Source organism: Nonomuraea sp. JJY05 (assembly GCF_043496855.1).
In the GTDB taxonomy this organism is placed as follows: domain Bacteria; phylum Actinomycetota; class Actinomycetes; order Streptosporangiales; family Streptosporangiaceae; genus Nonomuraea.
On record NZ_JBIEIS010000014.1, the window covers coordinates 169,563 to 222,063 of the forward strand.

The 52,501-nt window shown below is 71.9% G+C and carries 55 protein-coding genes (1 of these 55 running past the window's edge); 33 read left to right on the top strand and 22 right to left on the bottom strand.

The window, feature by feature from the left end; genetic code table 11:
* Positions 1-1,562: the 3' portion of a TROVE domain-containing protein gene (locus tag ACFKCF_RS23690; RefSeq protein ID WP_394496717.1), read on the top strand. The gene continues 130 nt to the left of window position 1, outside the view; only the last 1,562 of its 1,692 coding nucleotides appear in the window; its start codon lies beyond the left edge, outside the window; it ends in the stop codon at positions 1,560-1,562.
* A 30-nt stretch (positions 1,563-1,592) separates the two neighbouring features.
* On the opposite strand, the gene ACFKCF_RS23695 is transcribed toward ACFKCF_RS23690, so the two are convergent.
* The 3 genes from ACFKCF_RS23695 to ACFKCF_RS23705 are packed head-to-tail and all read right to left on the bottom strand — an operon-like array spanning position 1,593 to position 4,060.
* Positions 1,593-2,189 (bottom strand): NUDIX hydrolase, encoded by a 597-nt coding sequence (locus ACFKCF_RS23695; RefSeq protein ID WP_394496719.1) that lies wholly within the window; start codon positions 2,187-2,189, stop codon positions 1,593-1,595.
* A 48-nt stretch (positions 2,190-2,237) separates the two neighbouring features.
* Positions 2,238-3,410 (bottom strand): sensor histidine kinase, encoded by a 1,173-nt coding sequence (locus ACFKCF_RS23700; protein WP_394496720.1) that lies wholly within the window; start codon positions 3,408-3,410, stop codon positions 2,238-2,240.
* A complete protein-coding gene (locus tag ACFKCF_RS23705) occupies positions 3,407-4,060 on the bottom strand; it encodes a response regulator transcription factor (protein ID WP_394496722.1) in 654 nt (217 codons plus the stop codon). The genes ACFKCF_RS23700 and ACFKCF_RS23705 overlap by 4 nt, the downstream gene beginning before the upstream one ends.
* A gap of 152 nt (positions 4,061-4,212) precedes the next feature.
* On the opposite strand from ACFKCF_RS23705, the gene ACFKCF_RS23710 reads away from it, so the two are divergent.
* The 4 genes from ACFKCF_RS23710 to ACFKCF_RS23725 are packed head-to-tail and all read left to right on the top strand — an operon-like array spanning position 4,213 to position 7,722.
* Positions 4,213-4,749, top strand: a complete 537-nt coding sequence (locus ACFKCF_RS23710; protein WP_394496723.1) for a hypothetical protein — start codon at positions 4,213-4,215, stop codon at positions 4,747-4,749.
* Positions 4,746-5,804: a peptidoglycan-binding protein gene (locus ACFKCF_RS23715; RefSeq protein WP_394496725.1), complete on the top strand. Its 1,059-nt coding sequence runs from the start codon at positions 4,746-4,748 to the stop codon at positions 5,802-5,804. Before ACFKCF_RS23710 ends, ACFKCF_RS23715 begins: the two co-directional genes overlap by 4 nt.
* On the top strand, positions 5,801-6,523 hold the full coding sequence (locus ACFKCF_RS23720; protein ID WP_394496727.1) for an ABC transporter ATP-binding protein: 723 nt from the start codon (positions 5,801-5,803) through the stop codon (positions 6,521-6,523). Before ACFKCF_RS23715 ends, ACFKCF_RS23720 begins: the two co-directional genes overlap by 4 nt.
* Complete coding sequence (locus ACFKCF_RS23725; protein WP_394496729.1) at positions 6,520-7,722, top strand: ABC transporter permease; 1,203 nt, start codon at positions 6,520-6,522, stop codon at positions 7,720-7,722. Before ACFKCF_RS23720 ends, ACFKCF_RS23725 begins: the two co-directional genes overlap by 4 nt.
* A gap of 7 nt (positions 7,723-7,729) precedes the next feature.
* On the opposite strand, the gene ACFKCF_RS23730 is transcribed toward ACFKCF_RS23725, so the two are convergent.
* The 4 genes from ACFKCF_RS23730 to ACFKCF_RS23745 form a co-directional block, all read right to left on the bottom strand.
* Positions 7,730-8,587, bottom strand: a complete 858-nt coding sequence (locus ACFKCF_RS23730; RefSeq protein WP_394496731.1) for an alpha/beta fold hydrolase — start codon at positions 8,585-8,587, stop codon at positions 7,730-7,732.
* Between the two features lie 175 nt (positions 8,588-8,762).
* Positions 8,763-9,410, bottom strand: a complete 648-nt coding sequence (locus tag ACFKCF_RS23735) for a PadR family transcriptional regulator (RefSeq protein ID WP_394496732.1) — start codon at positions 9,408-9,410, stop codon at positions 8,763-8,765.
* 427 nt (positions 9,411-9,837) lie between these two features.
* Entirely contained in the window at positions 9,838-10,143 is a 306-nt protein-coding gene (locus ACFKCF_RS23740) for a hypothetical protein (protein WP_394496734.1), read from the bottom strand.
* Positions 10,144-10,230: 87 nt separating this feature from the next.
* Positions 10,231-12,237 (bottom strand): HelD family protein, encoded by a 2,007-nt coding sequence (locus ACFKCF_RS23745; protein ID WP_394496736.1) that lies wholly within the window; start codon positions 12,235-12,237, stop codon positions 10,231-10,233.
* Positions 12,238-12,303: 66 nt separating this feature from the next.
* On the opposite strand from ACFKCF_RS23745, the gene ACFKCF_RS23750 reads away from it, so the two are divergent.
* From ACFKCF_RS23750 to ACFKCF_RS23760, 3 genes are all read left to right on the top strand, one after another.
* The gene (locus tag ACFKCF_RS23750; RefSeq protein WP_394496737.1) at positions 12,304-12,927 is read left to right on the top strand and encodes a TetR family transcriptional regulator; all 624 of its coding nucleotides are present in this window, start codon (positions 12,304-12,306) and stop codon (positions 12,925-12,927) included.
* A 234-nt stretch (positions 12,928-13,161) separates the two neighbouring features.
* The gene (locus tag ACFKCF_RS23755) at positions 13,162-14,784 is read left to right on the top strand and encodes a SulP family inorganic anion transporter (RefSeq protein ID WP_394496914.1); all 1,623 of its coding nucleotides are present in this window, start codon (positions 13,162-13,164) and stop codon (positions 14,782-14,784) included.
* Between the two features lie 353 nt (positions 14,785-15,137).
* Positions 15,138-15,695 carry a hypothetical protein gene (locus ACFKCF_RS23760; RefSeq protein WP_394496738.1) on the top strand — a complete coding sequence of 186 codons (558 nt, stop codon included), beginning with the start codon at positions 15,138-15,140 and terminating at the stop codon, positions 15,693-15,695.
* Between the two features lie 6 nt (positions 15,696-15,701).
* Here the strand turns inward: ACFKCF_RS23760 and ACFKCF_RS23765 are convergent, their stop codons facing one another.
* Positions 15,702-17,357: an acetolactate synthase large subunit gene (locus tag ACFKCF_RS23765; protein ID WP_394496739.1), complete on the bottom strand. Its 1,656-nt coding sequence runs from the start codon at positions 17,355-17,357 to the stop codon at positions 15,702-15,704.
* Between the two features lie 140 nt (positions 17,358-17,497).
* On the opposite strand from ACFKCF_RS23765, the gene ACFKCF_RS23770 reads away from it, so the two are divergent.
* A complete protein-coding gene (locus tag ACFKCF_RS23770; RefSeq protein WP_394496741.1) occupies positions 17,498-18,214 on the top strand; it encodes a BTAD domain-containing putative transcriptional regulator in 717 nt (238 codons plus the stop codon).
* Positions 18,215-18,304: 90 nt separating this feature from the next.
* Positions 18,305-18,613 (top strand): hypothetical protein, encoded by a 309-nt coding sequence (locus ACFKCF_RS23775; RefSeq protein WP_394496743.1) that lies wholly within the window; start codon positions 18,305-18,307, stop codon positions 18,611-18,613.
* Positions 18,614-18,672: 59 nt separating this feature from the next.
* Here ACFKCF_RS23775 and ACFKCF_RS23780 read toward each other — a convergent pair whose 3' ends face one another.
* On the bottom strand, positions 18,673-19,860 hold the full coding sequence (locus ACFKCF_RS23780) for a cysteine desulfurase-like protein (protein ID WP_394496744.1): 1,188 nt from the start codon (positions 19,858-19,860) through the stop codon (positions 18,673-18,675).
* Positions 19,861-19,869: 9 nt separating this feature from the next.
* Here ACFKCF_RS23780 and ACFKCF_RS23785 point away from each other — a divergent pair, with 9 nt between their 5' ends.
* From ACFKCF_RS23785 to ACFKCF_RS23805, 5 genes are all read left to right on the top strand, one after another.
* Positions 19,870-20,916 carry a winged helix DNA-binding domain-containing protein gene (locus ACFKCF_RS23785; RefSeq protein WP_394496746.1) on the top strand — a complete coding sequence of 349 codons (1,047 nt, stop codon included), beginning with the start codon at positions 19,870-19,872 and terminating at the stop codon, positions 20,914-20,916.
* Positions 20,917-20,941: 25 nt separating this feature from the next.
* Complete coding sequence (locus tag ACFKCF_RS23790) at positions 20,942-22,372, top strand: wax ester/triacylglycerol synthase family O-acyltransferase (protein ID WP_394496748.1); 1,431 nt, start codon at positions 20,942-20,944, stop codon at positions 22,370-22,372.
* A 76-nt stretch (positions 22,373-22,448) separates the two neighbouring features.
* Complete coding sequence (locus ACFKCF_RS23795) at positions 22,449-22,769, top strand: MmcQ/YjbR family DNA-binding protein (RefSeq protein WP_394496750.1); 321 nt, start codon at positions 22,449-22,451, stop codon at positions 22,767-22,769.
* 159 nt (positions 22,770-22,928) lie between these two features.
* Positions 22,929-23,924: an RNA polymerase sigma factor gene (locus ACFKCF_RS23800; RefSeq protein WP_394496751.1), complete on the top strand. Its 996-nt coding sequence runs from the start codon at positions 22,929-22,931 to the stop codon at positions 23,922-23,924.
* An 87-nt stretch (positions 23,925-24,011) separates the two neighbouring features.
* Positions 24,012-24,770 (top strand): class I SAM-dependent methyltransferase, encoded by a 759-nt coding sequence (locus tag ACFKCF_RS23805; RefSeq protein WP_394496753.1) that lies wholly within the window; start codon positions 24,012-24,014, stop codon positions 24,768-24,770.
* On the opposite strand, the gene ACFKCF_RS23810 is transcribed toward ACFKCF_RS23805, so the two are convergent.
* A complete protein-coding gene (locus tag ACFKCF_RS23810; RefSeq protein WP_394496755.1) occupies positions 24,767-25,507 on the bottom strand; it encodes an alpha/beta fold hydrolase in 741 nt (246 codons plus the stop codon). The two genes, ACFKCF_RS23805 and ACFKCF_RS23810, sit on opposite strands and share 4 nt — an antisense overlap.
* Before the next feature lie 65 nt (positions 25,508-25,572).
* On the opposite strand from ACFKCF_RS23810, the gene add reads away from it, so the two are divergent.
* Both add and ACFKCF_RS23820 read left to right on the top strand, forming a co-directional pair.
* Entirely contained in the window at positions 25,573-26,520 is a 948-nt protein-coding gene (add, locus tag ACFKCF_RS23815) for an adenosine deaminase (protein WP_394496757.1), read from the top strand.
* Between the two features lie 39 nt (positions 26,521-26,559).
* On the top strand, positions 26,560-27,021 hold the full coding sequence (locus ACFKCF_RS23820) for a hypothetical protein (protein ID WP_394496758.1): 462 nt from the start codon (positions 26,560-26,562) through the stop codon (positions 27,019-27,021).
* Here the strand turns inward: ACFKCF_RS23820 and ACFKCF_RS23825 are convergent.
* Positions 27,018-27,470 (bottom strand): NUDIX hydrolase, encoded by a 453-nt coding sequence (locus ACFKCF_RS23825; protein WP_394496760.1) that lies wholly within the window; start codon positions 27,468-27,470, stop codon positions 27,018-27,020. The two genes, ACFKCF_RS23820 and ACFKCF_RS23825, sit on opposite strands and share 4 nt — an antisense overlap.
* The gene (locus tag ACFKCF_RS23830; RefSeq protein ID WP_394496762.1) at positions 27,467-28,477 is read right to left on the bottom strand and encodes a LacI family DNA-binding transcriptional regulator; all 1,011 of its coding nucleotides are present in this window, start codon (positions 28,475-28,477) and stop codon (positions 27,467-27,469) included. The genes ACFKCF_RS23825 and ACFKCF_RS23830 overlap by 4 nt, the downstream gene beginning before the upstream one ends.
* 241 nt (positions 28,478-28,718) lie before the next feature.
* On the opposite strand from ACFKCF_RS23830, the gene ACFKCF_RS23835 reads away from it, so the two are divergent.
* From ACFKCF_RS23835 to ACFKCF_RS23850, 4 genes are all read left to right on the top strand, one after another.
* Positions 28,719-29,654 (top strand): PmoA family protein, encoded by a 936-nt coding sequence (locus ACFKCF_RS23835; RefSeq protein WP_394496763.1) that lies wholly within the window; start codon positions 28,719-28,721, stop codon positions 29,652-29,654.
* 1 nt (position 29,655) lies between these two features.
* Positions 29,656-31,677, top strand: coding sequence for a beta-galactosidase (locus ACFKCF_RS23840; protein ID WP_394496765.1), 2,022 nt, complete (start codon positions 29,656-29,658; stop codon positions 31,675-31,677).
* A 322-nt stretch (positions 31,678-31,999) separates the two neighbouring features.
* Complete coding sequence (locus tag ACFKCF_RS23845; protein WP_394496767.1) at positions 32,000-32,551, top strand: hypothetical protein; 552 nt, start codon at positions 32,000-32,002, stop codon at positions 32,549-32,551.
* Between the two features lie 96 nt (positions 32,552-32,647).
* On the top strand, positions 32,648-33,553 hold the full coding sequence (locus ACFKCF_RS23850; RefSeq protein WP_394496769.1) for a hypothetical protein: 906 nt from the start codon (positions 32,648-32,650) through the stop codon (positions 33,551-33,553).
* A 413-nt stretch (positions 33,554-33,966) separates the two neighbouring features.
* Here the strand turns inward: ACFKCF_RS23850 and rraA are convergent, their stop codons facing one another.
* From rraA to ACFKCF_RS23870, 4 genes are all read right to left on the bottom strand, one after another.
* Positions 33,967-34,437: a ribonuclease E activity regulator RraA gene (gene rraA / locus ACFKCF_RS23855; protein ID WP_394496771.1), complete on the bottom strand. Its 471-nt coding sequence runs from the start codon at positions 34,435-34,437 to the stop codon at positions 33,967-33,969.
* Between the two features lie 13 nt (positions 34,438-34,450).
* On the bottom strand, positions 34,451-35,608 hold the full coding sequence (locus ACFKCF_RS23860; protein ID WP_394496772.1) for an MFS transporter: 1,158 nt from the start codon (positions 35,606-35,608) through the stop codon (positions 34,451-34,453).
* Entirely contained in the window at positions 35,601-36,293 is a 693-nt protein-coding gene (locus ACFKCF_RS23865; protein WP_394496774.1) for a GntR family transcriptional regulator, read from the bottom strand. Before ACFKCF_RS23865 ends, ACFKCF_RS23860 begins: the two co-directional genes overlap by 8 nt.
* A 312-nt stretch (positions 36,294-36,605) precedes the next feature.
* Entirely contained in the window at positions 36,606-37,061 is a 456-nt protein-coding gene (locus tag ACFKCF_RS23870) for a MarR family winged helix-turn-helix transcriptional regulator (protein ID WP_394496776.1), read from the bottom strand.
* A gap of 110 nt (positions 37,062-37,171) precedes the next feature.
* Between ACFKCF_RS23870 and ACFKCF_RS23875 the strand changes: the two genes are divergently transcribed.
* The 3 genes from ACFKCF_RS23875 (at position 37,172) to ACFKCF_RS23885 (ending at position 39,870) form a co-directional block, all read left to right on the top strand.
* On the top strand, positions 37,172-38,026 hold the full coding sequence (locus tag ACFKCF_RS23875; RefSeq protein WP_394496777.1) for an NAD(P)H-binding protein: 855 nt from the start codon (positions 37,172-37,174) through the stop codon (positions 38,024-38,026).
* Between the two features lie 228 nt (positions 38,027-38,254).
* A complete protein-coding gene (locus ACFKCF_RS23880; protein ID WP_394496778.1) occupies positions 38,255-38,893 on the top strand; it encodes a hypothetical protein in 639 nt (212 codons plus the stop codon).
* Positions 38,890-39,870: a nucleotidyl transferase AbiEii/AbiGii toxin family protein gene (locus tag ACFKCF_RS23885; RefSeq protein ID WP_394496780.1), complete on the top strand. Its 981-nt coding sequence runs from the start codon at positions 38,890-38,892 to the stop codon at positions 39,868-39,870. The genes ACFKCF_RS23880 and ACFKCF_RS23885 overlap by 4 nt, the downstream gene beginning before the upstream one ends.
* Before the next feature lie 185 nt (positions 39,871-40,055).
* On the opposite strand, the gene ACFKCF_RS23890 is transcribed toward ACFKCF_RS23885, so the two are convergent.
* Positions 40,056-40,709, bottom strand: a complete 654-nt coding sequence (locus ACFKCF_RS23890; RefSeq protein ID WP_394496782.1) for a class I SAM-dependent methyltransferase — start codon at positions 40,707-40,709, stop codon at positions 40,056-40,058.
* Between the two features lie 38 nt (positions 40,710-40,747).
* Between ACFKCF_RS23890 and ACFKCF_RS23895 the strand changes: the two genes are divergently transcribed.
* Together ACFKCF_RS23895 and ACFKCF_RS23900 are read left to right on the top strand one after the other, a co-directional pair.
* Complete coding sequence (locus ACFKCF_RS23895; protein ID WP_394496783.1) at positions 40,748-41,185, top strand: MerR family transcriptional regulator; 438 nt, start codon at positions 40,748-40,750, stop codon at positions 41,183-41,185.
* 86 nt (positions 41,186-41,271) lie between these two features.
* A complete protein-coding gene (locus ACFKCF_RS23900) occupies positions 41,272-42,138 on the top strand; it encodes a GNAT family N-acetyltransferase (protein ID WP_394496785.1) in 867 nt (288 codons plus the stop codon).
* 93 nt (positions 42,139-42,231) lie between these two features.
* Here the strand turns inward: ACFKCF_RS23900 and ACFKCF_RS23905 are convergent, their stop codons facing one another.
* The 4 genes from ACFKCF_RS23905 to ACFKCF_RS23920 form a co-directional block, all read right to left on the bottom strand.
* A complete protein-coding gene (locus tag ACFKCF_RS23905; RefSeq protein ID WP_394496786.1) occupies positions 42,232-43,050 on the bottom strand; it encodes a hypothetical protein in 819 nt (272 codons plus the stop codon).
* Positions 43,051-43,160: 110 nt separating this feature from the next.
* A complete protein-coding gene (locus ACFKCF_RS23910) occupies positions 43,161-43,502 on the bottom strand; it encodes a hypothetical protein (protein WP_394496788.1) in 342 nt (113 codons plus the stop codon).
* Positions 43,481-44,422, bottom strand: coding sequence for a TIGR04222 domain-containing membrane protein (locus tag ACFKCF_RS23915; protein WP_394496790.1), 942 nt, complete (start codon positions 44,420-44,422; stop codon positions 43,481-43,483). Before ACFKCF_RS23915 ends, ACFKCF_RS23910 begins: the two co-directional genes overlap by 22 nt.
* A gap of 191 nt (positions 44,423-44,613) precedes the next feature.
* Complete coding sequence (locus ACFKCF_RS23920; protein ID WP_394496792.1) at positions 44,614-44,994, bottom strand: peptidase inhibitor family I36 protein; 381 nt, start codon at positions 44,992-44,994, stop codon at positions 44,614-44,616.
* A 345-nt stretch (positions 44,995-45,339) separates the two neighbouring features.
* Here ACFKCF_RS23920 and ACFKCF_RS23925 point away from each other — a divergent pair, with 345 nt between their 5' ends.
* The 5 genes from ACFKCF_RS23925 to ACFKCF_RS23945 all read left to right on the top strand — a co-directional run bounded on the left by ACFKCF_RS23925 (position 45,340) and on the right by ACFKCF_RS23945 (position 49,169).
* On the top strand, positions 45,340-46,260 hold the full coding sequence (locus tag ACFKCF_RS23925; RefSeq protein WP_394496794.1) for a DUF6282 family protein: 921 nt from the start codon (positions 45,340-45,342) through the stop codon (positions 46,258-46,260).
* Positions 46,257-46,583: an ATP-binding cassette domain-containing protein gene (locus tag ACFKCF_RS23930; RefSeq protein WP_394496796.1), complete on the top strand. Its 327-nt coding sequence runs from the start codon at positions 46,257-46,259 to the stop codon at positions 46,581-46,583. Before ACFKCF_RS23925 ends, ACFKCF_RS23930 begins: the two co-directional genes overlap by 4 nt.
* A 48-nt stretch (positions 46,584-46,631) precedes the next feature.
* Positions 46,632-47,240 carry an ABC transporter substrate-binding protein gene (locus ACFKCF_RS23935; protein ID WP_394496916.1) on the top strand — a complete coding sequence of 203 codons (609 nt, stop codon included), beginning with the start codon at positions 46,632-46,634 and terminating at the stop codon, positions 47,238-47,240.
* Positions 47,241-47,358: 118 nt separating this feature from the next.
* On the top strand, positions 47,359-48,828 hold the full coding sequence (locus ACFKCF_RS23940) for a hypothetical protein (RefSeq protein WP_394496798.1): 1,470 nt from the start codon (positions 47,359-47,361) through the stop codon (positions 48,826-48,828).
* Positions 48,829-48,884: 56 nt separating this feature from the next.
* Positions 48,885-49,169, top strand: coding sequence for a protealysin inhibitor emfourin (locus ACFKCF_RS23945; protein WP_394496800.1), 285 nt, complete (start codon positions 48,885-48,887; stop codon positions 49,167-49,169).
* Here the strand turns inward: ACFKCF_RS23945 and ACFKCF_RS23950 are convergent.
* Entirely contained in the window at positions 49,097-50,188 is a 1,092-nt protein-coding gene (locus ACFKCF_RS23950; RefSeq protein WP_394496801.1) for a LuxR C-terminal-related transcriptional regulator, read from the bottom strand. The genes ACFKCF_RS23945 and ACFKCF_RS23950 overlap by 73 nt on opposite strands.
* A gap of 195 nt (positions 50,189-50,383) precedes the next feature.
* Here ACFKCF_RS23950 and ACFKCF_RS23955 point away from each other — a divergent pair, with 195 nt between their 5' ends.
* Together ACFKCF_RS23955 and ACFKCF_RS23960 are read left to right on the top strand one after the other, a co-directional pair.
* The gene (locus ACFKCF_RS23955) at positions 50,384-50,983 is read left to right on the top strand and encodes a TetR/AcrR family transcriptional regulator (RefSeq protein WP_394496802.1); all 600 of its coding nucleotides are present in this window, start codon (positions 50,384-50,386) and stop codon (positions 50,981-50,983) included.
* The coding region (locus tag ACFKCF_RS23960) for an alpha/beta fold hydrolase (RefSeq protein WP_394496804.1) at positions 50,980-52,501 on the top strand (1,522 nt) is incomplete at its 3' end. The genes ACFKCF_RS23955 and ACFKCF_RS23960, both read left to right, overlap by 4 nt.

Sequence of the window (52,501 nt, forward strand, 5' to 3'; positions counted from 1 at the left end):
AGCGCGTCGAGGACTTCCTGATCCTCGGCACCACGGGCGGCACCTACTACGTGTCGCAGGAGCAGCTGACCGCCGGCAACGCCGCCGCGCTGTTCGAGGCGATCGCCGAGGACGGCCCGCGCGTCGTCGAGCTGCTCACCGCCATCTCGACCGCGCGCCCGCCGCGCGCTCCCAAGCAGCGCCCGGCGCTGTTCGCGCTGGCCGCCGCCTACGCCCGCGGCGACGTGGCCACCCGGCAGGCCGCCAAGCTCGCCCTGCCCAAGGTGGCCCGCACGACCGATCATCTCGCATCCTTCTTCGGCTACTACAAGAACCTCGGCGGCAAGCCGACCGCCCGCGGCACCGCGCCGGTCACCGGCCGGTCGCTGCGCACGGCGCTCGCCTCCTGGTTCTCCACCGGCAGCCCCGACGACGTCGCGTTCAAGGTGTGCAAGGCGCGCCAGCGCAGGACGCCGCAGGGCGAGACGTTCGACCTGCGCGACGTGCTGCGCATCGCCCACCCCAAGGCGGACGGCCCGCAGCGGGCGCGGCTGTTCGGCTGGATCGCCGGCAACGTCTCCGACGAGCAGGCGCGCGAGGCGCTGGAGTCGGTGGACCGGTTCCTGACCGCCAAGGCCGTCACCACGGCCCGCGAGGCGGTCCGGGTGGTGACCGAGCGCAGGGTGCCGTGGGAGTTCCTGCCGGACGCCGTGCTGAGGCATCCGAAGGTGTGGGACGCGCTGGTCGACACGATCGGCATGACCGCGCTGCTGCGCAACCTGGCCCGCATGACCCGGATCGGCACGCTCACCCCCAAGGGCGAGGCCACCCGGCGCGCGGTCGCCCGGCTCACCGACCGTGACGCGCTGCTGCGGGCGCGCATCCACCCGATGGACGCGTTCCTGGCGCTGCGCGTGTACGGCTCGGGCCGCGCCCAGCCGGACCCGCGCGCCGACGCGCACAGGTGGGCGCCGGTCCCGGCGATCCGGGACGCGCTGGAGGAGACGTACGAGCTGGCGTTCGGCGCCGTCGAGCCCACAGGCCGGCGGCTGCTGGTCGCGGTCGACTCCTCCGGGTCGATGTCGGGCGGCTGGCGCGGCGGCTGGCACGGCGGCGACGTCGTGGTCGGCGGTTCGACGATCGGCTCGCCGTACGAGGTGGGCTGCGCGATGGCCGTCATGCTGGCCCGCATCGAGAAGGGGAACGTGCACGTCATCGACGTCGACACCGACGTCCACGCCTCGAAGGTGACCCCGCGCACCAACCTGCGCGAGATCGGCTCCTGGCGGCCGTCCGGCGGCGGCACCGACCTTTCGCTGCCGTTCCGCTGGGCGCGCGAGCAGCGGATGGCGGTGGACGGCATCGTGGTGTTCACCGACAACGAGACGTGGGCGGGGCGCGCCCACCCGTCGCAGGAGCTCGACGCCTACCGGCGCACCGTGGCCGCGGACGCGCGCGTGGTCGTCGCGGCGATGACCGCCGTGGGCTACTCGATCGGCGACCCCGCCGACGAGGGCGTGCTGAACGTGGCGGGGCTGGACGCGTCACTGCCGCTGATCGTCAACGGCTTCGTCCGCGCGTAGGACGAGCCGGACCTGACCGGGCGCGCCCGGTCAGGTCCTCGTCCAGCGCGGCTGCTTCACGTCGAAGACCCGCTGCTCGCGGCCGCGCAGCGCCACCTCGGCGAACTGCCACAGGATCGCCCCCGTCGGCGCGTGCACCACGATGGACGGCCCCAGCGGCATCTGCAGCAGCTTCCCGCGCCAGCGCGGCACCCCCGGCGCCAGGAACCACTCCAGCGGCACGTCATGCACCGAGGCCACCTCGCGCGGGTCGGCCACCGGCTGCTGGACGCCGCCGAACGCCACCACCGGCGTGATCACGAAGCCGGAGTCGGTGACGAAGTCGTCGAGCATCCCGGCGACCTCGACCCCGGTGACGCCCGTCTCCTCGGCGAGCTCGCGCAGCGCCGCGTCCACGGTGCGTTCTCCGTCGTCCAGGCGCCCGCCGGGCAGCGCCCACTGGCCCGGGTTGCGCCCGCGGGCGGCCCGCTTGATGAGGATCGTGTACGGGACCCGCTCGGCGTCCTCCAGGACGCACACGGTGACGGCGGCCCTGCGCACCCCGCCGGTGGGCGGGACCTGCCGGCGGTCGAAGGCGGCCAGGTGGGACCTGATCTGCTCCTGCAGCACGTCGATTGGCGACAGCACCCTTCAAGGATGTCACGCGGGTCCGGACGGCGACGCCGGGGCCGGGTCTCACGACAGGCCGTGCGGCAGCCGTACGGTGACGCTCAGCCCGCCTTCCGGCCGGGCGGCCGCGGTGACCTGGCCGCCGTGCGCGCGCACGATGGCCCGTACGATCGACAGCCCCAGCCCCGCGCCCTTGAACGAGCGCACCCGGTCGCCGTGGAGCCGGCTGAACGGCTCGAACAGGTCGTCCACCTCGTACGGCGGCACCGCCGGCCCGGTGTTGCGCACCGTGACCACCGCGTCGTCGCCCTGCCGCCGCAGCGCCAGCCAGATCTCGCCGTCGCGCACGTTGTGCTTGATCGCGTTCTCCAGCAGGTTGAACACGCACCGCTCCAGGAACAGCGGATCCCCTTCGGCCAGCACCGGCCGCAGGTCCTGGTGGAGCGTGACGGGCCGCCTGCGCGACTGCAGGTCGATCTGCTCCAGCGCGGTGCGCACCACCTGCTCCAGGTCCACCGGCTTGCGCACGGTGAGCTCCTGCTCCGACTGCGCGAGCAGCAGCAGGCCCTCGATGAGCCGCTCGTAACGGGCGTTGGTGCCGAGCAGCGCCCTGGCCAGCGCCTTGAGGTCCTCCGACGCGGCCGGCTCCTCCAGCGACACCTCCAGCACCGTCCGGTTGATCGCCAGCGGCGTGCGCAGCTCGTGCGAGGCGTTGGCGATGAAGCGCCGCTGCGCGTCGAACACCCGGTGCAGCCGTTCCAGCATCGCGTCGAACGTGTCCGCCAGCCGCCTGACCTCATCGGGCGGCCCCCGCAAACCGATGCGCTCGTGCAGGGTGCTCTCCGACAGCCGCTGCGCCGCCTCGGTCACCTGGTCGAGCGGGCGCAGCGCCCGGTCGGCCACCACGTAGCCGAGCACGAGCGCGACCACGCCGACCAGGATCATCACGAGCATGGACCAGCGCACCATCTCGCTGAGCACGTTGCCGGCCCGGTTCTCGATGTCGCCCAGGAACACGACGTCCCCGGGCATCGGGCGCGGCGCGACGATGTCCGCGGGCGGGTCCTGGAGTTTCCTGAACCCGGTGACGAACTGCTGGTTCAGCGCCTGGCCGGTGATGAGGTAGGTGAGCCAGAGCAGGATCGACCCGGCCACGAAGAACAGGCCGCCGTACAGCAGCGTGAGCCGCAGCCGCAACCGCCTGCTGCTCCACCACGACCGTCCCCGGTCGACGATCAAAGCCGGTACCCCTTGCCGGGCACGTTCAGGATCGCCGACGGCACGCCGAGCTTCTTGCGCAACGACGTGATCGTGACGCGCAGCGCACCCGTGCCCCGGTCGGCGTGCTCGTCCCAGACACTCCTGCGCAGCTCACCGGAGGTGACCAGCTCGCCGGCCGCGCCGAGCAGCACGCGCAGCACGTCGAACTCCTTGCGGTTCAGCGACACCGGCCGCCCGTCCCTGGTGACCGTGCGGCGGGACGGGTCGAGCGCGATGCCGTCACGTTCGAGCGGGGGCGCCGCGGCGCGGGACGAGCGGCGGGCCAGCGCCCGCACCCGGGCCACCAGCTCGGCGAACGCGAACGGCTTGACCAGGTAGTCGTCCGCGCCCAGCGTCAGCCCGTCGATCTTGTCGCGGATCTGCCCCGCCGCGGTCAGCATGAGCACCCGGCCGCCCCCGCCGCCCTCGCGCAGCCGCCGGCACACGTCGTCGCCGTGCACCTCGGGCAGGTCCCGGTCGAGCACCACCACGTCGTAGTCCACGAACGCGGCCCGCTCCAGGGCGTCCTGCCCGTCGTAGGCCACGTCGACGGCGATCGCCTGCAGCCGGAGCCCGCGCGCGACCGCGTCCGCCAGCCGTTCCTCGTCCTCGACGACAAGCACCCGCATCGCCGGCCCCTTTCCTCTGGCACCCGAGCGTGACGGATCACGTGTTAGGGCCGGATAAGCGCGCCGGGCGGGCTTATCCGGTTCTAGCACCCCATGGGCTGGAGTGAGGCCGCGCCCCGGGCGAAGGACCCGGGCGCGGAGGAGCGAACGTCATGAACGTACGACTGTTGCTGGTCGCCGTCCCCCTCACGCTGGCGCTGGCCGCGTGCGGTGGCACGGCGCCCAAGGACGACGGCGTGGCCAGCGCCGGCGACGGCACCTCGTCCCCCGGACCCACGGCCTCCCCGTCGGCCTCGATGGACCCGGAGGAGGCCCAGCTGAAGTTCGCGCAGTGCATGCGCGAGCACGGCATCGACGTGCCCGACCCGCAGAACGGACAGATCCGGGTAGAGGTCCCCAAGAGCGTGAGCCGCGACAAGGTGGACAAGGCCCAGAAGGCCTGCCAGCCCATCATGGACGCCGTCGTCCGCGACCACGCGCCCAGCCGGCAGGACTACGACCAGATGGTCAAGTTCGCGCAGTGCATGCGCCGGCAGGGCGTCGACGTGCCCGACCCCAAGCCCGGTGAGGGCCTGCGCGTCGAGCTCCGGAACGGTTCGCAGCAGAAGATCGAGGCCGCGCACAAGGCCTGCGAGCAGTACGCGCCCGGCGACGGCAAGGACAAGAGGACCTCAGGGGAAGCGCCATGAGGAAGGGGATCCTGCTGAGCGGCGGCACCGTCCTGGCCGTCGCCGCGACGTGGACCGCCGTGGCCGTCATGAACGACGGCGTCCCCCGCGCCGGCACGCCCGCCAGGCCCCCGGTGCCCGCCACCGCGGACATCACCCGGCAGGACCTGATGGAGACCAAGACCGTGGACGGCGCCCTCACCTACGCGGGGGAGCGGCAGATCGCCTCGGGCGCCTCCGGCACCGTGACGTGGGTGGCCGCCCAGGGCGCGGTGGTCCGCCGCGGCCGCCCGCTGCTCAAGGTGGACCGCAGGCCGGTCGTGCTCATGTACGGCAGGCTGCCGCTGTACCGGACCCTGCGGCCGGGGGTGTCCGACGGGCCGGACGTCGAGCAGCTGGAGCGCAACCTCAAGGCGCTCGGGTACGGCGACTACCTCACCGTGGACGACCACTTCAGCTACGCGACCGAGCAGGCGGTCAAGGACTGGCAGGACGACAGAGGGCTGCGGGAGAGCGGGCGGGTGGACGCGGCCCAGGTCGTGTTCCAGCCCGCCGCCGTACGCGTGACCGACGCCAAGGCCGAGGTCGGCGCCAGGACCGCGCCGGGACAGCAGGCGCTCACGGTGAGCGGTATCCGCCGCCTGGTGCACGTTGACCTGGACACCGGAGACCAGTCGCTGGCCCGCAAGGGTGCCAAGGTCACGGTGACGCTCCCCGGCGGCGAGCGGGCCGGCGGCCGGATCACGTCGGTCGGGACGGTCGCGGAGTCCTCCGGGTCCGAACGGGACGCGACCACCACCATCGACGTGGACATCACCCTCGCCAGGCCGCCGAGGACGAAGCTGGACCAGGCGCCCGTCGAGGTGGAGATGGCCGGCGCGCGGCACGCGAGCGTGCTGGCGGTGCCCGTCGAAGCGCTGCTGGCGCTGCGCGAGGGCGGCTTCGGGGTCGAGGTGGTGGAGGGCGCGGCCAGCCGGATCGTGGCGGTCGAGACCGGGGCGTTCGGCGGCGGCCTGGTCGAGATCAAGGGCAAGGGGCTGGCCGAGGGCATGAAGGTCGGGGTGCCGGTCCAGTGAACGGCCACCACATCGTCGAGCTGCGCGGGGTGACCAAGACCTACGCCGGGGACGTGCACGCCCTGCGCGGCGTGGACCTGGCCATCGCCCGGGGCGACCTGCTGGCCATCGTCGGCCCGTCGGGATCGGGCAAGTCCACGATGCTCCACATGATCGGCACCCTCGACCGCCCCACCTCGGGCACCGTACTCGTCGCCGGCCACGACGTCGCGGCCCTGTCGGACCGGGAGCTGTCCGGGCTGCGCTCGCGCACCCTGGGGTTCGTCTTCCAGCAGTTCCACCTCTCGCCCGGCGTCAGCGCGCTCGACAACGTGGCCGACGGCCTGCTCTACACCGGCACCGTCCGCCGCGTCCGCCGCGAACGCGCCGCCGCCGCGCTGGAACGGGTCGGGCTCGGCCACCGGCTCCGGCACCGGCCGTCGGAACTGTCCGGCGGCGAGCAGCAGCGGGTGGCCGTCGCCCGGGCCGTGGCGGGCGACCCGCCGCTGCTCCTGGCCGACGAGCCGACGGGCAACCTCGACTCCCATGCGGGCGCCGACGTGCTGGCCGTCCTGGCGGACCTGCACGAGGCCGGCACCACGGTCGCCGTCATCACCCACGACGCCGAGATCGCCGGCTGGTGCTCCCGCCAGGTACGCCTGCGCGACGGGCTCGTCGTCGACGGCCACGAGCACGACCACCTGAGCCCCGTAGAGCTGCTGAGAGGAGCCGGGCGTTGACCGACCACCACCACCGGCCCGCGCCCGGCCGGCTCGGCCCCGCGGACGTGCTCCGCGTCGGGGCCGCCGGGCTGCGCGCCCGGCCGACGAGGGTCATCCTGTCGGCCCTCGGCATCGCCATCGGCATCGCGACGATGATCGCCGTGATCGGGATCTCGTCCTCCTCCCGGGAGCAGCTTCTGCGACAGCTCGACAAGCTCGGCACCAACCTGCTCACGGTGACTGCGGGGCAGACCATGTTCGGGGAGGAGGCCAAGCTGCCGGCCGGGGCGCCGGCCATGGTGCGGCGCATCCGCCCGGTCCGGACGGCCGCGGCCACCGGCGGCGTGGAGGCCACCGTACGCCGCAACAACCACATCCCCGAAGCCGTCACCGGCGGCATCGCCGTCCAGGCGGCCGGCACCACTCTCCTGGCCACCTTGGAGGGCTCGGTGACCAAGGGCACCTGGCTCAACGACGCCACCGCCCGCCAGCCGGCCGTCGTGCTGGGCGCGCAGGCCGCCGAGCGGCTCGGGCTGGCCAGGACCGGCGTACAGGTGTGGATGGGCGGCCGCTGGTTCACGGTCATCGGGATCCTCGGGCCGATGCCGCTGGCTCCGGAGATCGAACGCTCGGCCCTGGTCGGCTTCCCCGCGGCGCGGGAGCTGCTGGGCTTCGACGGCTACCCCACCACCATCTACGAGCGCTCCTCGGACGAGGCGGTGGAGTCGGTGCGGCAGGTGCTGCCCCGCACCGTCAACCCCGAGAACCCGGAGGAGGTCACCGTCAGCAGGCCGTCGGACGCCCTGGCGGCCAAGGCCGCCGCCGCGGGCGCCTTCACCAACCTGCTGCTCGGGCTCGGCGCGGTGGCCCTGCTCGTGGGCGGGGTCGGGGTGGCCAACACCATGGTCATCTCCGTGCTGGAGCGGCGCAAGGAGATCGGCCTGCGCCGCTCGCTCGGGGCCACCCGCGGTCAGGTACGCATCCAGTTCCTCGCGGAGTCGCTGTTGCTGTCCATCCTGGGCGGGGTGGCCGGCGCGGTCCTGGGCGCCCTGGCGACCACGGGTTACGCCCTGTCGCGGGGCTGGCCGCCGGTGGTCCCGCCGTGGGCGCTGGCCGGGGCGGTCGGGGCGACCCTTCTGATCGGGACGCTCGCCGGGCTCTACCCCGCCATGCGGGCCGCCCGCCTGTCGCCCACGGTCGCCCTGGCCACCACCTGAGGGTCCGCTATGAGAGGAAACTCCGGATCTCGGCCGCGACCTGCTCGGGGCGTCCGCGCTGGTCGGCGTTGCAGGTGGCGCTGTGGTCGAGGCCCCGCAGGTCCACGCGCCGGACATGGGGCAGGACGCGCTCCAGCCCGGCGAGCACGGACTTCAGGTGGGCGGGGCTCCGGGTGCCGCCGAGCAGGAGCACCTCCGCGCCGATCGACCGGTAGACGTCCAGGCCGCCGGCCGTCTCCGCCACCACCTGCCCGTCGTAGTGCAGCGTCGGGGCCAGCTCCCGGAACGTCGGCTCCCCGTCGACCGCCGCCTTGTCCTGACTTTTCAGCATCATGGCCGTGAGCAGCTCCAGGACCGCCCGCGGCATGACGTTGAAGGCGGGCGGCCCCAGCCGCGCCGCCCTCATCCCGGTGACCAGCGCCGCAGGGATCCGCCCGGTCGCGAGCTCCCGGTCGAAGCGCTCCAGCCAGCCGGCCGGGTAGAAGCCGTCGATGTCCAGGGGCGGCTCGAAGATGACGGCCTTGCGCAGTCCGGGCCGCGCGAGCGCGGCGCGCAGTGTGACGATGGCGCCCGAGCTCACGCCGATGACACGGTCGGCCCCGGTCGCGGTGAGCAGCGCGTCGAGGTCCTCGACCTCGCGGTCGAGGCAGTAGTCCGGGCCGTACGGGCCGCTGCGGCCCCGGCCGCGGCGGTCGGGCACGTAGCACGTGAACTCGTCGGCGAGGGCCCGGGCCAGCTCGATGTTGCTGTGGCCGCTCTGCATGACCCCGTGCAGGAGCACCAGCCCGGGGCCGTGGCCGAGCCGGCGGTAGCTGATCGTGGTGCCGTCCTTCGACGTCACGGCGTCGAGAGTGGTCGTGGTCATCATGACTCCCCATGGTTCGGTCGGCGAAGGGGAGCCCGGCTATTGTTGCGAGTGCCATCTCGTGTCCGGGGTCCCGCTTCGCGGGTATTTCGGTACGAAGATCTCCCGGCGGCGGTGTTCCCGCACCGCCGCCGGTCGTGCGATCGGCCACCGGGCTCTTCGCCGGTCGCCGGGGTCAATCCGCCGTGCTGCCCCTCTCCGCGATGTCCGCCACCTCGGGGGGCAGCTCGCCGGTCCGGTGGAAGGCCCGCCATCCGTCCAGGCCGGGGAAGGTGCCGGAGGTCAGCTCGGCCAGCAGCGCACGCACCCAGCCGGCCTCGGCCTCCCGCATCGCCAGCGCGTACTCGGACTCGAGGAGGAACAGCCTGGGCACCTCCTCCCGATCCCGCTCCAGCGCCCGGCGCGCGTCCTGGAGCTGCTGCTCCAGGAGCTCCAGGCGCTGCCGCAGCAGCGGCGCCACCTCGTCCGGGCCGAGCCCGGCCAGCACCGACAGCCCCGCCTCGAACGCCGACGGCTCCCGTACGGGCGTGGACAGCAACTCGCGCGTCCAGTCGTCGGCCTCCTCCCGGCCGGCCCCGGTGACGCGGTAAACGGTCCGCTCGGGGCGGGCGCCCTGCCTGCCGCTCTCCACGGCCTCGATCAGGCCGTGCTTCTCCAGGTTGCGGACGACGGTGTAGAGGGATCCCCACTTGATCGGCATGTCCTGGTCCTTGCCGCGCGCCCGTAGCACGGAGGCCATCTCGTACGGGTGCATCGGCCGCTCCCCGGCCACCGTCAGCACGGCCAGAGCCAGCTGGTTCGCGACCCTGCGCCGCTTCGCCATCCCGCTCATCTCCTCGTGGACGAATACTCGTCTACGAGCATACGTCCACGAGTATCCACCCCGCAATGGCGAACTTGCGCTTCACGAGCGGGTGGCTGGTCGCGCCATGGGAATCCCAGCCGGACGCCACGCTCCGGCGGCGCGGCAAGAGGGGCGGCTCGCTGTGCGCCGCGCGTCCGTGCGATCGGGCGCGTCCGCGCGTGGGTCGCCGGGCGCGGTGCCTCGGTGGTGCGGCGCGTCGAGAGGAGGCCCGCTGCGCGAGGCGCGTCCTGCGATCGGCGGCGGCGCCGGGCGATCCGGCCGGGCGGGAGGCTCACCGGTGGACGGCGAGCGGGCGCGGCCCGGTCGGGAAGCGAGGTGGAGGAGGAAAGGCGGCGCCGCCCCGGGAGGGGTCACGCCGGACGGGTGACGCCCGGGGCGGCTCGGGTCAGGACATGCCACTCACGAGGATCACGCCGAGGGCGATGCCGATGATCATCCCGACGCCGGCGGCGACGGCGGCCCACTTGCCCAGCGGCTCGCCCCTCGTGTGGCCGACGATGCCCAGCACGATGCCGGCCAGGCCGAACAGGATCGGGATGAACAGCACGGCCACCACCGCGCAGACGAACCCGATGATCGACAGGACCTGGTTGCTCGGCGGCTGCTTGTAAGGAGGCGGCGGATACGGCGGCGGCTGCGACCACTGGGTGTTGGGATCGTCGCCCTGGGGCGGGTCCTGCGAAGAGGTCACTTGCGGGCTCCTCTCGAGACGTGAACAACATCACACACCGAAGGGCCCAGTCCTGTCGAGCCGAACGAACCAGGACATCTACCGATTTCAGGCTGCTTCTATGGGTTGAGAAAGCTGGGGTGGCAGGGGCCTGGCGTGCACGACGTCCAGCCGGGAGACGGCCCGGGTGAGGGCGACGTACAGGCGGTTCAGGCCGCGCCGCTCGGCTTCGGCGATGGCGGCGGGCTCGGCCAGGATCACGTGGTCGTACTCCAGCCCCTTGGCCAGCGAGGCGGGCAGCACGGTGAGGCGCCCGCCCACGTCCATGCCCTCGTCCCAGAGCGCGGACGTGAGCGCCTCGACGTCGGCGTCCGCCGCGATCACCCCGATCGACCCCTCGAACGCCATCGCCTCGCGCGTCGCCTCCACCACGCCCTTCTCCAGCCCGGTCACGCGGGTGACGCGCAGGCGGCCGTCGGAGCGGTACGAGCGGGTCGCGGGCACCTGCGTGCCGAGCGCCGCCAGCAGCGTGTTGGCCAGCTCCACCACGGCGGCCGGGACCCTGAAGCCGGTGGTCAGGGCGATGACCTGGCCGTCCGGCTTGCCCAGCAGCGCCATGCGCTCCGGCCAGGAGGCGGCCGCCCACGGCGTGGTGCCCTGGGCCAGGTCGCCGAGCACGGTGAGCGAGCCGTGCTCGCTGCGCCTGGCCACGGCCCTGCACTCCATGGGGGACAGGTCCTGGGCCTCGTCCACGATGACGTGGCCGTAGCCGCGCGGGCGCTCGATGAGGGCGGCGATCTCGTCGAGCAGCACGAGGTCGGCCGCCGTCCACTTGGCGCTCTTGACGCTGCGGGGCGGCCTGGCCCAGGTGATCGCCTCCCACTCGGCCTCCGTCAGCGCCCCGTCCCGAGTGCCCTCCGCCGGGCCGCGCAGGACCTCGTACAGGACCTCCTCGGGTTTGACGGCGGGCCAGACGGCGTCCAGGAACGGGGTGACCGCTCGGGAGATCTTGCGGGTCCAGGCCGCGTCGGCCGTCTGCCCGCGCGCCTCGGCCTGGCGCTGGATCGCGGCGACCATCCGGGCCCGCACCCGCTCGCGGCCCACCCCGTACGGCAGGGACTCGCGGCGCGTGTCGTCCACGATGCGGCGCAGCTCGTCCTCGGGCACCCGCCACCGGTACGAGCCGTCCGCCACCGCCACCGGCTCGACCGGCTTCGCGATGCGCCGGTACAGCGCCCCGCGCAGCACCTCGGCCATCCGTACGTCGTGCTTGACCAGCGCGGCGGCCTCGCTGTCGGCGGCGGTGACGGTGGCGGTGACGGTGGCGGTGACGCCGGCGGGGGCCAGCAGGCGCTCCAGGGTGGTCTGCTCGACGTCCACCTCGCCGAGCGCGGGCAGCACGGCCGAGATGTAGCCGAGGAAGGCCCGGTTCGGGCCGAGGACGAGCACGCCGGAGCGTTCGAGCCGCTGCCGGTGCGCGTACAGCAGGTACGCGGCCCGGTGCAGGCCGACCGCCGTCTTGCCGGTGCCCGGCGCGCCCTGGACGCAGATCGAGGTGTCCAGCTCGGCCCGTACGAGGTCGTCCTGCTCGGGCTGGATGGTGGCGACGATGTCGCGCATGGGGCCGACGCGGGGGCGTTCGATCTCGGCGGCCAGGATGCGCGACTCGCCTTCCTCGCCCTGTTCGAGGCGTTCGTCCTCGAAGCTCGTCAGCGTCGTGCCCGACCAGCCGAAGCGGCGGCGTACCGCGACGCCCTGGGGGTCGCGGGCGCCGGCCCGGTAGAAGGCCCGCGAGACCGGCGCGCGCCAGTCGATCACCACGGGCGGGCCGCCGTGCTCGCCGGTGATGTGCCGCCGGCCGATGTAATACGCGCGCCCGCGGTGCTCGGCCGAGCCCTGGCCGAAGTCCAGGCGGCCGAAGAACGGCGGCCCCTCGGGCTCCTCGCTCAGCTCCTTGGCCAGGCTCTTGAGGTGGCGCCCCAGCCGCTCGGCGCTGTAGCGGTCGCCGGCCACGGTCTCTCCGATGATCACGTTGTCGCGCGCGCCTTCGAGCATCCTGCGCAGTCCGGCCTTGCAGCGTTCGACGTACTTCCTCTCGTCGTCGAGCGTGCCCATCGCGTCCCCCAAAGCGTTAACCCGGTTAATAACTTGACCAGGTTAACACTTTGATAGGCTGGGGTCATGACGGGACTGCGGGAGCTCCAGCGGCAGCGGGTCCACGAGGCCATCTCGACGGCGGCCATCGCGCTCTTCCTGGAGCGCGGCTTCGACGAGGTGCCCGTGACGGAGATCGCGGCGGCGGCCGGGGTGTCGAAGCCGACGCTGTTCAAGTACTTCCCGACCAAGGAAGACCTCGTGCTGCACCGGATCGCCGACCATCAGGGCGAGGCCGCCCGCGTCGTACGGGGGCGGGAGCCGGGGGAGCGGCCGCTGGAGGCGCTGCGCCGCCACTTCCTCGACGGGCTCGCCCGGCGCGACCCGGTCACCGGGCTCAACGACCATCCTGAGGTGGTGGCCTACCACCGGATGGTGTTCTCCATCCCGAGCCTGGCGGCGCGGCTGTTCCAGCACATGGCGCAGGACGAGCAGGCTCTGGCCGATGCGCTCGCGGAGCTCACCGACGAGCTGACCGCCGGGCTGGTCGCCGGGCAGGTGCTGGCCGCGCAACGGGTGCTCGCCCGGCGCAACTGGGCGATGCTGGCCGAGGGCCGGCCGATGGCGGAGGTCGAGCGGGAGGCGATCGGGGCGGCCGAGCGGGCGTTCTCGCTGCTGCCCGTGTTCACGCCTCGCGAACAGCCCGTTTAGGCAGGTGGCAAGGGGTGTACTTGATACGGTGAGCCTCTTGACCAATTGCAAAAATATGCAATTTGGTGCATTGCGGGGCGCTCTTTACTCGTGAGGAGTGATGGTGACAGGACCTTTCGCGCACCAAGACGGTTACATTTCCGGACCAGAAGGTAACAGCTCGTGACCGGCGGGCTGACCCTGGCCTGGGGGCGGCTGCGCGCCGTGCTGCCGCAACGTGAGTCGCTGGCCGCCATGTGCCGCCGCCCCCGCCAGGACCTGCTCGCCGGGCTCACGGTGGCGGTCGTCGCGCTGCCGCTGGCCCTCGGATTCGGCGTCTCCTCAGGGCTGGGCGCCGCGTCCGGGCTGGCCACGGCCGTCGTCGCCGGGGCGCTGGCGGCCCTGCTCGGCGGCTCCGACCTGCAGGTCTCGGGCACGAGCGGCGCCATGACGGTGATGCTCATGCCCATCGTCGACGCCCACGGCCCCTCCGGCGTGCTCACGGTCGGCGTGCTCGCCGGGTTGCTGCTGGTCGCGCTGGGGCTGACCGGCGCCGGGCGTTACATGGCCGTGGTCCCCGCTCCGGTCGTGGCGGGCTTCACCGTCGGCATCGCCTGCGTGATCGGCCTGCAACAGGTGCCCCAGGCGCTCGGCGTCCCGCCCGAGAACAGCCACAAGGTCATGATCGTGGCCTGGCACGCCGTCCTCGACTTCCTCGCCCACCCCCACTGGTGGGCCACGTCCGTGGCCGTGGCCGTGGCCGCGGTGGTGCTGGTGGCCGCCCGCGTACGGCCGAGCCTGCCGTTCGCGCTGCCCGCCGTGGCCATCGCCACCGTCGCCGCCGAGCTGGCCGCACTGCCGCTGGCCAGGATCGGCGACCTGCCCGCCGGCCTGCCCGCGCCGTCGCTGGGCTTCCTGGATCCGGGCGCGCTGCCGTCCCTGATCGCGCCGGCCGTCGCGGTGGCCGCCCTGGCCGCGCTGGAGTCGCTGCTGTCGGCCAACGTCGCCGACAGCATGACCACCGGACGCCGCCACGACCCCGACAGGGAGCTGTTCGGGCAGGGCGTGGCCAACCTCGTCACCCCGCTGTTCGGCGGCATGCCCGGCACGGGCGCCATCGTCCGCACCGCGGTCAACGTCCGCTCCGGCGCCCAGTCCCGGCTGGCGGCGCTGGCCCACGCGGGCATCCTGGCCGCGATCGTCTACTCCGCCGCCGGGCTCGTCGCCCGGATCCCGCTGGCGGCGCTGGCCGGGGTCCTGCTGGCCACGTCGGTGCGCATGGTGGACACCGACGCCGTCAAGGCCATGTTCAGGTCCACCCGGGCCGACGCCGTGGTCCTGGTGCTGACGGCCGTCGCCACCCTGACCCTCAACACGGTGGTCGCCGTCATCCTGGGCCTGGTGGTGGCGGGGGCGCTGGCCCTGCGTGCCTTGGCGCGCAACGCCCGCCTCGACGCCGAGCCGCTCCGCCACGACCTGCAGCCCCATCACACCGAGGACGAGCACGCGTTGCTCGCCGAGCACATCGTCACCTACCGCCTGGCCGGGCCGCTGTTCTTCGCCGCGGCCCACCGCTTCCTGATGGAGCTGTCGGAGGTGACGGACGTGTCCGTGGTGGTGCTGCGCATGTCCCGCGTCACCACCATCGACGCCAGCGGCGCGCTCGTCCTGGGCGACGCGATCGAGCGGCTCGAGGGGCGGGGGATCATGGTGTACGTCTCGGGCATCCCGGACGGCCACCATCAGCCGCTGGAGGCACTCGGGGTGCTCGCCCGGCTGGACGAGGCGGGGCAGGTGTTCGCCACCACCGACGAGGCCATCGCGGCCGCCCGCGACCATCTCCACCACACGGGCGTCCTGCCCCACCTGGCCGGCTGACCCCTCCTGCCTCCCCCGCCCACCGGGGGAGGCACAAGGGACCGGGGGCTCAGGGCGCGGCCCACGCCCGCCGGCCGTGGGCATCGGTCGGTGGTGCCGCGCCCCTGTGTCGTGCCGTGTCGTGCCGTGTTCCTGCCGTGTCGTGCCGTGTCGTGCCGTGTCGTGCCGTGTCGTGTCGTGCCGTGTCGTGCCGTGTGTGGGGTGGCGGAGCGATGCCCCGCCCTCCTCCCTCCCGAGGGACCTGACCGAAGTGCGGTGGCGGGCACCACGGATAGGGACCGGTTCACCAAGAATTCGGACCTGGAGCGCGCGAGACCTGTATCCGCCGCCGGACCACCGGCGACACTCAGCTCATGACACGGACTTCCGAACCCTCCCGCGCGCTGCCGGCCGTCGCGCATCGCTGGCCCACCCTGCTCGGGCTGGGCTTCGCCACCCTCAGCCTCCTGGACTTCGAGGACGGCCGCAGTCTGGGGTTCGTCGTCTTCCTGGCAGCGCTCATCTACCTGGGTACGGCCGTGCTCGGCAAGCCCGGCACCGTCTGGGCCCTGTTCATCATCGGCACCGTGGCGTGGGTGGTGCTGGACCGGCTCGGGATCGATCCCTGGCCCGCCCTGATCGGCGCCGCGATCTCCCTCATCGTCCTCGGCGTGGTGGGCGGGCTGTTATGGCAGCCGTTGCTGACGGCGGCGCAGGTCCCGGCCATGCTGGTCTGTGGCGGAGCGGTACTGCTGGCGCTGACCCTGTCGCCCCAGGCCGGCGGCTTCCTGGTGGCGGCGGCGCTGATCGCCCACGCCGTTCAGGACGTGCTCGTCTGGCGGGCCAACCAGGTCGTGGCGCGGTCGCTGGCGGAGTTCTGCATGGTCCTCGACTTCGTGCTCGGCGCGGGCATCGTCGTGCTGAGCCTGTGAACCCGTTCAGAAGGGACCGGTGAGCTCCCCGAGCTTGTCGGTCAGCTCCAGGTTCGCCGAGTAGTCGACCGGCACCGCGATCACCGACACCACGTCGTCGGCCAGCGCCTTGCGCAGCGTCGGCAGCAGTTCGTCAGCGTGGGTGATCCGGTAGCCGCGCGCCCCGAAGCTTTCGGCGTACTTGACGAAGTCGGGGTTGCCGAACGCGACGTTGGAGTCGCGCCCCAGCTCCAGGTCCATCTTCCACTCGATCAGCCCGTACGCGCCGTCCTCCCACACCAGCACCACGAACGGGACCCGCTCGCGCACGGCGGTCTCCAGCTCCTGCGAGTTCATCAGGAACGCTCCGTCACCCGTCGCCGCCAGCACCCGGCGGCGGGGAAAGGCCAGCTTGGCCGCCAGCGCCCCCGGCACCGAGAAGCCCATGGATGACAGCCCGTTGGAGACCAGCATCGTGTTCGGCTCGTACGTCGGGTACATGCGGGCCATCCACATCTTCACCGCCCCAGTGTCCGCCAGCACGATGTCCTCGCGCCTCATCGCCGCGCGGACGTCGGCCACGATCCGGCGCGGCGACAGCGGGAACCCGTCCTCCGAACGCCCCTGCTCCAGCTCCTCCCGCACCATGCGGCGGATCTTCTCGCCGGTGCCGTCGATCTCGAAGCGCCGGTGCACGGCATCTCCGAGCGCGTGCAGCGATCGCGAGATGTCCCCCTGGACTCCGACCGCCACGGGATAGTGGTCGTCCACCTCGGCGGGGAACTGGTGAATGTGGATGATCTTCTTGTCGCGATGCGGGTTGATCTTGACGGGGTCGAACTCCTGCAGCTCGTACCCCACGCTGATCAGCACGTCCGCCTCGTCGAACCCGAAGTTCACGTAGTCGTGGCGCATGAACCCGACCGCGCCCAGCGCGTGCCGGTGGTCGTCGGGGAAGACGCCCTTGCCGTTGAACGTGGTGGCCACCGGCAGCCCGAGCCGCTCCGAGAAGCGGATCAGCGCCTGCGAGGCCCCGGCGCGCGTGGCCCCGTGCCCGGCCAGCACGATCGGCCGGCGCGCGGTGGCCAGCACGTCGGCCGCGCGGGCGATCTGCGCGGGGGAGGGGTCCTGGGGGCGTACCACGTTGACGGGGAGCGGCCGCAGGTCGTCGGGCACCGGCGCCGACTCGACGTCCTCGGGGATGGCGAGGTAGACGGCGCCGGGACGCTCGGTCTGGGCGGTCTTGAACGCCTTGCGGATCATCTCCGGCAGCGCCTGCGGCGACGGCGCGAGCTCCGACCACTTGGTGATCGGCCTGAACAGCGACACCAGGTCCACCACCTGGTGCGACTCCTTGTAGATGCGGTCGAGCCCGACCTGCGCGCTGATCGCCACCACCGGGGTGCTGTTGGTGGTGGCGTCGGCCACGCCGAGCTGCAGGTTGATCGCGCCGGGGCCGAGCGTGGCCGAGGCCACCCCCGCCCTGCCGGTCAGCCTGCCGTAGATCTCGGCCATGAAGGCCGCGCCCTGTTCGTGCCGTACGAGGACGTAACGGATGGAGGAGTCCTGGAGCGCGTCGACGAAGTGGATGTTCTCCTCGCCGGGGATGCCGAAGACGTACTCGACGCCTTCCGCCTCCAGCGCCTGCACGATGAGCCGGGCCGCGTCGGCCTGCGTGGTCATGGGACACGCCTTCTTTCGTGAGCGACTTCGTCCGTGCAAGCGCCGCAAGGCCGCCGTTCATTCCGGTGTCCGGGACGCCCCAGCGGGTATCTAAGCAGCGGCTCCCCGGACTGATCTCGCACCAGGAGGGGACCGGGGGCATGGTGGAGCGACCTTTCCGTCTCGCGCTTCTGGGCGGCTTCCGGCTGCTGGCCGGCGACGAGCAACTCGCCGTCTCCAACGGCTCCGAGCGGCTGCTCGCGTACATCGCCATCAGCCGCAGGACGGTCCACCGGAACGTGATGGCGACGACGCTCTGGCCCGACGCGCCGGAGCGGCGCGCGCACGCCAATCTGCGTTCCGCGCTGAAACGCCTCGACGAGGTCGGGCGGGCGCTGCTGCACGTCGGGACGACCGAGATCGGGCTGTCCCCGGACACCGGCGTCGACTTCGACGAGGCCCGGGCGCTGGCGCAGCGCCTCATCGATCCCGCCGTCCAGGCCGAGGAGGCCGTGGTCAGCGCGGGGTCCGTCGAGGCGCTGGCCAACGGCCTGCTGCCCGGCTGGTACGAGGAATGGGTGCTGGCCGCCGCGGACGAATGGCACCAGCTGCGGCTGCACGCCCTGGAGGCGCTGTCGGCGATCTTCGTCAGGCAGCGGCGCTTCGCCGAGGCCGTGTCGGCCGCGAGCGTGGCCGCGCACGCGGATCCGCTGCGGGAGAGCGCGTGCGCCGCGCTCATCGAGGCCCATCTCGCCGAGGGCAATCAGGCCGAGGCGATCCGCCACTTCCGGCTCTACTCGGAGAGCCTGCGGGCCGAGCTCGGCATCGAGCCGACCGCCAGATTGCAGGAGCTGGTCGCCAGCCTGCGCAGCCGCTGAGCGATCCCGGTCACGCTCCGGTCACGCCGACATCACGTCGCGGTGACACGACCCCCTCCACGCTGGGTGGTGACAGAAGGGAGACCGGCAATGCGCATCAAGAAAAGCCTGATTCTGGCTGGTCCAGCGCTTCTCACCGCTGTCACTCTCAGCCCCCTGGTCGCCTCGCCGGCCCAGGCGCTCGCGGAGACCTCGGCGGCGGGCGCGCGGACGAGCACCCACGTCGCGAGCAAGCCTCCGGAGAAGAAGGTCCAGTACAAGAAGGGCCGCATGGCCGGTTACGCCGACGGCCGCGACGACTGCAAGAAGAAGCAGCCCTACACCCTGAGGTACTCCGGTGGCGGCCCCTACCAGAGAGGGTTCGCCGACGGCTACAACTCGGGCTACCACAGCTGCTAGCGCCCTCGGCCACTGAGCTGGACCCCACCCGCGCCCGCGGGGTGGGGTCCACCCCTTTCTCAGCCCAGGCGGTCCACCCCGTCGAGCAGGCGGTCCACGTCGGAGCGGTCGTTGTAGTGGACCAGGCCCGCGCGCACCGCCCCGCCCGAGTCGCGGATGCCGAGCGCGCCGGTCAGCTCCCAAGCGTAGTTGTGGCCGTTCCAGACGTTCACGCCGAGTCCGGCCAAGTGCTCGGCCACCTGGCGCGGGGTGTGCCCGGCCACGTTGAAGTAGGCGGTGGCGGTCCGCCTGGCCGGTTTGCCGTACACCATGACGTGCGGCATCGTCTCCAGCCCCTCGATCAGCACCCCGAACAGCGCCAGCTCGTGCTCCTCGGCCGCGCTCATCGAGGCCAGCAGGCGCTCGCGGCGGGTGCCCGTGCCCGGGACCATGGCGGCCAGGTGGTCCACGGCCGCCGCCACCCCGGCCAGGTCGGCGAAGGCGGCCGTCCCCGTCTCGAACCGCTCCGGCACCGTGTCGGGGGAGGAGGCCAGCTTGTCCGGCCGCAGCGTCTCCAGCAGCGCCGGGTCGGCCACGACCGCGCCGATGTGCGGGCCCGACCACTTGTACGCGCTCGTGGCGTAGAAGTCGGCGCCCAGGGCGCGCATGTCCACCGGGCCGTGCGGGGTGGCGTGCACGCCGTCCACGTACACGAGCGCGCCCGCCCGGTGCGCCAGCTCGGCGATGGCGGCCACGTCGGGACGGGTGCCGAGGATGTTGCTGGCCGCCGTCACCGCGACCAGCCTGGTGCGCTCGCCGATCAGCTCCGCGTACTGCTCCACCGGCAGCTCCCCGGTGACCGGGTCCACCTCGGCCCAGCGCACGGTGGCGCCGATCTGGGTCCAGGGCCGGACGTTCGCGTCGTGGTCCAGCCTGGAGACCACGACCTCGTCGCCCGGCCCCGCGATGGCCCTGGCCAGGCGGTAGGTCAGCGTGGTCATGTTCGGGCCGAGCACCACGCCGTCCGGGTGACCGCCGACCAGGTCGGCCACGGCGGCGCGGCAGGCCGCCACGATGGCGCCGGAGCGGTCGCTGGCGGGGAAGGCGCCGCCGACGTTGCCGATCCCGGTCCGGTAGGCGGCGGAGACGGCGTCTATCACCGGCTGCGGGGTCTGGGTGCCGGCCGCGCCGTCGAGGTAGGCGAAGCCGTCGGCAAGCGCAGGGTAAGAGGAACGTACCGATTCGATGGGGAATGTCGGATCGAGCATGATAGGTAGATGCTCACCCTCAGGGACCTCAACCGGGCCACTTTGGCCCGCCAGCACCTTCTCGCCCGGCACGAGGGTGACGTGGCCGACGTCGTGCACCGGCTGGCCGGCCTGCAGGCCCAGGAGCCGCGGCCGCCGTACCTGGGGGTGTGGTCCCGGCTGGCGGGCTTCGCGCGGGACGACCTGCACGCGGCGCTGCACGCCCGTACGCTGGTGCGGGCCACCATGTGGCGCGCCACGCTGCACCTGGTGACCGCGGCGGACTTCGCCGCGTTCCGCCCGGTGGTGCGGCCCGTGCTGGCCGCCGCCGCGCGCCGCTTCGACGATGTCGACTTCGACGCGGTCGTGGCCGCCGCCGACCGGCTGCTGGCCGCGGGGCCCATGACCTTCAACGAGCTGCGGCCCCGGCTGCAGGAGGAGTTCCCCGGCGCCTACGACCGGGCGCTCGGCTACGCCGTGCGCATGCTCACCCCGTTGATCATGGTGCCGACGGAGGACCGGTGGAGCTTCCCGCGCGAGTCCGCGTTCGCGCTGCCCGGCATCGCCCTGGAGCCCGCCGGCGTGGAGGCGCTGATCGAGCGCTACCTCGCCGCGTTCGGCCCGGCGACCCCCGCCGACGTGCAGACCTGGTCAGGGCTGGGCGGCCTCAAGCGCGTCATGTCCGGCATGGAGCTGGAAAGGCTCACGGACTTCACGGGCAGGGAGCTGTACGACCTGCCCGGCGCCCCGCGGCCCGGCGGCGACGTGCCCGCCCCCGTGCGCTTCCTGCCCGACTTCGACACGCTGGTCCTGGGCCACGCGGACCGCACCCGCGTGCTGGCCGACGAGTTCAAGGGCCGGGTCGCCACCAAGAACCTCCGCGTGAAGGCGGTCTACCTGGTGGACGGCTTCGCGGCCGGGACGTGGCAGATCAAGCGCACCGCGAAGAAGGCCACGCTGCTCATCAGCCCGTTCACCTCGGCCTCACTCGACGCGCTGGAGGAGGAGGGGCTGCGGCTGCTGGCCTTCGCCGAGCCCGACGCGGTGCCGTCCCTTGAAGTGATCGACGGAGTCTGATTGGTTCAGGGCGGAGGTGTCACCTATGGCCCAGCTGACCGCCCTGGACGCGCAGTTCCTCCATTTCGAGACCGCGACCAACATCGCCAACATCGCCGGCCTGGCCATCCTCGACGGCGACCTCAACCGCGCCGACCTCCAGGCCCTGCTCGAGCGGCGGCTGCCGTACGTGCCCGCGCTGCGGCGCAAGCTGGCCCCCGTGCCGTTCGGGCTGGACCACCCGTACTGGATGCAGGAGGACGATCTCGACCTCGACTACCACGTACGCGAGATCGGCCTGCCGCCGCCGGGCGACGACCGGCAGCTCGCCGACCAGGTCTCGCGGCTGCACGCCCGGCGGCTGGACCGCAGCCGGCCGCTGTGGGAGATCTACCTGATCCACGGGCTGCCCGGCGGGCGGATGGGCCTCTACACCAAGATCCACCACGCGGCCGTGGACGGGATCGGCGGCGCCGACGTCCTGGCCGCCCTCCTGGACCTCAGCCCGACGCCCGCGCCGCCGCCCGACGAGGAGCCCTCACGTGACGCCCCGCCTCCCGGGGCCGCGGAGATGGTGGCGCGCGGGCTGGCCCGGCTGGCCGGAAACCCCGCGCACGCCCTGCGCTTCGCCGCGAGGGTCATGCCGCACCTGGACGAGATCCCCGTCGTGTCCTGGATCCCGGGCAGCCAGGTCGTCTCCTCGCTCGCCCGGCGGCTGGCCGGGGCCGGGCAGGCTCCCGAGCTGCCGGCGCTGCCCGCGCCGAGGACGCCGTTCAGCGGTCCCGTGTCGGAGCACCGGCGCTTCGCGTTCGTGTCGCTGCCGCTGGAGGAGATCAAGCGGGTGCGCAAGGCGTTCGGGGTCACCGTCAACGACGTGGTCATGGCGGTGTGCGCGGGCGCGCTGCGCGCGTGGCTGGCCGCGCACGGCGGCGTCCCGCACCAGCCGCTGGTGGCGGGGGTGCCGTTCTCGCTGCGCGCGGCCGGGGTGGAGGGCCCCGGCAACCAGGTGGCGATCATGACGGCGCCGCTGGCCGTGCACGTCGAGGACCCCGTCGCCCGGCTGCACCACGTGCGGCACGCCATGCAGCGGATCAAGGACCGGTTCTCGCTGGCGCCCGCGCGCTGGCTGCGCGAGTTCAGCGAGTCGATGCCGGCCGCGCTCATGGGGCTGGCCGCCCGCTCGGCCTTCTCGCTCGTCGGGCAGACCGCGCCGCCCATCAACGTGGGCGTCTCGAACGTGCCGGGCCCGCAGTTCCCCTTGTACGTGTGCGGGGCGCGGCTGCTGACCCACTACCCGGTGTCGGTGATCACGGACGTCAGCGGCGGCGTGAACATCACCGCCTTCTCCTACGACGGCTCCCTCGACATCGGGGTCGTCACCGACAGGAAGATGGTGCCGGACGCCTGGGAACTGGCCGCTGACCTGCGTTCCGCCCTCGACGAGCTGCTCCGCGCGGAAGCGACCCTGCCGCACTAGCTCCCGGCCTTCCTCCTCTCAGGAACTGTCGGTGGCATGTGGCACCTTGAGAGCGGCGAGAGGAAGGGAGCAGCGCATGTCAACCGCCCGGGAGCTCTACGACGACCTGGTCACCGAGCAGCTCGTCCGTCCCGAGGTGAGCCTGGGGCGCATGTTCCACTCCGAGGGCCTCAAGGTCAACGGCAAGGTGTTCGCCTTCTTCTCCAGGGAGCAGCGGGTCGTGCTCAAGCTCCCCGCCGCGCGGGCGGCCGAGCTGGTGGGGGAGGGCACGGCCGACGAGATGGTCATGGCGGCCCGGCGGATGCGGGAGTGGGTGGTCCTGCGCACGCCGGACGAGGAGGTCTGGCGCGGCCTGCTGACGGAGGCCGCCGCGTACGTGGAGTCCCTGACACGCTGACACGCCCGCCGGACGGCGGTCGGCTGGGGCCACTCGCGGTCACAGTTGGGTAGCTTGGAAGGAGGCGGCCTGCCAGGTCTCCCGACTTCGTCGTTCCTTCAGACCCGAGGTGCCGATGGTTCCAGCCCCCACATCATAGATCCCGCGTTTCAGCGTCGTGTGTCCAAAGCGAGCGAGGAGTGTGTTTTGTCCGAAGCAGCAGAGGTTCTCGAACTCGACGACAACGTCGCCGACGGTGGCGCGGCCGTCGGCGCCGACTCGGTCAAGGCTTATCTGAAGGAGATCGGCCGCGTGCCCCTGCTCACCGCCGAGCAGGAGATCGACCTGGCCAAGCGCATCGAGGCCGGGCTGTTCGCGCAGGAGCGGCTCGAGACCGAGCCGTGCATGGCCGCCGATCTGCGCGCCGATCTGGAGTGGATCGCCGAGGACGGCGAGGTCGCCAAGCGCCGCATGCTGGAGGCCAATCTGCGGCTGGTCGTCTCCATCGCCAAGCGCTACACCGGCCGCGGCATGCTCTTCCTCGACCTGATCCAGGAGGGCAACCTGGGCCTGATCCGGACGATCGAGAAGTTCGACTACCGGCTGGGCTACAAGTTCTCCACGTACGCGACGTGGTGGATCAAGCAGGCCATCACCCGGGCCATGGCCGATCAGGCCCGGACGATCCGCATCCCCGTGCACATGGTCGAGCTGATCAACAAGGTCGCGCGGATGGAGCGCCGCCTGCAGACCGACCTCGGCCGCGAGCCCACGCCCGAGGAGCTGGCCAAGGAGTGCGAGCTCGAGGTCGACCGCGTCGTCGAGGTCCAGGGATACGGCCGCGAGCCGATCTCCCTGAGCACGCCGCTGGGCGAGGAGGGCGACAGCGAGTTCGGCGACCTCATCGAGGACACCGAGGCCGTCTCCCCGGCCGACGCGGTCTCGTTCACGCTGCTGCAGCAGCAGCTGCACGCCCTGCTCGACCAGCTCTCCGAGCGCGAGGCGGGCGTGATCAGCATGCGCTACGGCCTCAACGACGGCAAGCCGATGACCCTCGACGAGATCGGCCGCATCTACGGCGTCACCCGCGAGCGCATCCGGCAGATCGAGGCCAAGACGATGTCCAAGCTCCGCCACCCGTCCCGATCCCTGGCGCTGCGCGACTATCTGAGCTGACCCGCGACTGAAAGGCTGCGCAAACGAAGACCCAAGACTGTCGCCACGGACCTGTGGGGGCAGGCGGGCTGTCCTAGATTCCCAGGCGTGAAACGCGCCCGAACGAGTCTCGTCCACCAACTCACGTACGCGCTGAAGAACCCGGACCGGGTCGTGCCCCACCTGCGGCGGCTGACCCGCGACACCTGGCTCCGGCTGCGCACGCCCGACCACATCGCCTACTACCGGGCCGTCATGAAGTCCGACACCGCGCGGGACCCCGAGGGCGCGGTCGGCTCGCACACGCACAGACGGTGGCTGGCGCTGGGGCGCATGCAGTTCGACTACCTGGTGGAGCACGGGCTCAAGCCGGAATGCCGGATGCTGGAGATCGGGTGCGGCAACCTGCGCGCCGGGCGGCTGTTCATCGACTACCTGCACACCGGAAACTACTACGGCATCGACATCTCGCCCGACATCCTCATGGCGGCCCAGGACACGATCGTCGAGCACGGGCTCAACCACAAGCTGCCCCACCTCACGCCCGTCCGCGACCTGCGCTTCGCCTTCCTGCCCGGCGAGCACTTCGACGTCGTCCACGCGCACAGCGTGTTCTCGCACTCGCCGCTGCACGTCATCGAGGAATGCTTCGCCCACGTGGGGCGGATCATGAAGCCGGACGCCCGGTTCGACTTCACCTTCGACCGCACCGAGGGCAAGGAGCACCAGGTGCTGCGGGAGGACTTCTACTACCGCACCGAGACGCTGGTGGCGCTGGCCGCCAAGTACGGGCTGCGGGCCACGTTCATGGACGACTGGGAGCGCGGGCCGCACAAGCAGTCGAAGATCCGCATCACCAAGGCTTAGCGGGCGGCCGCCCAGAACTCCTCCAGCCTGGCCGCGCCGCTCGCCGGATCCTGGAGCAGCCACCAGTGGCCGAGCCCCGGCAGCTCGGCCACGGTGGCGCCCGCCCTCGCCGCGCTCTCCTCCGCCACGCTCCGCACCAGGAACGCGTCGCCCTCGGGAACGATCACCAGACCCGGTCTGGGGATGTCCGCGAACGCGGGCGACCACTCCTCTCCGACGCGCACGGCCGACCGGTAGAGGGCCAGGATGCTGTCTGCCATGACCCGGTCGACGGCGGCCGCGATCTCCAGCGCGTGCTCGAACGGCACGCCGAAGCCCTCGAACCCCTTGGCCCGCTCCTCCAGGGGCGTGGCCAGCAACTGCTCGAAGAACTCCTCGCCGGCGCCGGGCGTCTGCCACAGCCTGGCCAGGTCGTGCCACTCGAAGCTGGGATGACCGAGGCCGGCGGCGTCCGAGGCCCACGTACGCACGAGCTCGGGGCGGGTGCTGACCAGGCGCACCACCAGGCCGCCGCCCCAGTCGTGGCCGACCAGGTCGATCTCGTCGCCCGCCATCTCCTCCAGCTCGCCGGCCAGCCACGCCACGTACTCCTCCTTCGTGGCGGAGAACCCGTCCGGCCGGGGGCAGCCGAAGCCGGGCATCCGGAGCGCGCGCACGTCCTGACGGCTCAGGGCCGCGCGGAGCGGATCCCAGACGGCGGAGGTCTCAGGGACGCCGTGAACCAGCACGAGGGTCATTCCCCGACCGTACGCCGCGAATATCCGGCTGCATACGCTCCGAGCTGTCCTTTAAGGTGTGGGGAGTGAGAGACGTACGGGCGTTGCCCAAGGCCCACCTGCATGTTCACCTGGAGAGCACCGTACGGCCGCAGACCGTGCGCGACCTGGGCGGGACGCCCGAGCGCAGCGAGCTGTTCGCGAGCTTCAGGGAGTTCGGCGACGAGCGGGCGCGGGTGCGGGAGCTGCTGCGCACGCCCGAGCACTTCCGCCGCATCGCGGTGGAGTTCTGCGAGGACGAGGCCGCCCAGGGCACCCGCTACGTCGAGGTGACCTTCACCGCCGCCTCCCACGGCGAGCGGGTGGGGGACCCGGAGATGCCGCTGGAGGCGGTGCTCGAGGGGCTCGAGGAGGGCTCGTCCCGCTACGGCATCGACTACAACGTGCTGCTCGACCACTCCAGGCGGCGGCCGGTGGAGCGGCTGTGGCGCACGTTCAAGCTGGCCGGCCGCCACGACCGGGTGATCGGCATGGGGCTGGCCGGCGACGAGAGCCATCCGCTGGCGCCGTTCGCGGAGGTGCTCGACGTGGCCAGGGACGCGGGGCTGCACCTGGTCCACCACGCGGGCGAGGCCGCCGGCGCCGCCAGCATCCGCGAGGCGCTCTCCCTGGGGCACGCCGAGCGCCTCGGGCACGGCATCCGGGTGCTGGACGACGCCGAGCTGGTGGCCGAGGTACGCGAGCGCGGCATCCCGCTGGAGGTCTGCCCCACCTCCAACGTCCTGCTCGGGTTCGTCCCCTCCCTGCCCGAGCACCCGCTGCCCCGGCTGAGGGAGGCGGGGCTGGCGGTCACGATCAACACCGACGGGGAGACGGCCCTGGCCGACGAGTACACCCGGCTGCGGGAGGTGTTCGGGTACGGCGACGCGGACCTGGCCGACCTGGCCCGGGCCTCGATCGACGCGTCGTTCGCGCCGGAGCCCGTCAAGGCGCGGCTGCACGCCGAGGTGGACGCCTGGCTCGCCGCCGAGTGACGCATGGGTGCCCGCACGGTCGCGTGAGAAGCTGTCGGCATGGACTTGTCGAAGCCGGGCACGCCGTCCGTGGCTCAGCGGCTGCCCGAGCGGGTGGTCGTCGCGGGGGTGGCCGGCGCGATTCTGCCGTTCCTCCATATCGGATGGGCGCTGCTCGCGTCCGCGCTGGCGGACCCCTCCCAATGCGGGCACTTCGGGTGCATCGCGCTGTTCGTCGAGGCATGGGAGATGGGGCGCTGGGTGGTGCCGGTGCTGGCCTGGCCGCTGCTCGGCCTCCTGCGCGTCCGGCCGGCGTGGCACGTCGCGCTCGTGGCCCCGCTGTTCCTGGTGCCGCTCTGGGAGCTCACCGCCGGCCCCGTGGGCCTGTTCGGCGTGCTGAGCACCGTGCTGGCGTACCCGTTCGCCGCCCTGGTGACCGCGCCGGGCGCCTCCCGGCGGCAGCGCGGGCTGGGCGTGGCGCTGTTCGTCGTGTTCTGCGGCGCCCTCGTCCTGTCCGGTTAGGCCAGGCGGCCGTTGCGGGGCCGTACGCGGTGGAGCTCCAGCCCGATGTCCACCACTTCGGCCCGTTCAAGGCCGGCCACCTCGTCGAGAGGCACCCACGCGGCCCGGTCCGTGCTGCCGCCGACCTCGTGGCGCAGGGTGCCGCCGGTGATGCGGCCCTCGTAGACGATGCGCAGGCCGTGGAAGTCGGCCTCGCGGCCCTCGCCCCGGGGGTAGCGGCGGCGCAGGGTGCTCATGCCCAGCAGGGTCTCGATCGCCACCGTGTAGCCGGTCTCCTCCTCCACCTCGCGGATCGCCGCGTCCACCGGGTCCTCGGCGTGCTCGATGCCGCCGCCGGGGAGGGTCCAGGACCGCTCGCCGGAGGGGCCGACCCAGCGCGCGAGGAGGATCCGCCCGTCGTCGACGCAGATCGCGTACGCGGCCACGCGCAGCTCTCTGGTGACGATCATGAGAGGGGAGCGGCGGTGCTGCTGCGGACGACGAGGCTGGTGGCGAGCTCTATGCGCGTCCCGACCGGGCCCCTCGGATGAGTCAGCTCCTCCGAGATGAGGCGGACCGCCTCGTTGGCCATGTCGTCGAGCGGCTGGCGGACCGTGGTGAGCGGCGGCGACATCATCTCGCACCACGTGGAGTCGTCGAAGCCGACCACGGACAGCTGGTAGGGCACCCGGATTCCGCGCTCGGTGGCCGCCTGGTAGACGCCGGCCGCCTGCATGTCGGAGCCGGCGAAGATGGCCGTGGGCCGGTCGGGGCGGTCGAGGAGGTCGGCCCCGAACTCCCTGCCGCCGGAGATCAGGAAGTCGCCGTAACGGGTCAGCGCGGGATCGGGGTCGATCCCGAACGTGCGGTGCGCCGCCAGGTAACCCTCGTACCGGTCGAGCGTGCACTGCGTGTCGAGCGGCCCGCCGATGAAGCCGATCCTGGTGTGCCCCAGCTCCAGCAGGTGGGTCGTGGCCATGACGCCGCCCGACCAGTTGGTGGCGCCGACGGTGGAGATGCGCGGATCGCGCTTGCCCACCGGGTCGAGCAGCACCAGGGGCACGTGCAGGAGCTCCTCGATGGCCGAGATCTCCTCCTGGTTGGCCCGTGACAGCACCAGCACGATGCCATCGGTGCTGCGCTTGCGCACGATCCCGATCCAGCGCCGCAGGTCGAAGTCGGCCCGCGCGGACGAGGTCACCACGAGCGAGAACCCCCACCGCGCGGCCGCCTGCTCCGCCCCCCTGATGAGCACCTGGGCCCACGGGGAGCCGAGCCCGTCTATGAGCAGGTCGACGAGACCGGCCCGGGGAGTGCTCGGCGGGCGCGGGGCCTCGTAGCCGAAGGCTCTGACCGCTTCGAGCACCTTGTCCCTGGTGGCGGTGGAGACGTGCTTCTTGCCGCTCAGAACCTTGGAGACCGTCGGCACGGACACTCCGGCAGCGGCGGCGACGTCCGCCAGCGTTGCTCGAGCCACAGGACCTCCGAGTTGCAACTTTCGGAAAAACCTCAAAGCCGCAGGTTGCCCGCTGACCTGGAGGAGACCGCTACCCCGTCGGCGCTGTTGACATCGCTGCAGGCCCGAGCCTAGCGTAACCCTTCGGCAATGTCACGGTTATTTTTCGGAAAGTGTGCCAGAAACTTTCTGATGGCGAGGGATGGATGAACCGGGTCGAGGAACTGCAGGGCGTCGTCGCGCCGCTCGGGAAGGACGCCTGATGACCGAGCCGACCGGGGGCCTGCGCCTCACCGACGAGCGCGGGCGCGGCCTGACGCTCACCTACGACGGGGTGGACCTGTTCCGGTACGTCTACGGCCCGTGGGACCGGCAGCTGGAGTCCCCGCGCCCGTACTTCCACCCGTTGCGCACGCTGTCAGGGCGTCTCGTGTCGCTCTACCGGCCCTGGGACCACGTCTGGCACAAGGGCATCGCCTGGTCGCTGCCCAACGTGGGGACCCAGAACTTCTGGGGCGGCGTCACGTACGTGCGCGGGCGCGGCTACGTGCAGGAGGACAACAACGGCGCCATCGTCCACACCGGCTTCGACGCGATCGACGCCGGCGAGGACCGCGTCACCGTACGCGAGTCGCTGACCTGGTTGGCCAGCACCGGCGAGCCGTGGTTCACCGAGCGCCGGACCTTCGGCGCGCTCGTCGGGCGCGACGGCTGGACGCTGGCCTACGCCACCGAGTTCACCAACGTCTCCGGCGCCACCGTCCCGATCGGCAGCCCCACGACCGAGGGGCGGCCCAACGCCGGGTACGGCGGGCTGTTCTGGCGCGGGCCCCGGTCGTTCAGCCATGGGCGCGTCTACATGGAGGGGCGCCAGGGCGGCGACGAGCTGATGGGAGAGCGCGGCCGGTGGCTCGCCTACGCCGGTGACCACGACGAGGACGACGCCGCCTCCACGCTCGTGTTCGTGGACGACTCCGGCGCCGAGCAGGTCCAGTGGTTCGTGCGCAGCGGGATGTACGCCTGCGTCTGCCCCGCCCCGTTCTTCGACGTCGTACGCCCGGTGGAGCCGGGGGCGTCGCTGGCCTTCCGGTACGCGGTCACCTTCGCCGACGGCGACACCGGCCCGGACGGCGCGGCCCGCGTGGCCGCGGCGACCGCCGGGATCACGTCGAAGATCCTCCCACTACAGGAGCAGTGAAATGTCTCGCTTGGACGCTCTCAGGAGCCGTATCGGGGGCTTCGCCTACGGCGGCGACTACAACCCGGAGCAATGGGACCCCGCCGTGTGGCGCGAGGACGTCCGGCTCATGCGTGAGGCCGGCGTCAACATCGTCTCCCTCGGCGTCTTCGCGTGGGCGTCCCTGGAGCCGGAGCCGGGCAAGTACGAGTTCGGCTGGCTGGACGAGATCATGGACCTCCTCCACGAGAACGGCATCAGCGTCAACCTGGCCACCCCGACGGCGGCCCCGCCCGTCTGGCTCACCCACCTGCACCCCGAGGTGTTCCCGGTCATGGCCGACGGGGAGCGGTTCGGTTTCGGCAACCGGCTGCACTACGACCCCTCGTCGCCCATCTACCGCGAGTACGCGGCGAACATCACCACCAAGCTCGCCGAGCGCTACTCCTTCCACCCGGCGCTGGCGATGTGGCACATCTCCAACGAGTACGGGCCCACGGCCTACAACGAGGCCGCCTCGGTCAACTTCCGGCGCTGGCTGCAGCGCCGCTACGGCGACCTGGAGACCCTGAACGAGGCGTGGTACACCCGCTTCTGGAGCCAGAGCTACACCGACTGGGACCAGGTGGAGGTGCCGCACATCCCGCGCACCTGGATGAATCCCGCCCGCCGGCTCGACTTCAAGCGCTTCACCTCCGACGCCCTCCTCGAGTGCTACATCGCCGAACGGGACATCGTCCGCTCCTTCCGCGACGACATCCCGGTCCTGACGAACTTCATGCGCTTCTTCAAGCACGCCGACTACTGGAAGTGGGCGCCCGAGGAGGACGCGGTCGCGCTCGACATCTACCCCAACCCCGCCGACGCCGACTCGCACGTGTCGGCGGCCTTCCAGTACGACCTGTTCCGCTCGCTCAAGGGCGGCCAGCCGTGGCTGCTCATGGAGCAGGCGGCCAGCGCGGTCAGCCAGTGGCAGCTCAACATCGTCAAGGAGCCCGGCCGGATGCGGCTCGGCTCGCTGCAGGCGGTGTCGCGGGCGGCGGACTCGGTGATGTTCTTCCAGTGGCGGGCCGGCCGGGGCGGGCAGGAGCGCTTCCACTCGGCGATGCTGCCGCACTCCGGGCCGGACTCGCGCACGTTCAGGGAGATCGTGGACCTGGGGCGGGAGATGAAGCTGCTCGCTCCCGTGGCGGGGACGACCTCGCGGGCCGAGATCGCGATCCTGTTCGACTGGGACGGCTGGTGGGGGCTGGAGGAGACCGCGGGACTGCCGCGCCAGGACCTCAGCTACCCGGACACGGTCATGCGGCACTACACGCCGCTGTGGTCGAACGACTACCCGGTGGACGTCGTGTCCGCGTCGTCGTCGCTGGACGGGTACAAGGTGCTGGTGGTGCCGAACGCGTACCTGATCGGTGACGAGGGCGTGCGGCGGATCACCGAGTTCGCCGAGAACGGCGGGACGGTCGTCATGTCGTTCTTCTCCGGCGTGGTCGACGAGTGCAACCGGGTGCGGCCCGACGGCTACCCGGGCGCGTTCCGGCGGCTCATCGGGGCCAAGGTGGACGAGTACTGGCCGGCGCGGCCGCACGAGGTCTTCTCCGTGGAGTTCCCCGACGGGCGGAAGACGACCTCGACGTGGTGGCGTGACGACCTGCACCTGGAGACCGGCACGGCCCTGGCCACCTACGGCGACGGCCTGCTGGCCGGCCGGGCCGCCGTGGTGGAGAACCGCTTCGGCGCGGGGCGCGTGGTGTACTTCGCGACCCTCCTGGAGCAGGCCGCCTTCGACGCCGAACTGCTCGCGGCCGTGTCGGCGGCGGGCGTCCGGTCGCCGTTCCCGCAGGCGCCCGCCCACGTGGAGTGCGCCGTACGGGGGGACGAGGAGCACGAGTACGTGTTCCTGCTCAACCGCAGCGGCGACTTGAGCGCGTCCGTCCCGTTCGAGGGGGAGGGGACGGATCTGCTCACCGGGCAGGCCGTGTCGGGTCCGGTCGAGCTGGCCCCGCTGGGGGCGGCGGTGATCCGGCGCGCCCGCTCGTAATCCCCCGCGTATGCCCCGGCCGGCCCCGTGCCCGCCGGGGCTTTGACTTAAGGCCTCACCCCAACGTAGATCTATATCCGTTTCATGGGGTTATGTTTGCCTTTGTCCGTTTTGAGGGGTAGCTTGGTAGTCGTTACCGGCGAGTGACCTGGACCTTACCAACGTGGAAGGTACCACTCGACCGGAATCCCTCTGGTTGATTCACGCTCCACGTACCGCCTCTACGGCGCCATGCCCGGCTACGTGAAATCAAGAGCGTGTTGCCCTGTCGCCTAACAAAGGACTCCGCCTACCCATGTCTGCTCGCCTGCACTCTATCGCCATGCTCACCGCCTCCGTGCTGACCGCCATGGCCGTCGGCTCGCCCGCGGCGCACGCTGACGCCGAGGCCGGCAGCACGATCACCCAGAAGGCCGTGCTCCAGGGCTCGACCACCGCGTCTTACTTCTGGGACGACTCCTCCGGCCGCGCGGGTGACACCGGTCTGCCCGCCGCCGGCAAGCCCATGCAGAAGGGTCTGGCCGCCAGCCCGAGCTGGCCGCTCATGACCGAGGGCTACGTCATCTACAAGGGCAAGAAGCTCCCCTTCTTCGTCGGTGACCGCGGTCCCGGCAACCCCTCCAACAGCGGCGTCATGCTCGACCTGGACGCCAAGACGTTCGCCGAGCTGACCGGCGGCACGTTCAACCCCGACACCCTGGCCGTGGACGGCGTCGGCGGCGCCGGCCACATCAAGATCGACTACGTCGTGACCAAGTGGGGCGGCGGCGTCGGCAAGAAGAACTACCCGGTCGCCTACTCCACCGGCGCCTGGGCCGAGAAGGACACCAGCCCGGTCGTCCAGCCGGTGTCGGTGAAGCTCCCCGCGAACTGAGCCTGCCTTCCCCCAAAGGGCACCCCTGACCAGGGGTGTCCTTTTTGCGTGCCGGTATCGTTTGCGGACGATCTACCGCACGCTTGAAGGGACCAGATGAGCTCCCGGCCGCTTTACCGCGACCCCATGCACGACGGCGCCACCGACCCCACCCTGATCTGGAACCGGGCCGAGCGCGCCTGGTGGCTCGTCTACACCAGCCGCCGCGCCGGCGCCCCGGACCTGGGGGACGTGAGCTGGGTGCACGGCACCGACCTCGGCGTGGCGTCATCGGCGGACGGCGGCGCGACGTGGCTCTATCGAGGGACGATCGAGGGTCTCGACACCGAGTGGGGGCGGCACACGTACTGGGCGCCGGAGATCGTCGACGACGGCGAGACGTACCACATGTACGTCAGCGTCATCCGCGGCGTTCCCCAGACGTGGCCGGGGCACGAACGCCACATCCGCCACTACACCAGCCCCGACCTCGTCCGGTGGACGTTCCGCTCCACCCTCGGCCTGTCCTCCCCGTACGTGATCGACGCCTGCGTGGCCGCGCTGCCCGGCGGCGGCCACCGGCTCTGGTACAAGGACGAGGCCGATGGCTCGCACACCTGGGCCGCCGACAGCTCCGACCTGCACCATTGGCAGGTCCGCGGCCCCGCCGTGACGATCTCCGGGCACGAGGGGCCGAACGTGTTCACGCTCGGCGGCCGGCACTGGATGATCGTCGACGAGTGGCGCGGCCAGCGGGTGCTGGTGTCGGACGACCTCGACGCCTGGGAGCCGCGCGGCCTCATCCTCGACCGGCCGGGCACGCGCCCGGACGACGACGGGTTCGGCCACCACGCGGACGTCGTGGTGACGGGGGAGGAGGCGGTGATCTTCTACTTCACCCACCCGGGCGGTGGCCGCCGCTCGTCGGTCCAGGCCGCCCGGCTGCGGGTGCGGGACGGCGAGCTGACCTGCGACCGCGACGAGCCCCTCACCGGCCCCCTCCTGCCCGTCGAGGGCCCCTGACCCCGCCTCACCTGCGGCGTTCCCACCGGTACGACCAGAACAGCCCCAGCAGGGCGAGCGCGCACAACGCGACGGTGAGGATCTTCGAGGCCGCTATGGCCGCCAGGCACGGCGCTCCCATCGACGTGCCGGCCGCTATGCCGGACCTGCGGCTGGGGCCTCGGCGTCACGCTCGGGGCGCCGCACCGGCGGCGGGGGGAGCGGCTCCCACAACTGGCCGCAGCCGGAGCACCTCCATGGCCGGGCGTCCCCACCGTGGACGGCCGGGGCGACGCACCGGTGCGTCACCGCCTTGCTCACGGACGTCTCCCGCGGCGGTACTGATCGATGGCGGCCGCCGTCTCCGCGTCCAGGCTCATGGGGAAAGGCTCGGCCATCGCGGCCGGTCGGCGCAAGATCCGCTGACCGGTCGATCAGGGGAGCGTGACGAGGATCCCGTCGTCGTCGCTGAACAGCTCGGCGCCGGGACGGAAGGTGGCGCCGCCGAAGGTGACGGGGACGTCGCGCTCGCCGCCGCCCTCCTTGGCGCTCTTGCGTGGGTTGGAGCCGAGGGCCTTGACGCCCAGGTCGAGCTCGCGCAGGGCGGCGACGTCACGTACCGCGCCGTGGATGACCACGCCGGCCCAGCCGTTGGCGACCGCCATGCCCGCGATGAGGTCGCCCATGAGCGCGGCGTGCAGGGAACCGCCGCCGTCCACCACCAGCACCCGGCCCTCGCCGGGCTCGGACAGGACGGACTTGAGCAGGACGTTGTCCTCGTGGCACCGGACCGTGACGACGGTGCCGCTGAAGGCGCGCCGGCCGCCGTACTGGCGCAGCTGCAGGTCGCAGGAGCCGAGCCGGTCGCCGCGCTCGTCGTACAGGTCTGCGGTGACAACGGTCATGGTGGAACCCTTCCTATGGATCGACGGGAAGCCGCCGGGCGGCCACGCCGGCCCAGCCGAGGCTGAGCGCGGTGACGAGGAGCACGCCGCCGGCGCCGAGCCCGGCGGCCACGAGCCCGGCCGCGCCGGGGATGAACAGCTGGCCGGTACGGTTGCCGACCAGGCGCAGGGACATGGCCCGGCCGCGCATCCCGGCGGGGGCGGACTCGGCCAGCCACGACATGGTCAGCGGCTGTCCCACCCCCAGGCCGAACCCCGCGACCAGCAGCAGGGCGGCCAGCGCCCACAGCGGCATGGACACGGGCGTGAGCAGCATGGCGACCGCCGCGGCGAGGGTGCTGCCGACCAGCAGCCGGCGCCGGCCGACGACGCGGGCGAGGTGACCGAGGAAGAAGCGCGAGGCCATGGAGGCGGCGCCGCGAACGGTCAGCAGCAGGCCCACGGCGCTCGCGGTCAGGCCGTGCTCGGTGCCGAGCGCGGGCAGGTACGCCAGCGTGATGTCGACCGCGGACAGCACCACGCAGCTGGTCAGCAGGGCGTGCGCGAGGCCGGGCAGGCGCAGCAGCGAGCGCAGGTCCCCGCTCTCGGCCCGGGTCCGGGCGGCCGGGCCGCTCCGCGGAAGCAGCGCGGACAGCGCGAGAAGGAGCACGCCGAGGCCGCAGGACCAGGCGAAGATGCGGCCGGTGTCGGGGATGGAGCCGGCGCCGCCGAGCAGGCTGATCATGAGCGGGCCGGCGGCCTGGCCGAGGGACGCGGCGAAGGTGTAGTGGCCGAAGGCGGTGTCGTGGCGGCCGTGCTCGGTGGTGTTGGCGACCAGCGCCTGCTGGGCGATGACGCTGCCCAGGTGGCCGGTGCCGAGCAGGATCCCGGCCGCGACCAGGCCGGGGACGGTGTGGCCGAAACCGGTGAACGCGACGGCGGAGGCGGTGAGCAGGAGCGCGCCCGCCACGGCCATCCGGCGCTCGCCGTACCGGTCGGCGGCGTGGCCGGCGGGCAGGGCCAGCAGCAGCGGCGCGATGGCGAAGCTGGCGCCGAGCACCCCGAGCCAGGCCGTGGGCACGTCGAGCTCGATCGCGCGGTACGACATGGTGGGACGCAGCACGAAGGTGATCACCTGGGTGCCGGTGGAGTGGGCGAGCAGGACCGCGTGCCGATGCCAGGCGTCAGGCATCTACCTCGTCCTGCTGGTGCTTGCGCAGCCGCCAGGCGGCCTGGGCGCCGAGGCTGGTGTCGATGTGCTCGCGCATGACGGCCGCGGCCGACTCCGCCTCGCCCGCGATCACGTACTCCAGCAGGGCCTCGTGCTCGGCGGCCTTGCGGTCGCGGGCCGCCTGGCCGCGCTCGACCTCCAGGGCGAGCCGGCGGTAGCGGTCGGCCTTGTCCCACAGGCTGTCCAGGGTCTGGATGAGCAGGTCGTTGTGGGAGGCGGAGTAGAGGGCGGCGTGGAACTTGCGGTGCGCGACCAGCTGCTCGTAGGCGGGGTTGCCGGGCAGGGGTTCGAGGCCCTTGTGGGCGGCGCGCATGGCGGCGATGTCGGCCTTGGTACGGCGTTCGGCGGCCAGCGCGACGGCGAGTGGGTCGAGGGAGCGGCGCAGCTCCAGCAGGTCGCGGGCCTCCTCGGCGGCCAGGGGCGCGACGCGGGCGTCGCGGTGGGCGTCCAGCTCGACCAGCCCTTCGCTCTTGAGCCGGCGCAGCGCCTCGCGCAGGGGAGTGGTGCTGATGCCGATGTCGCGGGCCAGCTGCGCCTGCGCGATGACGGAGCCGGGGGCCAGCCGGCCGGACAGGATCTGCTCCTTGACCCGCAGGTAGGCGAAGTCCGCCTTCGTCGTGTAGAGCTCGGCCGCTGATTCGCCCATCACTGTCCTGTCTCGTGGCTGACGGTTATAACCTACACCGTCCGCCGCTCTTGCCGATGAATGCCCCTTTGATGCTCCGGTGGCGAGCGTTATAGGTTATGCGACCAGCGTCCGGTGGACGCCGGGCGATCGATGATCGTGCTCCCCGGCGTCGCGGTGGCGGCGTAACCCCGGCCGGAAGCGTTCACCTCGGCACCCCGCCGCTCCGCGTACGGCACCAAGACCTTTGACCTCCCTGCCCACCTGCCTGGGGGCGGCGCGGTCGGCGTCATCGTCCGGCGAACGCCCGCCGGCCGCCTCGCCGGCCCAGGGTCAGGCGGTGGGCGAGTCGGGGTGGTCGGCGGGGGCCTCCAGCAGGGCGTTCGCCGAGTGGTGGATCTTCCTCAGCGCGCTGAGGAGATGGTCGCGTTCGGCCTCGGTGAGGTCGGCGGTGACCTTCTCCTCCAGCCACCGCCGTTCCTTCTCGATGGGTGCTTGCAGGGCGCGTCCGGCGTCGGTGAGCCACAGCCGGACCAGGCGGTTGTCCCGGTCGTCGCGGCGTCGGGTGAGCAGGCCCGCGGCGGCCATCCGGGTGGCGGCCTTGACCACGTTGGGGGTGGTGACGTTCAGCGCGGCGGCGACCTCGCCCGGGGTGCGGCCGTCCTGCTGCCACAGCACCGCGAGCAGGTGGTCTTGTCCCAGGTGCAGCCCGTGGCGCCGCATGGCCGCCTCGGCCGCCGCCCGCAGCGCCTTCGACGTCTTGCTGTGCACGTCCAGGAATTCAGGCACGTCGAGGACCTCCGGTGATGTCGCGAGCGCGGCAGGGGCGATTGACAGCAGATCGTGTACCGGTTAACGTTCCCCTCGATCATTAACCGGTACACGACTTGGGGGTTCTCATGATACTGGTCACCGGTGCCACCGGGAACGTCGGCCGCGAGCTCGTCCGCGAGCTGGACGGGACCGGCGTGCCGTTCCGCGTCCTGGTGCGCGACCAGGCCCGCGCCGCCACCTTGCCCCGGCGGGCCGAACGGGTCGTGGCGGACCTGAGCGACCCGGCGACGCTGCCGCCCGCCTTCGCCGGAGTCGACCGGCTGTTCCTGCTCACCCCCGGCATCGGCCTCGACCACACCCGGCACGCCGTCGCCGCCGCCCGGTCCGCCGGGGTGCGCCACATCGTCCACCTGTCCTCGTTCAACGTGCTCGGCGACCCCATGCCCGCCATGGGCCGCTGGCACCACGAACGCGAGCAGGCCATCCGGGCCTCCGGCATCCCGGCCACCTTCCTGCGGCCCGGCGGCTTCATGACCAACGCCTTCGACTGGCTGCCCACCATCCGCGAGGCGGGCTATGTCCTCGATCCCGTCGGCCCCGGCCGATACGCGCCGATCGATCCCGCCGACATCGCCGCCGTCGCCGCCCTGGCCCTGACCGGTGACGGCCACCAGGGCCACGAGTACGTCCTGACCGGCGAGGAGCTGTTCACCATCACGGAACAGGTCAAGCTCCTGGCCGGGGCGGCCGGCCGGGAGATCGCGGTCCGGGCAGTGACCACCGCAGAGGAGGCCGTCGCCTCCCGTTTCCCCAACGGGGCGCCTCCGGCGCTGGCCGAGGCCATCATCGAGGGGTTCCACCTCATGCGCGCCGACACCGCCGGATTCCGCACCGACACCGTGGAGCGCCTGCTTCAGCGCAAGCCCCGCACCTTCGCCGTCTGGTGCGCCCGCAACGCCGACGCCTTCCGAACCACCTGATCCACGTCTGCCTCGGGGGCCTCCGGTGAGACGACCGTCAGCCACTGCGCCCCGCCTCGCCCAGCGGGATGGCGTGCTTCTTGATGAAACCGAGCACCTCGGTGTAGCAGGCGAGCGCGACCGGACCTTCCAGGCCTGCCCCGTGCACGGGTTCTGCCTGCCAGTCCCGCATCAACCGAGGAGAAAACTGGTCGAAGCGGGCGCCGCCCGATGGAACGATGTGCGGTCATGGGGAAACGACCGCCGTCCGGCCCGGAGTTCGCAGGTGTCTTCGACATTCACGTGACCGTCGCGGCCGGCACCGCATTCGAGCGCCTGGCGCCCTGGGCGGCTCGTAACGGCGGAAAGCTCACCCACATCGTGCTCGCCCGCGGCGAGGTCCCTTCTCAGCCCATGCTCACCTTCACCGGCCGCGGCACCCTCACCGGCCAGCGGACCGCCGCCGCGATCAGCGTGGACCGGCTGCGTGACGAGGGCTTCGAGGTCGTCCGGGTCAAGATCGAGGCCGCGCCGTGGAACGACGACGTGCCGGCGACCGCGCAGGCGGCCGCGGAACTGGCCGCGTGCTATTTCGAGCACCACGCCAAGGTGGTGCTGCGCGACGACTCGGCGGCCCTGGCCATGGTCGCCGATCGCCATTCGGCGCACGTGTCGCGGAACGCCAGGCGGCTGCGTGGCGACGGCTCCCACGAGCGGTTCGTGACGCAGCGCTGCAGGAAGGTCGGCCTGCCCGAGGCGCGGCGGCGGTTCGACGCACTTCTGGCGGAGCTTGGCTCGACCGGCTTCGCGGTGCTCGAAGCCGAGCAGGAATTCGTGGTGCACGACGACAACCCCGGCATCGACAACGGCTGGATCGAGGAACGATGACGTCGCGACGGAAGCAGAAGAAGCAGCCCGGGTCCGACCGGTACGACATGCCGGCGCAGGAATCCCCCGACATTCCGGTGACGTACTTGCCTCTCACCCGCGGTGACGGCGTTCGCCAGCCGCGGATCTTCGATCCGGCGCTGAAGCAGTTCGATCACGCCTTCCGTGCCGGAGAGCCGTCCTTCGAGGACGAGGAGACCGGACGGCGCTGGCGGCGGGCGCGGCGGGAGGCGATCGACCACCTGGTCGGGATCGTCGCGGGATCGCCCTGGTCCGAGAACCTCGTGCTGCGCGGCAGCCTGTTGCTGGAGGCGTGGATCGGGGAGGAGGCCCGGGATCCGGGCGACCTCGACTGGGTGGTGGTGCCGCATGACATCGAACTCGAGAGCTCGTTCACGGCAGAGATGTTCAAGGGGCTCATCGGCGCCGTGGCGGACGAGCCGGAGGCGTCCGGCACGGTGACCGTCGACGCCACCGGCATCCGCGTCGACGACATCTGGACCTACGATCGCACTCCGGGGCAGCGCCTGGTCTTCACCTGGCGTGCCGAGGGCCTGCCGTCAGGGACCGTTCAGCTCGACTTCGTCTTCAACGAGCGGCTGCCGGTCCCGCCTGTCACGGCGCTGATCCCGCGAGCGGGCGGCGGCGAGCCGACCCTCGTCCAGGCCGTCACCCCCGAGCTGTCGCTGGCCTGGAAGATCCTCTGGCTGGCCTCCGACATCTGGGCGCAGGGCAAGGACCTGTACGACGCCGTACTGCTGGCCGAACGTGTCACGCTGCCCGATGAGCTGCTCCGGCAGGTTCTGCGGGAGGCGCTGGGCGAGCGGGAGGCAGCGGCGTTCGACGTGGACGCGATTCGGCGCTGGGACGTGGACTGGGCTGAGTTCCAGGTCGAGTATCCGCAGGTCCAGGGCCAGGCGCAGGTCTGGAAGAGGCGGCTGGCGCACGCGCTGACCCCGACTTTCGTCAGGCGGTGAGGACGTTCTCGGGCACGAACCTGCCCGGCCGCGCTGCCGGACGGCCAGGCCGACAAGGAGGCGGCGTTGCGGCGCACCCGTCGGCGTCACGGTGGTAGCCGCCTCGCTGAAGGTCGGCCCGACGGTAAGTCGGACAGCTCGGCCATCACCAGCAGGACGAGCTGGCTGACGCTGAAACCGCTTGGTCATGACGGCGTGCCGGTCGGATTGTCGGCGAGCACGCAGGCAACGGGCGGGTCGAGCTCGAGGGTCTCCACCCGGAGCCGGGTGAAGCCGGCCTGGGTGAGCAGGTCCTGGAGCTCCTGGGCGGCTCGGGCCGTGGTGTCCCGGGTGGCACCGGGGCAGCGGGGCTGGCTGACGAGCGCGATGCGTCCTGCGGGGCGGAGCAGGCGGCGCAGCTCGCGAAGCCGCTTCACCGGATCGGGCCAGAACCCCACGGAGTTGACGGCGAGGATGGCATCGAGCGGATCGCCGAAGCTCGGCAGCCGCTCCACGGAGGCGTGCGTGAGGTGCACGCGGTGGGCGCGGACGGCGGCGGCGTTGCGGCGGGCGGCCTGCCGGACCATGGCCTGCGAGTGGTCGATGCCGAAGACCTGGCCCCGGGTGGCGCGGCGGGCGAACTCGGCGATGGCGACACCGGGACCGAAGCCGATCTCGAGCACCCGGTCGGCCGGCTGTACGTCCAGCAACGACACCGCCCAGATGTTGCGCTTGCGGTTGGAGGGGCGATGGGCGAACATCCGGCCGACCGCCCACCCGACGATGCCCCGGGGCTGGTGGGCCTGGCGCACCAATTCTCTGATCGCGCGTTGCTTGAGAGAGGTACCTGCTGTCTGCATGATCGCCAGTCAACGGCTTCAAGTACGCTTGAAGTCAAATGGATGAGCAGCTGACGATCGGTGAGCTGGCGAGCCGCACGGGCGTCGCCACCTCCGCTCTGCGCTACTGGGAGGAGCTGGGCCTGCTACCGGCGCCGGCCCGGGTCTCAGGCCAACGGCGTTACCCGCCATCGGCGGTGGAGCTGGTCGGTGTGGTGTTGTTGCTGCGAGATGTCGGGTTCACGTTGCGCGAGGTCAAAGCGTTCATCGCATCTCGTTCGCCGGCCGGCGACGGTTGGCGGGAGCTGTACCGACGCAAGCTCGCCGAGCTGGATCAACGGATCGCCCAGGCCCAGGTCGCACGCACCGCCATCGCCCATGGCCTGGCCTGCCCGCACAAGGACATCTTCGAGTGCTCCAACTTCGCCACGGGGGTCGCGGCGCTCCTGGCGGGTTGTTCTCTCGAAGAGGCTCACGAAGAGGCTCATTCTCGCTGACCTTGCCGTCGAGACAGGCGCCCTCACCGCCGGCGCGGCCGGAAACCAGGTGCGGACTGCTGAGGCGGTGGTGTGTGATCGGGAGCATGGCAATCGTGTTGGGTGAGCCGGGAACCGGCGGGCTGGGCGAGGTTGTGGGCGTGCTGCGGGAGTGGCAGCACGAGGGGGCGCCGATGCAACTGCATCCCGGGGACCTGGGCTGGTTCTGGCGGTTCGGTGCGGAGGCGACGGCCGGGGCGGTCCGGACGTGGAGCCGGGACGGCCGGATTCTCGCCGTCGGGATGCTGGACCAGCCCGACCTGTTGCGGCTGACGATCGCGCCGGACGCCCACCGGGACGAGGAGCTGGCCCAGCAGCTGGTCGAGGACGTGGCCGAGCCGGAGCGCGGCGTGCTGATCGAGGGGAAGGTGAACGTCGAAGCGCCCGTGTCCGCCCTGGTCCAGGATCTGCTGTCCAAGGAGGGCTGGAAGGCCGACGAGCCGTGGACGCCGCTGCGCCGCGACCTCACGGAACCTGTGAAGGACCCAGGCGTGCGGATCGAGGTGACCGGCCCGGGGCAGGCGCACGCGTGGGCCGCCGTGCTGCGGGCATCGTTCGACGGGTCGACGTTCACGGACGGGCGCTGGCACGCGATGGCGGCCGGACTGCCGTACGCCGACGCGCGGTGTCTGGCCGCGTACGACGACCGGGGCGACGCGGTGGCGGTGGTGACGGTGTGGTCGGCCGGTCCGGGTAGGCCCGGCTTGATCGAGCCGATGGGCGTGCACCGGGAACATCGCCGTCACGGCTACGGCAAGGCGATCACCGTCGCCGCGGCCGCCGCGCTCCAGGAGCTGGGCTCGTCGAGCGCGATCGTCTGCACCCCCAGCTCCAATGTCGGCGCCGTCGCCACCTACAGGTCAGCCGGCTTCCAGCCACTCGCCGAGGTCCGGGACAAATACCGGGACGCCTAGGCGCATTGACCACGAGCGTTGCCAGCAGGGACGTACCCGCTGACGGGGTCTGCGGCGGGCGGCACGCGCGGGTCGCCCGCCCCGCCCCGGGGCTCACACGCTCCTGGCGCCGATGCGCTTGATCCAGTTCTGGCAGTAGACGCAGGCGCCGCGGTCCTTCCAGCCCGGCGAGGACTCCTTACCGCCCCACTTGCCCCCGGGGTGCCACACCCGAGCGTGGAAGACGAAGGTATCCCCGGGGATCTTCTCGACCGAGCTGATGCCGGCGCCGGGGCCGTTCAGCCAGCGCTTGAGCGCGTCCACCTCGGCGCACGACTCCGGCGGCCACTTCTCCGACTGCGTGATGCCGCGGACCAGCTCGGTGATGAGAGAGGTGGTCGCGTACCGGTGCAGGTCCTGGCCGCTGAAGCCCTCGTAGGCCGCGCCGGGTGAGCCGATCACGGCCATGCCGCAGACGACTCGTCCCACTTTTGTCTCGCCCTCTCTGCTGCTCAGCAGCCCCCCGGGGTGTTGGTCGCAGATGCCCTTGGCCGTGGCACGGGCCTCGGCCTCGGCCTCACTGACCTTCCTCGCCTCGGCCGCGACCCGCTGGCGCTCCCGCTCGACGCCGTCCTTGCGGGTCTGGTCGTCGACGTAGAACTGCCAGGCTCCGTTGTCGCCGTAGTCGCCCAGCCACTGCTGGAACTGGGTGATCGCGGCGGCGGGGGTCATCGTGTTCAAGCCGACCCTGCTCTCGTAGGCCGTGAGTTTGCTCCTCAGCGCCTCCATGCTGTCCAGGCTGAAGCCCGACCTCGGGGTGTGGCCGGCGCAGAGGGCGCTGACCTGCACCTTCCGCTGGAAGAACCACCCCTTCACGGTGTCGCGGTCGGCCGTGGCGGCGGGAATGGGGGTGAAGAACTGATAGGGCTCCATCGACCTCGTCCTCTTGCCGGACCGTTCCAAAGACGGTCGGGTCAGCAAAACGTACGCCCCGCGCGAGCGCCCGCAAATAGTGCCGCGGTAAAGGCCGCCCGCAACGGGACCTATTGAGGAGACCGTGGGAGGCGGTCCGGTCCGATGCCGAGGCGACGGGCTGAGCCCGTCCGCCCGGCGCGGACACGGCGGTGCCGCCAGGCCAGGGCCAGAGCCGTCAGCGCGGCACTGACCGCGAGGTCGTAGCGGCCGCCGAGTCCGACGAGCGCGTCGAGCACGACGAAGAAGCCGAGGATGCCCGTGACCACCCAGAGCCCGTCGCGGCCGAGCGGACCTGTCGTGGCCCAGTGCCGGACGGCCAGGACGCCGATCAGGAGCGGTGTCAGGGCGGCGGCGAGTCCGGCCGGCCAGGGAAGGCCTGTTCGAGTTGTCAGCTCCCGCCGCCCCCGCAACCGCCGCCTCCGCAGCCGGACCCGCCGCCGCAGCCCGAGGAGCCGCTGCCGCAGCCCGACCCGCTGTGGGCCGATCCGCCGCAACCACTGTAATAGGCGCCACCGCTGCTGCCGCTGCTGCTGCTGGACGTCGAGCGCGGTCTGCGTCGAGGCGCGGTCCGCGGGACGTAGGTGTCCAGCGCCCTGCTCAGGTCCGAGTCGCGCAGCGCCCAATGGCCGTACAGCGCGATGTACACCGGCCCGTTTCCCGAGCCCGCGGGGTGCGCTTTCCGGACCCGGCCCAGCTCCGCCGCACCGTCGGCCGTGAGCCTGCCCCGCCGGAACTTCCTGTCGCCGGCGAGCGTGACCACCGCGCCGATCCCGGTGGCCACCAGGACGAGGACGGCGAGCAGCGAGAACAGCGTCGGGCTTGTGGCGAGTACGACCGCCCCTGCGACGACCCCGGCGATCGCCAGGACGGAGATCACCCACAGCCCGCGGGCCAGCCGCGTGAGCCGGGTGAGACGGGCGTCGGCCAGGATCAGGCCCAGCTCGGCGACGCGGTGCTCCAGCTCCCTCATGGCCGGGCCACCATTCACGGCACGGCTCACCAGGAACCTCGACGGGCCGTCGTTCTGCGCGACGGCGGTCAGAGTCTCCCGCTCGACGGGGTCGTCACCGGTGGTTCTCTTGGAAACGGTGTAGAAGCGCGGCCCCCGTGACACGCGCAGCTCTCCGTTTTCGGCCAGGAGCGTGATGGCCGTGTCGACCACTTTTTCGGACCCGCCCGCCAGATAGGCGAGTTCGTAATGATTGAGGTCGCGAGCGCGCGATCCGGCCGCGGCCGCCCGGGTGGCGGCGTGCTCGCGTTTGATCGCGAAGGCGATGGTGACGGCGATCGCCGCCAGGGCCACCGAGAGAATCAGCAGGACAAGGTCCATTACGGCCTCCCTCCGTGCAGCCGATCAGGCTGGTTACCTGAGAGACGCGTACGGAGGCGGTAAAGGTTTCGTTTTGCTCATTTAATTCCGCCGAAGTTCGACCCATCTCGCCACAGGGATGAGCCGCGCAAGGCGGGCCCCTTCGCGCCGCGTGCGTCCGGGGCCCGCCGTGTCCGATTCGGCTCAGGGCGTCAGCAGCGGGGCGCCACGGCGTCGATCTTGCCGCCGAAGTCGTCCTTGTAAACCCTGCGGTAGTCGCCGTCCCGGACGACGCGGGTCTCCTTGCGGTCGGGGACGTGGATCCAGTTGATGAAACATCCGTCGGCGTGCGCGATGAAGGAGCCCACGTTGTCGTGCAGGGCCGGTGGTACGTCCACGTAGCCGTTGCCAGGGTTCCAGCACCACGACGCGCCGCTGTAGTCCCGTCCGCTGTACAGGCAGATGTCGCCGGCCCGGGCCGATGCGGAGACGGGTGGGGCCGCCGCCGTGGCGGGGGCGGCGCAAGCCAGGATGGCGAGGGCGACGGTGCCGGTAATCGAGGCGATGCGCAGGCCGCGTGTCGTCGACTTCATTACGGTTTCTCCTTGTGTCGGTGCAGCCTGGAGGGCTTCCAGAGCGGCTCCATCACAGGGTGTAACAGATCCGATACACAGCGCGTCTACCTGGCGGCTACAAGATCCGGACTCGTGGTCGGCAAGAAATGGCGGTCGCGCCATAGCGACAGGTCGAGCGCGGCGCCATCACGCGATTTCCGGCACCAAATTGTTGACAATCTGAGCCGCTCGCCCTACGCGTGATGACATCCCGTCCCAACCTCGGCCCTTGATCAAGGCGTTGCGAAGCAAGCTCTTGACGGTCGTCGCCGATATTGTAAACAATCCTTTTCTCAAGCTGACCGACAACTTGGGGGACCACGTATGGCGGACCATCCCAAGCCCTCCGCCCGAGCCCGTGAGCTCGTCGCGGACGCCTACGACATCCATGTCCACGTGGCACCCGATGTGATGCGCAGGCGGATAGACGACCTCACCCTGGCGGGGCGCTTCGCGGAGGTGGGGCTGGCCGGGTTCGTGCTCAAGTCGCACTACGTCCCGACGACGGAGCGGGCCGCGGTGGTGCGCGCGGCGGTGCCCGGATTCGGCGCGGTCGGTGCGATCACCCTGAACGCCTCCGTGGGCGGCATGAACCCCGTCGCCGTCGAGATCGCCGCCCGCGGCGGCGCGCAGGTCGTGTGGCTGCCCACCGTCGACAGCGCCAACCAGCGGGCCTGCACGGCCGCCGACCCCGAGGGGGCCACGCCGCCCATGTGGGCCCGGTTGCAGGCCGAGCTGCGGGAGGCGGGGATGGCGGCCGACCCGGTGGACGTCGTGGGAGCCGGGGGTGCCGTGCTGGAGCGCACCCGGCAGGTGCTGCGGTTGATCGCCGGGCACGACATGACGCTCGCCACCGGCCACCTCAGCGCGGACGAGATCGACGCCGTGGTGGACGCGGCCGCCGAGGAGGGCGTCCGCCGCATCGTGATCACCCATCCGGAGTTCACCTCCCAGCGGATCGCGATCGACCGGCAGCGGGCGCTCGCGGCCAAGGGCGCCCTGCTCGAACGCTGCTTCACCACGCCGCACTCCGGCAAGGTCTCCTGGGAGAGGTGGTTCGAGCACATCAGCGCCGTGGGTCCCGAGCACTCGGTGCTCTCCAGCGACCTCGGCCAGCCGTTCAACCCGCCCGTGGAGGACGGTCTCGCCCTGCTGGCCGACCGGCTGCTCGCCGAGGGCTTCACCGAGAAGGACATCCGGACCATGGCCGTCGACAACTCCCGGCGACTGGCAGGCGCGGAATGAGCGGCCCGATCGGCGAGGCCGGAATGAGCGGCCCGGTGACCAAGGCGATCAGAACGAGCGGCCCGGTGATCAAGGTGAGCGGGCTCGCCAAGCAGTTCGTCGAGGGCGACGTCGGCATCGTGGCGCTGCGCGACTTCGACCTGGAGATCGCGGAGGGCAGCTTCGTCAGCGTGCTCGGCCGCAGCGGCTGCGGCAAGTCGACGATGCTCAACCTGATGGCCGGTCTCACCACGCCCACCGCGGGCTCGGTCGCCTACCGGGGCGAGCCGGTCTCCGGCCCACGTACACAGCTGGGCTACCTCACCCAGTCGTCCTGGCCGTGACCGGCTGCGCCCGACGCAGCTCGACGACGCCGCCCGCTCGACCAGCGCATCCGCGCCCTGCGCGGCAAGAAGATCGGCATCACCGGGCCGGGCAGTGGGACCGAGGCGCTGGTCACCTACCTGTTCGCCAAGGTCGGCATGGACTCCGCCACCGACTGCGAGCTGGTCAACCTCGGCAGCACCGCCTCGGCGCTCGGCGCGCTCAAGGCCGGACGGGTGGACGCCCTCGCCTTCTTCCAGCCGATCGCCCAGCAGGCGGCCGCCGCCGGCATCGGCACCCGCTACATCTCGCCCGCCGCCGGTGACGTGCCCGGCCTGGAACGGACCGCGCACGGCGTCGTGTTCACCACCCAGCGGATCATCGACAAGAAACCCAAGGAGGTGGCCGCCTTCCAGGCCGCGCTCGAACGCGCCCAGCGCTTCATCCACCAGGCCGACCCCGTCGAGATCACGCGGCTGCTGACCGTCTACCTCAAGGGCATCGACCCGAAGGCGCTGACCGAGCTGCCGGGTCTCATGCGTACGGAGATACCGGAGATCATCGGCTTCACGCGGGCCTCCTTCGACACGGCCATCGCCTTCCACCGCGCGACCGGCCTGGTCAAGCACCTCCCCGCGTACGAGAAGATCGTGCCACCCGGGCTGCGGACGCCCTAGCAGGGCGTCCGATCGAACCTTTGATTTCCCATGTGCACGTGATTATCCGAGTCCGGGCACGACTCGATAGGCGCGTCCAAATTGTCGCCGCGCCCGAGTTACGGGGAGTGGAGATCAGATGATCATTCAGGAAGTGCGGGAGAAGAGCGTCCCTGAGGGCCGCGCGGTCGCCGGAACGGCCGTGGCCGACACGACGAAGCAGCTGCTGCAGCCGCCGTTCACCGTCGAATCCGCGCCCGTTCAGCGCGCGGCCCCGGCCCCGGTGCCCATCCCGATCCCGCCGATCGTCGGCCCCCGGATTCTCGTCTACAAGCAGGACCCCACCGTCGCCGAACTCGGCGTCAGGCCGATCTTCGTCCCCAGCCCGGTGCTCAACGGGCCCACCGACGCCCGGATCGTCACCCAGCTGCCCGGCACCACGCCCGTGGCCCGCAGCGTCAACGGTGACTTCATCTTCGTCCCCAACTCGCCGGAGTTCGACTGCTCGCACACCTACGCGGTCGTCCGGGAGACGCTGACCATGTACGAGCGCCACACCGGCGGCACGCCCATCCCGTTCGCGTGGAACACCGGCGGAAACCTCGACCGGCTCACCGTCTTCCCGCGCGCCGCGGTCGGGGCCAACGCGTTCTACAGCAGGACGGCCAAGGCGCTGAAGTTCCTCTTCTTCACGCCGACCGGCACCACGCAGCAGGTCTTCACCTGCCGCTCGCTGGACATCGTCGCGCACGAGACCGGCCACGCGATCCTCGACGGGCTCAAGCCGGGCTGGCTCGCCGCGGACAACCCGCCGCAGACCGGCGGCCTGCACGAGTCGTTCGGCGACCTGACCGCCGTCTTCATGACGCTGGCGCAGCCGGACCAGGCCGAGGCGCTCGTCGCGCTCACCAAGGCCAACCTGCACGCCACGTCGTTCCTGTCGGCCCTGGCCGAGCAGTTCGGGCAGGCACTCGGCCGGCCGTTCGGCCTGCGCAACGCCGACAACGACCTCAAGCTGAGCGAGGTCAGCAACGAGGTGCACGCGATCTCGCAGGTGTTCACCGGTGGCATCTACGATGTGCTCGCCGACATCTACGCGTTCGAACGCACCAGGCAGGGCGCGCTCAAGAGCCCCACCGTGATCCTCATGGAGGTCGCGAACCAGCTGTGCAGGCTGCTGTTCCAGGCGATCGTGAAGGCGCCCGCGGCCAAGGCCACCTACACGGACGTCGTCAACCAGATGCTGCAGATCTCGGCCGCCCAGGGCGATCCCAACATCTACCGCACCTTCATCCGCAACCGGTTCGCCTTCCGCGAGGTGGTGGCGTCGCCCACGCCGTTCTCCGAGATGCTCTCCGGCGAGATGGACTTCATGAACGCCGACTACACCGGCGACGGCAAGACCGCGAAGGACGTCACCAACGTCAAGCCCGCCGACGCGTCGTCGGCCAGCCTGCGCGCCGTGCAGGACCGTTCGACCTGCTGCGGCACCATGCAGCTGCCGGAGTTCCAGGTGATCGACGCCGGCAGGCTGACGACCAAGGGCGAGCTGCACGACGACGACATCCTCGCCACGGAACTGAGCGCGCTGAAGAAGGCGTTCAAGTAACCACCGACCCGGCGAGAACCTCGCCGTATCGTGCGGTGCGGCAGGGGGAGTCAGACATGCGTGTGAAGATCGAGAGAACCGGCGGCTTCGCCGGCATCGAGGAGAACGTCGCCGAGTACGACACCGACGACCTCCCCGACCAGCAGGCCGCCAAGGTGTACGAGGCGCTGTCCGCGGTGGACGCCGCCGCGGCCGCAGGCGGGTCCGGGGAGGTGGGCGCCGACCTGATGAACTACCGGATCACCGTCGGGAACGGCGCGGGACGGGTCTACACGGTGTCCGACGACCCTTCGTCGAAGGTGGCGGACCCGCTGGCCGTACTGCTGCGCCCGTCCGCCTGACCGGAGGCCGCCATCCAGGCCGCGATCTGCGCCCGCGAGTTGAAACCGAGCTTGTTCAGGATGTTGCGGACGTGGCTGTCGACGGTGTGCTCGGAGATGAACAGGCGGGCCGCGATCCGCTTGTTGCTCAGCCCGTCGGCGACCAGCCGGGCGACCTCCGCCTCCCGCTTCGCGAGCGGCCCCGCGTCGGCGGCGGGGGTGGCCCGGGCGGCGGGAGCCGGCTCACCGAGCGCCAGCCTGACCGCGACGTCCCGGCTCAGGCGCCCGCCGGCCTCGTACTCGGCCTTGAAGCCGGGCTCGCCGAGCGTCGACGTCACCGCCTCCTCGGCCCGGGCGACCAGCCGGATGAGGAACGGCTGGATGCTCGCGCCGGCGCCCGAGCGTACGGTCTCCGCCGCGCCGAGCAGCCGCGCGGCGAGCCGCGCCCGGCCGGAGCCCGCCGCGTGGCAGCCCAGGGCGTCGAGCAGGCAGTACTGCGCCACCCGGTCGTCGATCAGGTGGGCGAGCCGCAACGCCTCCGTGAACAGCGGCTTCGACTCGTCGAGTTCGCCGGCCATCAGCATGGCGGAGCCGAGGTTCAGCAGCATCATGCCGAGGCTGTAGAGGTCGCCCGCCTCCCGGCTGAGCCGCACGCCCTGCGACGCCGCGGCTCGGACGGTGTCGAGATCGCCGTCGGACAGGCCGATCAGCGCTCGCGACTGCAGCGCCATGAGTGTGGCAGGCAGGTCGTCTAGGTCCGCCGCGAGATCGTGGGCCTCCTCGGACAGGCGCCTGGTGGAGGTGTGGTCGCCGGCCATGTTCGCGGCGATCGCGGCGAGGGAGAACGACTGCGACAGCAGGCAACGCAGGTCGGCCTCCCGCGCGGCCGCCACCGCCCGTTCGAGTGCCGGACGGGCGGCGGCCGGATCGGACTGCAGCACGGCCAGGAACCCGCGCATGTAGTATCCCCGCGCTCGTGCCCGCGGGTCGCCGAGGCCATCATCCGCGCCCGCGACGCCGGCCTCGGCCGCCCCTGACACACCGAACTCCCGCGGAACACCTCGGCGGAGGGCAGATCGACCTCGCCCGGCCACTGGATCGTCGCCGCCGGCTGTCAGCGGCTTGTTCCGCGACGCCTGCGCCGCCGCGCACCTCGGCCGGCCGTGTCGCGGGGGACGGTCAGCGGGAGGTGAGGAGATGTGGAAAAAATAGATAGACCGGTCTATTATCTCGGGATGATTGGCACCAAAGGCGCCCAGACCAGCGCACGGCTGGTCGAGTCGATGCTCGAACTGATCCAGGCCCGCGGCTACAGCGGCACGGGCCTCAACACCGTGGTGGAGCACGCCCGCGCCCCCAAGGGGTCGCTGTACTTCCACTTCCCCGAGGGGAAGGAGGCGCTCGGGGAGAAGGCCGTCGAGCTCGCGGCCGATCGGTTCCGCGCCCTCGTGGTCGGGTCGGCGCTGGAGCCGGGCAGCCCGGGCGACGTGGTCCGCCGCGTGATCGACGTGCTGGGCGGGATGCTCACGGACAGCGACTTCCAGCTGGGCTGCCCGGTCTCGGTGGTCACGCTGGAGATGGGCGCGCAGAGCGAGCGGCTCCGCGACGCCTGCGCGAACGCCTTCGGCTCCTGGATCGACCCCATGGCCGAATACCTCGCCGCCCAGGGACGTCCGGCCTCCGCCGCGCGTACGCTGGCGACGGCTGTGGTCAGCACGGTCGAGGGGGCGATGATCCTGTCACGCGCGCAGCGGTCGACGGAGCCGCTGCGCTGCGCCGCCGAGGTCATCGCCGCGATCCTGGACCGCCCTCTGACGGGGGAGCCGTCGTCATGAGCCGGCACGCTCTGGTGTTCGGGGCGACGGGTCTCATCGGCCGCCATCTGATCCTCGCGCTCGGCCAGTCCGGGGTACGCGTGAGCACGGCCAACCGGAGCCCCGAGTCGTACCGGCGGCTCGTTCGCTGGCTGGAGGAGCACGGGCACGGCGAGGCTCCGGCCGATCTGCGGGTCGACTTCGAGACGCCGTCGCTGATCCACGGCGACGCGGCGGACGTCACCGAGATCTACAACTGCGCCGGCGCCTACCGGTTCGGGATGCCGGCGGACGAGGCCCGCCATGCCAACGTCGACAGCGTCCGCGCCATCGTCGCCTTCGCGGCGGGGCTGCCCCGGCTGCGCCGCCTCGTGCACGTCTCCGGGTACCGGGTGGGCGGGCAGGATCCGCGGCCCTGGAGCGACGAGCGGCGACGGGAGACGTACGAGGCGCTGGGGGCGTACGAGGCGTCCAAGGTCGAGGCGGACGCCGTGCTCCAGGCCACCGCGGACCGGCTCGGCGTCCCCTGGTCCGTCGTCAACCCGTCCAGCGTGATCGGTGACAGCGTCACCGGCGAGTCGGACCAGCAACTGGGCCTGGCGTCGAGCGTGAAGGAGATCTGGCAGGGCACCATGCCGGCGCTGCCGGGCGACGCCACGACGTTCGTACCCGTGGTCACGGTCGACCATCTCGCCCGGTTCATGACCCTGCTCCCGCTGGACGAGGCGGCCGGGCGGAGCGCGTACTGGGTGCTCGACGACGACACACCCGCGCTGCCCGATCTGCTCACCCGCGTCGCGGAGCACTACCAGGTCAGGGCGCCGCGTACGCGGATCCCGGTGCCTCTGCTGAGGCGCCTGCCACGGTGGCTCACCAAGGCCGACCCGGAGACCCTGACGTTCCTCTCGGACGACCGCTATCCCACGGGACCGGCGCAGGCCTTCGCCGCCCGGCACGGCCTGGCCATGCCGGACGTCACCACGTCCGTCCTGCGCTGGGCCGACCATCTGGCGGCCAACCGGTTCGGAGCCGCCCCCGCCGGCCGGCGGCGGTTCACCGTGGTCGGCGGGGTCCGGACCTTCGAACTCGGCGAACCGGACGCGCCCACCGTGGTGCTGCCTGGCCTGCCGGTGAACGCCGACACCTGGGGCCCGGCCGCCGAGTCGCTGGGTCACGCCCGCGTCGTGGACCTGCCCGGGCTGGGGCTGAGCGCGGGACGGCGGGAGGACTGGTCGCGCTGGCTGGTCGCGCTCGTGGCTGAGACCGGTGCCCGTCACCTGGTGGGGCACTCGGTGGGGGCGGCGGCCGCCCTGGAGGCCGCCGTCGCCCATCCTGACCTGGTGGACCGGCTCACGTTCGTGTCGCCGTTCTTCCTCCAGCCGCGCGCCGGACTCGCCGCGCGGTGGGCCTGGCTCAGCCGGTGGTATCTCGGCCGGGTACGGCCTGAGGCACTGGCGGAGCGGCTCACCAGGGACGTGACGTACGCCAAGGCGCTGGAGTCCAGCGTCGCGGACCTGGGGGGGGGCGGCGGGGGCGCAG

Coding starts and splice junctions, on each gene's coding strand:
- ACFKCF_RS23905 (WP_394496786.1), bottom strand. CDS start 43,050: ATGGAGCCCTATCAGTTCTTCACCCCCATTCCCGCCGCCACGGCCGAC.
- ACFKCF_RS23765 (WP_394496739.1), bottom strand. CDS start 17,357: ATGACCACGCAGGCCGACGCGGCCCGGCTCATCGTGCAGGCGCTGGAG.
- rraA (WP_394496771.1), bottom strand. CDS start 34,437: ATGACCGTTGTCACCGCAGACCTGTACGACGAGCGCGGCGACCGGCTC.
- ACFKCF_RS23890 (WP_394496782.1), bottom strand. CDS start 40,709: ATGCAGACAGCAGGTACCTCTCTCAAGCAACGCGCGATCAGAGAATTG.
- ACFKCF_RS23840 (WP_394496765.1), top strand. CDS start 29,656: ATGTCTCGCTTGGACGCTCTCAGGAGCCGTATCGGGGGCTTCGCCTAC.
- ACFKCF_RS23920 (WP_394496792.1), bottom strand. CDS start 44,994: ATGAAGTCGACGACACGCGGCCTGCGCATCGCCTCGATTACCGGCACC.
- ACFKCF_RS23750 (WP_394496737.1), top strand. CDS start 12,304: ATGACGGGACTGCGGGAGCTCCAGCGGCAGCGGGTCCACGAGGCCATC.
- ACFKCF_RS23850 (WP_394496769.1), top strand. CDS start 32,648: ATGAGCTCCCGGCCGCTTTACCGCGACCCCATGCACGACGGCGCCACC.
- ACFKCF_RS23770 (WP_394496741.1), top strand. CDS start 17,498: ATGGTGGAGCGACCTTTCCGTCTCGCGCTTCTGGGCGGCTTCCGGCTG.
- ACFKCF_RS23885 (WP_394496780.1), top strand. CDS start 38,890: ATGACGTCGCGACGGAAGCAGAAGAAGCAGCCCGGGTCCGACCGGTAC.
- ACFKCF_RS23820 (WP_394496758.1), top strand. CDS start 26,560: ATGGACTTGTCGAAGCCGGGCACGCCGTCCGTGGCTCAGCGGCTGCCC.
- ACFKCF_RS23760 (WP_394496738.1), top strand. CDS start 15,138: ATGACACGGACTTCCGAACCCTCCCGCGCGCTGCCGGCCGTCGCGCAT.
- ACFKCF_RS23780 (WP_394496744.1), bottom strand. CDS start 19,860: ATGCTCGATCCGACATTCCCCATCGAATCGGTACGTTCCTCTTACCCT.
- ACFKCF_RS23835 (WP_394496763.1), top strand. CDS start 28,719: ATGACCGAGCCGACCGGGGGCCTGCGCCTCACCGACGAGCGCGGGCGC.
- ACFKCF_RS23875 (WP_394496777.1), top strand. CDS start 37,172: ATGATACTGGTCACCGGTGCCACCGGGAACGTCGGCCGCGAGCTCGTC.
- ACFKCF_RS23810 (WP_394496755.1), bottom strand. CDS start 25,507: ATGACCCTCGTGCTGGTTCACGGCGTCCCTGAGACCTCCGCCGTCTGG.
- ACFKCF_RS23745 (WP_394496736.1), bottom strand. CDS start 12,237: ATGGGCACGCTCGACGACGAGAGGAAGTACGTCGAACGCTGCAAGGCC.
- ACFKCF_RS23790 (WP_394496748.1), top strand. CDS start 20,942: ATGGCCCAGCTGACCGCCCTGGACGCGCAGTTCCTCCATTTCGAGACC.
- ACFKCF_RS23895 (WP_394496783.1), top strand. CDS start 40,748: ATGGATGAGCAGCTGACGATCGGTGAGCTGGCGAGCCGCACGGGCGTC.
- ACFKCF_RS23715 (WP_394496725.1), top strand. CDS start 4,746: ATGAGGAAGGGGATCCTGCTGAGCGGCGGCACCGTCCTGGCCGTCGCC.
- ACFKCF_RS23785 (WP_394496746.1), top strand. CDS start 19,870: ATGCTCACCCTCAGGGACCTCAACCGGGCCACTTTGGCCCGCCAGCAC.
- ACFKCF_RS23795 (WP_394496750.1), top strand. CDS start 22,449: ATGTCAACCGCCCGGGAGCTCTACGACGACCTGGTCACCGAGCAGCTC.
- ACFKCF_RS23845 (WP_394496767.1), top strand. CDS start 32,000: ATGCTCACCGCCTCCGTGCTGACCGCCATGGCCGTCGGCTCGCCCGCG.
- ACFKCF_RS23860 (WP_394496772.1), bottom strand. CDS start 35,608: ATGCCTGACGCCTGGCATCGGCACGCGGTCCTGCTCGCCCACTCCACC.
- ACFKCF_RS23755 (WP_394496914.1), top strand. CDS start 13,162: ATGTGCCGCCGCCCCCGCCAGGACCTGCTCGCCGGGCTCACGGTGGCG.
- ACFKCF_RS23955 (WP_394496802.1), top strand. CDS start 50,384: ATGATTGGCACCAAAGGCGCCCAGACCAGCGCACGGCTGGTCGAGTCG.
- ACFKCF_RS23705 (WP_394496722.1), bottom strand. CDS start 4,060: ATGCGGGTGCTTGTCGTCGAGGACGAGGAACGGCTGGCGGACGCGGTC.
- ACFKCF_RS23735 (WP_394496732.1), bottom strand. CDS start 9,410: ATGGCGAAGCGGCGCAGGGTCGCGAACCAGCTGGCTCTGGCCGTGCTG.
- ACFKCF_RS23865 (WP_394496774.1), bottom strand. CDS start 36,293: ATGGGCGAATCAGCGGCCGAGCTCTACACGACGAAGGCGGACTTCGCC.
- ACFKCF_RS23945 (WP_394496800.1), top strand. CDS start 48,885: ATGCGTGTGAAGATCGAGAGAACCGGCGGCTTCGCCGGCATCGAGGAG.
- ACFKCF_RS23930 (WP_394496796.1), top strand. CDS start 46,257: ATGAGCGGCCCGATCGGCGAGGCCGGAATGAGCGGCCCGGTGACCAAG.
- ACFKCF_RS23925 (WP_394496794.1), top strand. CDS start 45,340: ATGGCGGACCATCCCAAGCCCTCCGCCCGAGCCCGTGAGCTCGTCGCG.
- ACFKCF_RS23915 (WP_394496790.1), bottom strand. CDS start 44,422: ATGGACCTTGTCCTGCTGATTCTCTCGGTGGCCCTGGCGGCGATCGCC.
- ACFKCF_RS23825 (WP_394496760.1), bottom strand. CDS start 27,470: ATGATCGTCACCAGAGAGCTGCGCGTGGCCGCGTACGCGATCTGCGTC.
- ACFKCF_RS23730 (WP_394496731.1), bottom strand. CDS start 8,587: ATGACCACGACCACTCTCGACGCCGTGACGTCGAAGGACGGCACCACG.
- ACFKCF_RS23710 (WP_394496723.1), top strand. CDS start 4,213: ATGAACGTACGACTGTTGCTGGTCGCCGTCCCCCTCACGCTGGCGCTG.
- ACFKCF_RS23940 (WP_394496798.1), top strand. CDS start 47,359: ATGATCATTCAGGAAGTGCGGGAGAAGAGCGTCCCTGAGGGCCGCGCG.
- ACFKCF_RS23775 (WP_394496743.1), top strand. CDS start 18,305: ATGCGCATCAAGAAAAGCCTGATTCTGGCTGGTCCAGCGCTTCTCACC.
- ACFKCF_RS23900 (WP_394496785.1), top strand. CDS start 41,272: ATGGCAATCGTGTTGGGTGAGCCGGGAACCGGCGGGCTGGGCGAGGTT.
- ACFKCF_RS23880 (WP_394496778.1), top strand. CDS start 38,255: ATGGGGAAACGACCGCCGTCCGGCCCGGAGTTCGCAGGTGTCTTCGAC.